The sequence below is a fragment of the Carnobacterium sp. FSL E2-0243 genome (genome assembly GCF_038003605.1).
Lineage (GTDB): Bacteria > Bacillota > Bacilli > Lactobacillales > Carnobacteriaceae > Carnobacterium > Carnobacterium maltaromaticum.
In genome coordinates this window covers 922,743-980,413 of sequence record NZ_JBBOPM010000001.1, presented here as the reverse complement: position 1 = coordinate 980,413, position 57,671 = coordinate 922,743, and the positions used below count along the sequence as shown (strand labels likewise).

At 34.0% G+C, this 57,671-nt stretch carries 55 protein-coding genes, 1 tRNA gene and 1 pseudogene (2 of these 57 cut by a window edge); 10 read left to right on the top strand and 47 right to left on the bottom strand.

Translation table 11 applies throughout. From position 1 onward, the window contains the following. Positions 1-244, top strand: the 3' portion of a protein-coding gene (locus tag MHI00_RS04465) for a hypothetical protein (RefSeq protein ID WP_318589083.1). Its footprint begins 56 nt before the window's first position; the window shows 244 of its 300 coding nt (coding positions 57-300); its start codon lies beyond the left edge, outside the window; it ends in the stop codon at positions 242-244. A gap of 67 nt (positions 245-311) precedes the next feature. Here the strand turns inward: MHI00_RS04465 and MHI00_RS04460 are convergent, their stop codons facing one another. From MHI00_RS04460 to MHI00_RS04445, 4 genes are read right to left on the bottom strand one after another with little or no spacing between them, the layout of a single operon-like run. Continuing rightward, complete coding sequence (locus MHI00_RS04460; RefSeq protein WP_341111452.1) at positions 312-506, bottom strand: hypothetical protein; 195 nt, start codon at positions 504-506, stop codon at positions 312-314. Positions 507-527: 21 nt separating this feature from the next. Beyond that, on the bottom strand, positions 528-857 hold the full coding sequence (locus MHI00_RS04455; RefSeq protein ID WP_341111450.1) for a DUF771 domain-containing protein: 330 nt from the start codon (positions 855-857) through the stop codon (positions 528-530). A 12-nt stretch (positions 858-869) separates the two neighbouring features. Beyond that, positions 870-1,649 carry a phage antirepressor gene (locus MHI00_RS04450; RefSeq protein ID WP_341111447.1) on the bottom strand — a complete coding sequence of 260 codons (780 nt, stop codon included), beginning with the start codon at positions 1,647-1,649 and terminating at the stop codon, positions 870-872. Positions 1,650-1,660: 11 nt separating this feature from the next. Beyond that, a complete protein-coding gene (locus MHI00_RS04445; RefSeq protein WP_341111445.1) occupies positions 1,661-1,885 on the bottom strand; it encodes a helix-turn-helix transcriptional regulator in 225 nt (74 codons plus the stop codon). Between the two features lie 139 nt (positions 1,886-2,024). Here MHI00_RS04445 and MHI00_RS04440 point away from each other — a divergent pair, with 139 nt between their 5' ends. From MHI00_RS04440 to MHI00_RS04425, 4 genes and pseudogenes are all read left to right on the top strand, one after another. Next, the gene (locus MHI00_RS04440; protein ID WP_057000205.1) at positions 2,025-2,363 is read left to right on the top strand and encodes a helix-turn-helix domain-containing protein; all 339 of its coding nucleotides are present in this window, start codon (positions 2,025-2,027) and stop codon (positions 2,361-2,363) included. 12 nt (positions 2,364-2,375) lie between these two features. Then, positions 2,376-2,840 (top strand): toxin, encoded by a 465-nt coding sequence (locus tag MHI00_RS04435; RefSeq protein WP_341111442.1) that lies wholly within the window; start codon positions 2,376-2,378, stop codon positions 2,838-2,840. Positions 2,841-3,543: 703 nt separating this feature from the next. Further along, positions 3,544-3,852, top strand: a pseudogene (locus MHI00_RS17710) (Ltp family lipoprotein); the annotation flags it as partial. A gap of 117 nt (positions 3,853-3,969) precedes the next feature. Next, entirely contained in the window at positions 3,970-5,115 is a 1,146-nt protein-coding gene (locus MHI00_RS04425; RefSeq protein WP_341111438.1) for a tyrosine-type recombinase/integrase, read from the top strand. Between the two features lie 123 nt (positions 5,116-5,238). Here MHI00_RS04425 and MHI00_RS04420 read toward each other — a convergent pair. Then, positions 5,239-5,310 (bottom strand) — tRNA-Arg (locus MHI00_RS04420). A gap of 289 nt (positions 5,311-5,599) precedes the next feature. Here MHI00_RS04420 and clpP point away from each other — a divergent pair. Further along, positions 5,600-6,196, top strand: a complete 597-nt coding sequence (gene clpP / locus MHI00_RS04415) for an ATP-dependent Clp endopeptidase proteolytic subunit ClpP (RefSeq protein WP_010051618.1) — start codon at positions 5,600-5,602, stop codon at positions 6,194-6,196. Between the two features lie 114 nt (positions 6,197-6,310). Continuing rightward, complete coding sequence (locus MHI00_RS04410; RefSeq protein WP_187957811.1) at positions 6,311-6,841, top strand: DsbA family protein; 531 nt, start codon at positions 6,311-6,313, stop codon at positions 6,839-6,841. Between the two features lie 60 nt (positions 6,842-6,901). Here the strand turns inward: MHI00_RS04410 and whiA are convergent, their stop codons facing one another. From whiA to MHI00_RS04225, 37 genes are all read right to left on the bottom strand, one after another. After that, a complete protein-coding gene (gene whiA, locus MHI00_RS04405; RefSeq protein WP_010051612.1) occupies positions 6,902-7,849 on the bottom strand; it encodes a DNA-binding protein WhiA in 948 nt (315 codons plus the stop codon). Between the two features lie 44 nt (positions 7,850-7,893). Continuing rightward, a complete protein-coding gene (locus MHI00_RS04400; protein ID WP_015077183.1) occupies positions 7,894-8,889 on the bottom strand; it encodes a gluconeogenesis factor YvcK family protein in 996 nt (331 codons plus the stop codon). Beyond that, complete coding sequence (rapZ, locus tag MHI00_RS04395) at positions 8,886-9,773, bottom strand: RNase adapter RapZ (RefSeq protein ID WP_010051608.1); 888 nt, start codon at positions 9,771-9,773, stop codon at positions 8,886-8,888. Before rapZ ends, MHI00_RS04400 begins: the two co-directional genes overlap by 4 nt. Positions 9,774-10,001: 228 nt before the next feature. After that, a complete protein-coding gene (locus MHI00_RS04390; RefSeq protein WP_332628860.1) occupies positions 10,002-11,729 on the bottom strand; it encodes a phospho-sugar mutase in 1,728 nt (575 codons plus the stop codon). 184 nt (positions 11,730-11,913) lie between these two features. Beyond that, positions 11,914-12,861 carry a thioredoxin-disulfide reductase gene (gene trxB, locus MHI00_RS04385; protein WP_010051606.1) on the bottom strand — a complete coding sequence of 316 codons (948 nt, stop codon included), beginning with the start codon at positions 12,859-12,861 and terminating at the stop codon, positions 11,914-11,916. A gap of 95 nt (positions 12,862-12,956) precedes the next feature. Next, positions 12,957-13,388 (bottom strand): tetratricopeptide repeat protein, encoded by a 432-nt coding sequence (locus MHI00_RS04380; RefSeq protein WP_010051605.1) that lies wholly within the window; start codon positions 13,386-13,388, stop codon positions 12,957-12,959. A 152-nt stretch (positions 13,389-13,540) separates the two neighbouring features. Next, positions 13,541-14,464 carry a UTP--glucose-1-phosphate uridylyltransferase GalU gene (gene galU, locus MHI00_RS04375; RefSeq protein WP_015077186.1) on the bottom strand — a complete coding sequence of 308 codons (924 nt, stop codon included), beginning with the start codon at positions 14,462-14,464 and terminating at the stop codon, positions 13,541-13,543. Positions 14,465-14,488: 24 nt separating this feature from the next. Continuing rightward, positions 14,489-15,493 carry an NAD(P)H-dependent glycerol-3-phosphate dehydrogenase gene (locus tag MHI00_RS04370; protein WP_010051602.1) on the bottom strand — a complete coding sequence of 335 codons (1,005 nt, stop codon included), beginning with the start codon at positions 15,491-15,493 and terminating at the stop codon, positions 14,489-14,491. A 13-nt stretch (positions 15,494-15,506) separates the two neighbouring features. Next, a complete protein-coding gene (gene ppaX / locus MHI00_RS04365) occupies positions 15,507-16,157 on the bottom strand; it encodes a pyrophosphatase PpaX (RefSeq protein WP_010051600.1) in 651 nt (216 codons plus the stop codon). Positions 16,158-16,172: 15 nt separating this feature from the next. Continuing rightward, positions 16,173-17,012 (bottom strand): prolipoprotein diacylglyceryl transferase, encoded by an 840-nt coding sequence (gene lgt / locus MHI00_RS04360; protein WP_010051597.1) that lies wholly within the window; start codon positions 17,010-17,012, stop codon positions 16,173-16,175. Between the two features lie 17 nt (positions 17,013-17,029). Beyond that, entirely contained in the window at positions 17,030-17,968 is a 939-nt protein-coding gene (hprK, locus tag MHI00_RS04355) for an HPr(Ser) kinase/phosphatase (protein WP_010051596.1), read from the bottom strand. Between the two features lie 184 nt (positions 17,969-18,152). Further along, entirely contained in the window at positions 18,153-18,506 is a 354-nt protein-coding gene (locus tag MHI00_RS04350; protein ID WP_010051595.1) for a phage holin family protein, read from the bottom strand. Continuing rightward, positions 18,506-18,820, bottom strand: coding sequence for a PspC domain-containing protein (locus tag MHI00_RS04345; protein ID WP_015077188.1), 315 nt, complete (start codon positions 18,818-18,820; stop codon positions 18,506-18,508). Before MHI00_RS04345 ends, MHI00_RS04350 begins: the two co-directional genes overlap by 1 nt. 103 nt (positions 18,821-18,923) lie before the next feature. Continuing rightward, entirely contained in the window at positions 18,924-20,510 is a 1,587-nt protein-coding gene (gene liaX, locus MHI00_RS04340; protein WP_010051593.1) for a daptomycin-sensing surface protein LiaX, read from the bottom strand. Positions 20,511-20,694: 184 nt separating this feature from the next. Beyond that, positions 20,695-21,312 carry an SHOCT-like domain-containing protein gene (locus MHI00_RS04335; RefSeq protein ID WP_015077190.1) on the bottom strand — a complete coding sequence of 206 codons (618 nt, stop codon included), beginning with the start codon at positions 21,310-21,312 and terminating at the stop codon, positions 20,695-20,697. Between the two features lie 296 nt (positions 21,313-21,608). Then, on the bottom strand, positions 21,609-24,458 hold the full coding sequence (gene uvrA, locus MHI00_RS04330; protein WP_010051588.1) for an excinuclease ABC subunit UvrA: 2,850 nt from the start codon (positions 24,456-24,458) through the stop codon (positions 21,609-21,611). 133 nt (positions 24,459-24,591) lie between these two features. Then, the gene (locus MHI00_RS04325; RefSeq protein ID WP_317914251.1) at positions 24,592-25,233 is read right to left on the bottom strand and encodes an HD domain-containing protein; all 642 of its coding nucleotides are present in this window, start codon (positions 25,231-25,233) and stop codon (positions 24,592-24,594) included. Between the two features lie 60 nt (positions 25,234-25,293). Continuing rightward, complete coding sequence (locus MHI00_RS04320) at positions 25,294-26,169, bottom strand: RNA-binding domain-containing protein (RefSeq protein ID WP_016356577.1); 876 nt, start codon at positions 26,167-26,169, stop codon at positions 25,294-25,296. Between the two features lie 140 nt (positions 26,170-26,309). Then, positions 26,310-26,978 (bottom strand): phosphate signaling complex protein PhoU, encoded by a 669-nt coding sequence (gene phoU, locus MHI00_RS04315; RefSeq protein WP_010051581.1) that lies wholly within the window; start codon positions 26,976-26,978, stop codon positions 26,310-26,312. A gap of 38 nt (positions 26,979-27,016) precedes the next feature. After that, on the bottom strand, positions 27,017-27,781 hold the full coding sequence (pstB, locus tag MHI00_RS04310) for a phosphate ABC transporter ATP-binding protein PstB (protein WP_010051580.1): 765 nt from the start codon (positions 27,779-27,781) through the stop codon (positions 27,017-27,019). A gap of 11 nt (positions 27,782-27,792) precedes the next feature. After that, positions 27,793-28,560 carry a phosphate ABC transporter ATP-binding protein PstB gene (gene pstB / locus MHI00_RS04305; RefSeq protein ID WP_051120447.1) on the bottom strand — a complete coding sequence of 256 codons (768 nt, stop codon included), beginning with the start codon at positions 28,558-28,560 and terminating at the stop codon, positions 27,793-27,795. Positions 28,561-28,852: 292 nt separating this feature from the next. Further along, positions 28,853-29,737: a phosphate ABC transporter permease PstA gene (gene pstA / locus MHI00_RS04300; RefSeq protein WP_010051578.1), complete on the bottom strand. Its 885-nt coding sequence runs from the start codon at positions 29,735-29,737 to the stop codon at positions 28,853-28,855. A 1-nt stretch (position 29,738) separates the two neighbouring features. Further along, positions 29,739-30,659, bottom strand: coding sequence for a phosphate ABC transporter permease subunit PstC (gene pstC, locus MHI00_RS04295; RefSeq protein WP_010051576.1), 921 nt, complete (start codon positions 30,657-30,659; stop codon positions 29,739-29,741). 124 nt (positions 30,660-30,783) lie between these two features. Next, the gene (locus MHI00_RS04290) at positions 30,784-31,686 is read right to left on the bottom strand and encodes a phosphate ABC transporter substrate-binding protein PstS family protein (protein WP_010051573.1); all 903 of its coding nucleotides are present in this window, start codon (positions 31,684-31,686) and stop codon (positions 30,784-30,786) included. 161 nt (positions 31,687-31,847) lie between these two features. After that, complete coding sequence (locus MHI00_RS04285; protein WP_010051571.1) at positions 31,848-32,705, bottom strand: phosphate ABC transporter substrate-binding protein PstS; 858 nt, start codon at positions 32,703-32,705, stop codon at positions 31,848-31,850. Positions 32,706-33,561: 856 nt separating this feature from the next. Then, complete coding sequence (gene pnpS, locus MHI00_RS04280; protein WP_010051570.1) at positions 33,562-35,331, bottom strand: two-component system histidine kinase PnpS; 1,770 nt, start codon at positions 35,329-35,331, stop codon at positions 33,562-33,564. Continuing rightward, the gene (locus MHI00_RS04275) at positions 35,328-36,047 is read right to left on the bottom strand and encodes a response regulator transcription factor (protein ID WP_332628873.1); all 720 of its coding nucleotides are present in this window, start codon (positions 36,045-36,047) and stop codon (positions 35,328-35,330) included. The genes pnpS and MHI00_RS04275 overlap by 4 nt, the downstream gene beginning before the upstream one ends. Positions 36,048-36,084: 37 nt before the next feature. After that, complete coding sequence (locus tag MHI00_RS04270) at positions 36,085-37,278, bottom strand: topological determinant of cell division (RefSeq protein ID WP_233637903.1); 1,194 nt, start codon at positions 37,276-37,278, stop codon at positions 36,085-36,087. Positions 37,279-37,561: 283 nt separating this feature from the next. After that, positions 37,562-38,725 (bottom strand): C40 family peptidase, encoded by a 1,164-nt coding sequence (locus MHI00_RS04265; protein ID WP_341111415.1) that lies wholly within the window; start codon positions 38,723-38,725, stop codon positions 37,562-37,564. 51 nt (positions 38,726-38,776) lie between these two features. After that, positions 38,777-39,664 (bottom strand): permease-like cell division protein FtsX, encoded by an 888-nt coding sequence (ftsX, locus tag MHI00_RS04260; RefSeq protein ID WP_010051565.1) that lies wholly within the window; start codon positions 39,662-39,664, stop codon positions 38,777-38,779. Then, positions 39,654-40,340 (bottom strand): cell division ATP-binding protein FtsE, encoded by a 687-nt coding sequence (gene ftsE / locus MHI00_RS04255; RefSeq protein ID WP_010051563.1) that lies wholly within the window; start codon positions 40,338-40,340, stop codon positions 39,654-39,656. The genes ftsX and ftsE overlap by 11 nt, the downstream gene beginning before the upstream one ends. Positions 40,341-40,699: 359 nt before the next feature. Continuing rightward, positions 40,700-41,810, bottom strand: a protein-coding gene (gene prfB, locus MHI00_RS04250) for a peptide chain release factor 2 (protein ID WP_341111412.1) whose coding sequence is annotated in 2 segments (ribosomal slippage) — positions 40,700-41,737 and positions 41,739-41,810 — 1,110 coding nt in all. Because the reading frame shifts where the segments join, the coding sequence is not laid out codon by codon here. Between the two features lie 92 nt (positions 41,811-41,902). Beyond that, positions 41,903-44,422, bottom strand: coding sequence for a preprotein translocase subunit SecA (gene secA / locus MHI00_RS04245; RefSeq protein ID WP_010051559.1), 2,520 nt, complete (start codon positions 44,420-44,422; stop codon positions 41,903-41,905). A gap of 381 nt (positions 44,423-44,803) precedes the next feature. Next, positions 44,804-45,343, bottom strand: a complete 540-nt coding sequence (gene hpf / locus MHI00_RS04240) for a ribosome hibernation-promoting factor, HPF/YfiA family (RefSeq protein ID WP_010051557.1) — start codon at positions 45,341-45,343, stop codon at positions 44,804-44,806. 142 nt (positions 45,344-45,485) lie between these two features. Continuing rightward, positions 45,486-46,184 carry a ComF family protein gene (locus MHI00_RS04235; protein WP_056999304.1) on the bottom strand — a complete coding sequence of 233 codons (699 nt, stop codon included), beginning with the start codon at positions 46,182-46,184 and terminating at the stop codon, positions 45,486-45,488. Then, entirely contained in the window at positions 46,181-47,518 is a 1,338-nt protein-coding gene (locus MHI00_RS04230; protein ID WP_016356580.1) for a DEAD/DEAH box helicase, read from the bottom strand. The genes MHI00_RS04235 and MHI00_RS04230 overlap by 4 nt, the downstream gene beginning before the upstream one ends. Positions 47,519-47,604: 86 nt before the next feature. Then, positions 47,605-48,471, bottom strand: a complete 867-nt coding sequence (locus MHI00_RS04225; RefSeq protein ID WP_010051553.1) for a DegV family protein — start codon at positions 48,469-48,471, stop codon at positions 47,605-47,607. A 310-nt stretch (positions 48,472-48,781) separates the two neighbouring features. Between MHI00_RS04225 and MHI00_RS04220 the strand changes: the two genes are divergently transcribed. After that, on the top strand, positions 48,782-49,432 hold the full coding sequence (locus MHI00_RS04220; protein WP_341111405.1) for a YigZ family protein: 651 nt from the start codon (positions 48,782-48,784) through the stop codon (positions 49,430-49,432). A 100-nt stretch (positions 49,433-49,532) separates the two neighbouring features. Further along, positions 49,533-50,651, top strand: a complete 1,119-nt coding sequence (locus MHI00_RS04215) for an LCP family protein (protein WP_201731220.1) — start codon at positions 49,533-49,535, stop codon at positions 50,649-50,651. A gap of 47 nt (positions 50,652-50,698) precedes the next feature. Here MHI00_RS04215 and MHI00_RS04210 read toward each other — a convergent pair whose 3' ends face one another. Continuing rightward, positions 50,699-51,781 (bottom strand): glycosyltransferase family 4 protein, encoded by a 1,083-nt coding sequence (locus MHI00_RS04210; RefSeq protein WP_016356582.1) that lies wholly within the window; start codon positions 51,779-51,781, stop codon positions 50,699-50,701. A gap of 147 nt (positions 51,782-51,928) precedes the next feature. Between MHI00_RS04210 and MHI00_RS04205 the strand changes: the two genes are divergently transcribed. Then, the gene (locus tag MHI00_RS04205; protein WP_317914257.1) at positions 51,929-53,302 is read left to right on the top strand and encodes an LCP family glycopolymer transferase; all 1,374 of its coding nucleotides are present in this window, start codon (positions 51,929-51,931) and stop codon (positions 53,300-53,302) included. 52 nt (positions 53,303-53,354) lie between these two features. Here the strand turns inward: MHI00_RS04205 and MHI00_RS04200 are convergent, their stop codons facing one another. The 4 genes from MHI00_RS04200 to MHI00_RS04185 form a co-directional block, all read right to left on the bottom strand. Continuing rightward, a complete protein-coding gene (locus MHI00_RS04200; protein WP_035065557.1) occupies positions 53,355-54,068 on the bottom strand; it encodes a GntR family transcriptional regulator in 714 nt (237 codons plus the stop codon). 11 nt (positions 54,069-54,079) lie between these two features. Continuing rightward, positions 54,080-54,784, bottom strand: a complete 705-nt coding sequence (locus MHI00_RS04195) for a glucosamine-6-phosphate deaminase (protein WP_341111396.1) — start codon at positions 54,782-54,784, stop codon at positions 54,080-54,082. Between the two features lie 72 nt (positions 54,785-54,856). Further along, on the bottom strand, positions 54,857-55,990 hold the full coding sequence (gene nagA, locus MHI00_RS04190) for an N-acetylglucosamine-6-phosphate deacetylase (protein ID WP_010051540.1): 1,134 nt from the start codon (positions 55,988-55,990) through the stop codon (positions 54,857-54,859). A 137-nt stretch (positions 55,991-56,127) separates the two neighbouring features. Beyond that, a protein-coding gene (locus tag MHI00_RS04185; protein ID WP_341111391.1) for an acyl-CoA dehydratase activase-related protein crosses the window boundary here: on the bottom strand, positions 56,128-57,671 show its 3' end. Its footprint extends 2,734 nt past the window's final position; 1,544 of the gene's 4,278 nt are visible here — the last part of the coding sequence; its start codon lies beyond the right edge, outside the window; it ends in the stop codon at positions 56,128-56,130.

Genomic DNA, 57,671 nt, shown 5'->3' with positions numbered 1-57,671 from the left:
TTTAGGTGGAGAAAACAAAGTACCTCTTTCTGAATTATTCTCAAATAAATTTATGCAAAAAAATTCGACTTTTACGAGTTTCTCTGAATTTGCTGACGAAAGTACTTTTGATTTTTCAGATATCGAATCTATACCAGAAGACGAATTAGACATTTTCATTACGAAAAAAACTAACTTTGCCTCTTGGAAAGAAATGCTAAACTCAGCTTCTAAAGAATGGGCAATAAAAAAACTTCAATTTTAAAATCATTTATCTTTTCTAATGTTTTTAACTGGTTAGATTGTTCTTTAAAAATACTAAGAATCAATTCTTAAATATCTAATTTAAATTCAACACCAGTCACTAATGCGTATAAATTTCCTTTTGATTTGGGCGATTTATCTAGTATTTTCATTAGTGGCTTTTTATTTAATATTGAATCGATTAAACTATTTGTTTCACTAACCATTACTGGGAAATTCTCACCATTTTCTTTGTAGAAATAAACCACTTGAAATTTTTTCATCACTTGCCCCTCCAGTTCCCTCTATTTAACCGACATAATTTCCGGAAAATGTTCTTCTAAGAAATCAGACATAGGCTGTGCCAACATTTCCCAATAGCTACCAGTTCCTTTGCTATACTTCACAAATCCCCCATTTTTAATATTTAATATCTTTTCAAAATGCGGTTGGTAAAAAATGTTTTCGGTTAACCAAGCATAGTCATGGCCAGTTCTTTCTTTAATATCAGCCATCGTCCACCACTTGCCTTTTAAGCTCTGACCCTTTAATTCGCTGTACTCAGATTTCTTTATGATTATTGAGTCCGCTGGGACTTGCCAAACAATGTTTAATTCAACTGTTTGTTGTTCCATATTGATCCCCTCCTATGCTAGTTGTTGTTGCTCAATAATCGGCAACACATCGTTTTCCTTTAGCAAATTGTAAATAAACAAATGCCCCTTCTGAGTCCATTTCGTACTAGGTTTTAAATTATCGCTTCCTTGCACAGGTAACAGTTCAGTATGCGTATAGCCTTTATCTTGATATTTGCTATAAAGCAACCACGTTCCACTTTGTTTATATTGGATACCTAATTTATGCAACAATTCATTCATAGCTTGTCCGGACATCCCATAATTTTTGGCTATAACAGTGATTGTTACTAAACTTTTATTTTTTAGAATGCTGTCATAGTAATCCGCTTTTGGCTGCAACTCGTTTACTCGTTGTTCTGCTACAAGGCGCAATGTACGTTCTTCTTTTAATTTAGTAGCTGCTGCAATTAATAAATCAGGGTTGTCTAGCAGTTCGTCTGTAGCGTACATTCCGTTTTTTCGGAGCGAAGGCAAGACATCCATCGCTAACCAGTCTTGGAATTTTTCAGCAACTTCGTTGTTTGCTTTGAAGGCTAATTTGTATACCATCGGTTCACTGATGAAAGAACCTTTCGCCACTTGTGGAGAAATCACTGTCCCCACTTGTGGGGATGACAAGTTTAAATATTTATTTACTCTTTCCCATCGAACTACTTCGTTTCCACTTTTGGCAATCTGGGTAATCCCTATACTTCTTGCTACACTTTCTACATCAAATAATGATTCGCCATTTTCTGACCTTACTTCTAATTGAAATAACTCGTTGTTGAATTTTTGTAAGTTTGTCATTTTAAGAACTCCTACCTTGTTTTTATTTTGTCACCATATTGGTGCTTTCTAGGTAAAAAAATATCTTCCATACATAAATTAAATAAGGTTGATAATGCAAACATTTCATCTTGGCTGAATTGTTGAATCCCATTTTCTTTGTTACGATAAGTTTGAACTGCGATACCTAAGTAGCTAGCAACTCTTTTTTGTGTTAGCTTTTTAGACTTTCTTAAAACAAAAAGTTTTAGTTGCATGTGTCTCACCTCCATGAATACATAATAGCACCATTTCGGTGCTATGTAAACAAATAAGTGCGAAAAGTAATAAAAAAGTTCCATTATGGTGCTATCTATGATATCATTAATTAAATTACTTCATTAAAGGAGAAATAAAATGCATTTAAACGAATTCGTTGGGAATAAAATTAAAACATTTAGAGAAGCTAGAGGAATGACTCAAGATATGCTAGCAGACAAACTCAATACAACAAGACAGACTATAAGCAGATACGAAAACGGGGACCGAAAAGCCAATCAAGATGTTTTATTTGAATTATCAGTGATATTCGGAGTTAAAGTTGATGATTTTTTTCCTTCACGAGACAACATTTCGGAGGAAAGTCCATTAGCAACAATTGCGGCACATATGGCAAATAGCGAGAAAAAACTAACAAAATCTGATATAGATAAAATTAATGATTATATTGATTTAATCTTAGATTCAAAAAAATAACGGGGTTGGTATATGAATAGTTATGAGGTTCTATTAGATGAAATATGTAGTAACATAAATGTTGTAGAAGCTGAATTGTTTAACGCTACCGGACTTCTTGGAGTTTATAAAGAAGGTAAAGGCATTATCATTGATAAAAACATGGAAACTGATTTGAAAAAAACAACCTTGATGGAAGAATATATGCATAGTAAATATACTGTTGGCAATATTTTGGATCAAACTAGCATAGAAAATAGAAAGCAAGAACTTTTGGCCAGAAAATATGCTTATATTGAACTAGTTCCTTTAGAAGCATTAATTGAAGCCTACAGTTTAGGACTGACGCAGTATTATGAAGTAGCAGATTTCCTCGAAGTGGACATTGAATTTTTATGGAATGCTACTAATTATTATAAATCAACCTATGGTACAATGTTTCAATATAAAGGTGTGTTAATTTATTTTAGTAATACGATTACAATGGAATTTAAATAAAAAATCCCTAGAGAGTGCTGGAACACTACTAAGGATTAATACCCACGTTATCAAATATGGTATATAAATATTATATCATAGGAGTGGAGAAATGAAAAAAATTGTTATTGTTGGTGTTTCAATTTTATGTTTGTTAACATTTTCAGCTTGTTCAAACAATGATAAACACGATTCAAAGCCTGAAGAAGTTAGTAAAAAAGATTTAGAAAAACTGAAAGTAAATGAAAAAGAAATGGATCCGAATGAAGATTTACAAGGTTATGTCTATTTTTCTGGAAAATTTACTGGAAAAGGATTAGTTGCCATCGAGGATGAAGACGGTAATGATATAGAAGTATCGAAACTTGATTCTGACGGTAACTTTAATTTAAAGGTTAACGGAACTTTAAAAAAACAATCATTAAAAATTAGAGCTGGATCAAAAAAAGTAAAAGTTACTGTTCTTCCTTTAGATAAAGATTTTGAAGAAAAGAAAAAAGCTGAAGCTGAAAAAAATAAACTAATTGGCGAAAAAGTTAGGCAAACCCAAGAGGAAAACCGAATAAAAAAAGAAGCCGAAGATAAATTAGCAGCGGAAGCCAAAGCCGAAGAAGATAGAATAAAAAAAGAAGCTGAAGATAAGCGTATAGCCGAAGAAGAACGGTTAAAAAAAGAGGCTGAAGATAAACGAATCGCAGAAGAACAAGCAAAAGAAGCGATTGCCAACCTTCCTACAGAATATAAATCTGCCTTAAATAAGGCTTATGCTTATTCTGAAAAGATGGCGATGTCTAAAATGGGACTATATGATCAATTAACATCCGAATATGGAGAAAAATTTTCTCCTGAAGCTGCTCAGTATGCTATAGATAATGTAAAAGCTGATTGGAATGCAAATGCATTAACTAAAGCTAGAAACTATCAAGATAGTATGTCAATGTCGCCAGAAGCAATAAGAGATCAACTAACTTCTGAGTATGGAGAAAAATTCACCCCAGAAGAGGCTGATTATGCGATTCAAAATTTAAATTAATTGATAAAAAAGAACATTCCCTCAATCTTGGCGGACAGAGGAATGTTCATCTAAAAAATAACCTTATGATAGGCTTCTTTTCTATGCCTATTGTATCATAAAATAGGAGTGAAAAAAATGGCAAGTTTTAAGAAGTTAAAAACAGGATGGCAATACAGAATTTCCTATAAAGAAAATGGTGTTTATAAAACAAAAAATGGTAATGGCTTCCCTAATAAAAGAGCTGCTCAAGTTGCTGCTAATGCGATTGAAAGTAAATTATTCAAAGGTGCGCAACTAAATGGCGGTGAGATTCTACTATCAGACTACTTTGAAACATGGATTAATACTTATAAGATTGGCAAATACACATTAGGAACTGATCAAGTTTATAAAGGTACTCTAAAATTGATAAAAAATCATTTGCCAGGAATTAAATTAAAGGAATTGACTAAAAAAGAATATCAAACATTTATTGATAAATACGCAGAAGGACATTCTAAAGAATCAACTCGGAAACGAAATTCTCATATAAGAGCTTGCCTAGCTGATGCCATAGATGAAAAAATAATATTTTCAGACCCTACTCGCAAGGTTGTAATATCTGGTAAGAAACCTCCTAAAAATAAAGATGACAAATTTTTAAGCTATGAAGATTATAAAAAATTGATTGAGGAATTAAAATCAAATCTAAATCCATTATATGTCGGTAGGTATATGATTCTTTTAGGCGCATCGACTGGAGCAAGATTCTCAGAAATATGTGGACTTACCTGGAATGATATTGATTTTAAGAATAGAACTATAGATATTAATAAAAACTGGGATTACAAAGATAAACTCGATTTCAAAACGACTAAAACAGAATCTTCTAACCGTAAGATTTCAATAGATAATGACATTATTGAAATACTTAAAGGATATCAAAAAGACCAAATAGAAATCTTAGATAAATTTGGTGTAGAGAATGATAAGAATTTAGTATTCTTAAATTACGAAGGTAACATCATCGCCAATTCCTCATGTAATAAGACCCTTATTAAGCTCTGTGACAGACTTGAAATAAATCCGATAACATTCCACGGATTAAGACACACTCACGCCTCTATCCTCTTGTATAAGGGAATAAACCTTATTACGATATCAAAGAGATTAGGACACGCTGAATTAACGACTACATCAAATATATATAGCCACATCGTTAAAGAAATGGAAGAATCAGATTCTTTGAAGATAAATTCGATTATGGAAGGACTATTTAATTCGGATGACAATGCAAAATAGAATGCAAAATGTTTTGCATTCCTTACATTTTGATACGTTCTTTACTAAAATATAAAAACCGTCTAACGCCTTATATATCAAGGGTTTAGACGGTTTTTCTGTTTACTTGCATTCTTGCCGATATGTCTCCTGAGGGAATCGAACCCCCATCTCAAGAACCGGAATCTTACGTGATATCCATTACACTAAGGAGACTTTTCAGAAAAGCTCAACTACTACATTCTAGCTGAATTTTATAAAAAAGACAAGAAGAACTTACAAGTAATGCAAAATAAGAAGTTATTATTTTTTCATCTCTTTTAACCATTTATTGTATAAATAGACACTTTTCTTCATATTAGTAACTAAATCGATTTTCTCGCTTAATTATAAGCAAAAAAAATTGACCTTTATTGACCATTAGGTTAAAATACAATTAGTAACAGTTCTATTATTTATGTTACAATAACTAATGAAGTGAAACCTATGAAGGAGGAAATAACATATGAACTTAGTACCTACAGTCATTGAACAATCATCTAGAGGGGAACGCGCTTACGACATTTATTCTCGTCTTTTAAAAGATCGTATTATTATGCTAAGCGGAGCTATTGACGACAACGTCGCAAATGCTGTTATTGCCCAACTTTTATTTTTAGATGCTCAAGATTCAGAAAAAGATATTTACATCTACATCAATTCTCCCGGTGGAAGTGTAACAGCTGGCTTAGCCATCTACGATACAATGAACTTCATTAAAGCCGATGTTCAAACTATTGCAATGGGAATTGCAGCTTCAATGGGAAGCTTCTTATTAACAGCGGGAACTAAAGGCAAACGCTTTGCTTTACCAAATGCTGAAATTATGATTCACCAACCACTTGGTGGGGCTCAAGGACAAGCAACTGAAATTGAAATTGCCGCTCGTCATATTTTAAAAACACGCGAACGTTTAAATAAAATTTTAGCTGACCAAACTGGGCAACCAATTGAAGTAATTGAAAAAGATACAGATCGAGATAACTTTATGAGTGCTGATGAAGCCAAAGCCTATGGTTTAATTGATGAAATCATGGTAAATAGTAAATCTTTACCTAAATAAATCGCAGAGACTAGAAAGGTAAATTCGCCTTTCTAGTTTTTTATAGGCTAAAAACGTGTATACTCTGTGTATTCAAGGTACAATGGAAGAGTAAAATTTAAGGAGGAATTAAATATGGATATTAGTAAAATTAAAGCTTCTGAAGTTGGAACCACATTTGGAATTAAAATTGGAGAAGATAACGCTCCTGTTAAAGTCATTGAATTTATCAATTTGCGTTGCCCGTATTGCCGGAAATGGCATGACTTATCGAAAGATGTTTTAGCTAAATATGTTGCTGATGGAAAAATACAACGCATTGTAAAACATTTTGATAAAGAGAAACCTTCTCTACAAAAAGGCAACGTTGCACATCACCATATTGATTATTCTGACCCACAAAAAGCAGTCACTACAATTGATTATCTTTACGATCATCAAGATGATTGGGGTGATTTAGAAAACACTGAAGTTGCTAACTACGTGGAAAAAACACTTGGATTAGCAGATCAACCTAACGAAAAAGAAATAAAAGGAATTATTGCTGAAGCAGAAGCTGCCAATATATTCTTTGTACCAACAGTTATTATCGGAGAGCATATCTTCGATGAACATATTACAACAGCAGAATTAACTGAACTAATTGAAGCCGAACTAAGTAAATAAAAACAATAGAAAAACGAGAAATATATGTTTATTTTCCAACATACATTTCTCGCTTTTTTATTAAACTTTATTAACTAACTCTTTCCCTCTTAAATCATCTGCAATTTCATTTAATTTTCGTAGACGATGATTAATACCAGATTTACTAATTGCCCCACTTGGAACAATCTCACCCAATTCTTTTAAGCTAATATCTGGATTTTCTACTCGAGCAACTGCAATCTCTCGTAATTTTTCTGGTAGTTTATCTAGCCCTAACATTTCATCAATGTACATTATATTGTCGATTTGCTTGCCTGCTGCATTAATCACCTTATTTAAATTGGCATTTTCACAATTCACTAAGCGATTAACTGAGTTTCGCATATCTCTTACAATACGAACATCTTCAAATTTTAACATTCCTGTTGAAGCCCCGATTAATGCTAAAAAATCAGCAATCTTTTCAGCTTCTTTTAAATACGTAATGTAGCCATTTCGACGCTCAAGTGTTCTCGCATTTAAACCAAAATGATTCATCATTTGGCAAATATCATTATTATGTTCTTCATAAATTGAATAAATTTCTAAGTGATACCGGCTTGTTTCGGGATTATTAACTGAACCCCCAGCTAAAAATGCACCTCTTAGATAAGAGCGAATTTTTTGTGGATTGTATAATACTTCGTCTGCAACATGGGCATGAAAAAGTAAACCATCCATAATCGATAAATCAGATAAAACTTCTTTTGTCCCTTGTTTCAAACGCACAATATACACATTGTTTTTCTTTAATTTCATTTTACGACGCACAAGCAATTCACTTTCAACTTCATAATGATCTTTTAATAAGACATAAATACGTCTAGCAATTGCTGCATTTTCAGTTTGAACATTTAAAATAAATTTTTGATTCAATAAGCTTACAGCACCATTCATTCGAATTAATGCAGCTAACTCAGCTTTTGCATGTTCTTTATGAACTTCTAAAGTCGTTAATTCTTTTTTCACATCTGAAGCATATGACATACTAAGCTCCCCCTTTCCACTACTAGCCTCGGCACGTAGTACTTTTATACTTTAGCACCAAATGCTAGGCGAAAGAGCTCTTCAACTACTTTATCGCCATCATGAAAGACACCATCATCTCTCAACTCTAAAAAGTCTGCCGAAACGACTTTACAGCCTTCATTTCTTAAGCCTTCAAAATCATGGGAAACCTGAACTAGATATTCATCATAGCGTTCTTTATCCAAATATCCTTCTGGAACATGCTCCGTATTTACCAAAACTGTGCTAATAAATTTAGCCTCAAGATGCTCATGCAACACACGAATATGTTCTGCATCAGAAAAATTCTCTGTTTCTCCTAGTTGAGTCATAATATTGCATATGTGAACAACCTCTGCTTTTGTTTCAACTACAGCTTTGCCCAAATCTGAGATCATCAGATTTGGCAATATACTTGTAAACAAGCTACCAGGTCCTAAAACAACCATATCCGCATCCATAATAGCAGCAATAACTTCACGTGATGCTTTCGCTTCATGATTATTTTCAGTTGGAGTAACAAACACGCGTTTTATTTTTTTTCGATCCAAAGCTATTTTAGATTCACCAGAAACTTGAGTGCCATCTTCAAAAATTGCATGTAAAATCAAGGCTTCTTCGGCGGCTGGATAAACATGTCCTTCCACGCGCATCATTTGAGATAGCACTTGAATTGCTTCAAAAACATTGCCTCGCATTTCAGAAATCGCTGCAATAATTAAATTTCCTATGGCATGACCTGCTAAAAAATCATCCTCTGTATCAAAACGATATTGAAAAATCTCTTGTTGCATCTCAGGAATATCTGAAAGTGACAATAATACATTTCGAATATCCCCAGGGGGAACAACATTTACATAATTACGTAATGTGCCACTACTTCCACCATCATCCGCTACAGTGACGATTGCGGTAATATCTGCATTCTGTGCTTTTAATCCTTTTAAAATAACAGGAAGTCCTGTTCCACCGCCAATTACAACCATTTTTGGTTTGCGATTGCGTTTAATTGTTGTCATGAGCGATTCACAGTCTCCTTACGTTTCCCCTTATCACGATGGGAAATATTTACTTTGTAGTCATCTGCAATCAATTGACGACCGATTCTTTCAGATAATGCTACTGATCGATGTTGCCCACCTGTACAACCAATCGCAATTGTAACATTATTTTTACCTTCTTTTTTGTATCCAGGTAATACATACTCTAATAAATCAATAAATTTTCGGTAAAAAAGCTCCGTTTCAGGTTGTTGCATAACATAATCGTAAACTGGTTTATCCATCCCAGTTAACGGACGTAAATTGTCGATATAATGAGGATTTGGTAAAAATCGGACATCCATTACCACATCAGCATCAATTGGCAAACCATATTTAAAACCAAACGAAACAACTTCAACACGAAATAGCTGTGTATCATCTGTTTTAAAACTCGACATGATTTTTTCTCGAAGCTGTCTAGGCGTTACATCACTGGTATCTATCACCATTTGAGCACGGCCTTTAATATCCGCTAACAAAGCTCTTTCAGTGCGAATTCCGTCCATGATACGGCCATCCATAGCTAAGGGATGTGTTCTTCGTGTTTCTTTGTAACGAGAAACCAATTCTTCATCACTTGCTTCTAAGAATAAAATTTTAGTCGTGATAAATGATGTATTATCCATCGTCCCAATCGCAGACATAATTTCCTCAAAAAATGCTCTTGAACGTAAATCTATTACTAATGCAATTTTCGTTAATTTACCAGATTCTTTTACTAATTCCCAAAATTTAGGTAATAAACTCGGTGGCATATTATCTACACAAAAGTAACCCATATCCTCAAAACTTTGCATAGCAACAGTTTTTCCTGCTCCACTCATTCCTGTAATAATAACTAATTGAAGGCTATCAACCATCGAATCATCTCCTTCTACTCTCTTGTTCTTCATCTATTATAACATACCGGGCGTATCATAGGAACTAGATTATTCTTTCGCACATTTCTATCTAAATATTGTGGTCCTAAAAAAGAAGTGACTATGACAAAAATCCCTTTTTAAGTGAAAATAAATCTGAACCAAAATAAAAAATAGCATGAAATCAATTTTTATAAAAACTGATTTCATGCTATTTTATGACTAAACTTATGCGTTGATTAATGTTTGAATTGTTTTCTCAAATTCTGCAACTTTTTTGTCTACTTCTACAGCCGATGAAGCAACTGCTGCAATATAGAATTTAATTTTTGGCTCTGTCCCAGATGGGCGAATAGCAATCCAACTACCATCAGCTAAACTGTATTTCAACACATTTGCCGCGGGCATGTCGATTGTTTCAACTTTACCATCACTATAAATTCTCTGACTTGCATCAAAGTCTTCCATGCTTGCTACTGAGATACCAGCAAACTCAATTGGAGCTTCTTCACGGAATTTAGCCATTAGGGCTTTAATTTTAGCAGAACCTTCAATTCCAGCTAATGTAACAGAAATTGTTTTTTCTTCATAATAGCCATATGTGGCATAAATATCTTGTAGTCCATCATACATAGTTTTTCCTTGTTTTTTATAAAATGCTGCTACTTCTGCAACTAAAACAAGGGCTTGGATTGCATCTTTATCACGAACAAATGGTTTAACTAAATAACCATAACTTTCTTCAAAACCAAATAAGAAAGTTTGAGTATGATCCATTTCATATTGTTTAATTTTTTCAGCGATAAATTTGAACCCAGTTAAAACATCAACCATTTTAATTGAGAAACTCTTAGCAATAGCGGTTGCTAATTCACTAGAAACAATTGATTTTAAGACCACTCCATTACTTTGTAATGTGCCTGCCTCTTTTTGAGCAGTTAACAAATAATGTAGCATTAATGAGGCAATTTGGTTACCTGATAAAACTTCATAATGACCAGCTGGAACCTTGACTGCAATTCCCAATCGGTCTGCATCAGGGTCCGTTGCAACCAATACGTCTGCATTCTCTTTTTCACCTAAACGAATTGCGTATTCAAAAGCACTGTGTTCTTCTGGATTAGGTGACTTAATCGTTGGAAAATTAGGATCGGGAATCGCTTGTTCAGGTACAACGCTAATACTAGCAAAACCAGCATTTTTCAAAGCACGCTCCCCTAACATTTGACCCGTTCCATGTAATGGAGTAAAGACCAATTTCATCTCTTTACTCATTTCTTTCACTAAATCTGAGTTAACAGTGACTGTCTTAACTAGTTCTAAGTAAGGCGCATCAACATCCTCACCTAAAATCGTTAATAGATTTGATTTTTTTAAGTCTTCCTCTGAAAGAACATCAATAGTTAAGCTGTTTTTTATTCCACGAACATACTCAGTTAACGCATCTGCTTCTTTAGGTGGCATTTGCCCACCATCTTCACCATAAACCTTATACCCGTTATATTCAGCAGGGTTATGGCTAGCTGTAATCATAATACCAGCATAAGCATTCTTAAAACGAACAGCAAATGATAGTTCAGGTGTTGGTCTTAGACTTTCAAAAACATAAGATGGAATCCCATGTGCTCCAAGTGTTTTAGCCGCTTCCATCGCAAATTCCGGTGACTGATGTCTTGAATCAAAAGCAATCGCTACACCACGTTTTTTCGTTTCTTCACCTAAACTATCCATAAATCGAGCTAAACCTTCTGTTGCTTGTCTAACCGTATAGATATTCATCCGATTCACGCCAACACCTAAAACCCCGCGCATTCCTGCTGTTCCAAATTCAAGTGGCGCATAAAAAGCATCTTCTAGCATTTTTTCATTCTCTGCTAAAGATACCAATTCTTCTTTTAAATTAGTCTCCAAATCTTCAAAATTTCCCCATGTTTCATACGTTGTCTTCCATGTCATTTCAACCCATCCTCTACTCATTTTATATAAATCATCAAGCCTTTGTTTCTATCGTCTTGATTATACCATATCAATCTAAAGGCTTTCATTAACTTTAAGTAAATATTCTCATTTCCTACTTAAATAGCTTTTAAAACAGAAAAAGCTGTAGCCATTTATTGGTAAATAGCTACAGCTTAGATTTTTATTTTTCTAATGTTTCCATTAACTCTTCAATATATTTGAAAACAGCTTGTCCTGCTTGACCACCATCACCAACAGCAGTTGTTACTTGGCGTAATGATTTTTGGCGTACATCGCCAACAGCAAAAATGCCTGGTAGCTTAGTTTCCATTTCCTCGTTTGTCACAATCCAACCTTCGTCATCTGTAATACCAAGGTTTAGAAAAGCTTTTGTTTGAGGCAATATACCCACATAAATAAATGCTCCATCAGCAGAAATCTCGCGCTTAGAACCATCTTTGGTATCAACCAAAACAGCCCCAGTAACTTTCATATCGTCCCCGTGAATTTCTTCTACAACAGAATTCCATGCAAAATCAACTTTTTCATTTTTAAAAGCCCGATCTTGTAAAATCTTTTGCGCTCTTAACTCCTCACGACGATGAACAATTGTTACCTTGCTAGCAAATTGAGTCAGATAAACACCTTCTTCGACCGCTGAGTCTCCTCCACCAATTACAATTAATTCTTTATTTCGGAAAAAGGCTCCATCACAAACGGCACAATAAGATACACCTCGCCCATTGTACTCATTTTCTCCTGCAACACCTAACTTACGGTGCTCAGCACCAGAAGCAATAATAATGGCACGGGTTCTATATTCTTTATTTCCAGCTATAATTGTTTTATAGGCTACTCCATCAATAACTTCTTTAACATCTCCATAAGCATATTCAGCACCAAACTGCTTAGCACCTTCAAACATTTTATCTGATAATTCTGGTCCTAATATACTTAAAAAACCTGGATAATTTTCAATTTCTGCAGTGTTAATCATTTGTCCACCAGGAACACCACGCTCTAACATTAGCGTTGATAAATTAGATCTTGATGCATACAAAGCAGCAGTCATCCCCGCTGGACCAGATCCAATAATTATAACATCATAGATTTTTTCAATAACTTCCATCTTAGTACCCCATTCCATTCTTTCTATATATCTTTACTTTACCTTTTATTTACTAACTAGTCTATTTATATGCTTACTAATAATAAGCAATTTAATTAAAACTCGTTCAACTCTGACTGAATCGTTTCTAACAATTCTTTTGCCTCTTCACTAAAATCACCTAATGGATCTAATTTTAAGTATGTTTCAACTAATTCCAACGCTTTTGGTAAATCTTCTAGAAAAGCATAATTATTTGCCTGAAAATAATAAGCCTCACTAAAAATATCGCCACTTTCAGCAATTAAATCTGTTAGTATTAGAATTGATTCTTGAAATTCCCCAACATGTTGATGACAAATCGCTAATTGACATAGGGCAAATATCTTCTCTTCTTCTGTTTTACAAAGCGTCACTGCACGAGATAAATATTTTTTAGCTCGTTTCATATCATTTTTTTGGAAAGCTTCAATTCCCAAATTAAAATAATAGTCACTTGAAGGAAAAAAATTAATAATCGGTGCTCTATTTTGCTCTATATCAGACATAAGTACCCTCCTAACGTTAAAGTTCGTCCCTAAGTATAACACAGACAATTCCTATTCGATAGCCTATTTTTAGAATTAATCTGATTCCTATTTACAACACAATAAAAAGTGACTAAAACCATTATATAAACCGATTCAGTCACTTTTTATATTTATTTTTTCTCAGGTGTTGCTTTTTTTTCTACTACTTTTTTATCGGCTAAAGCAAGTTCTGCACCTAATTTAACAATATATTGGCGTAAACTGTCTTTAATTTCAGGATGTTTCAAACCATATTGAATACTCGTTTTCAAGAAACCAAACTTATCTCCAACATCATAGCGGATGCCCGTAAATTCATGGGCAAAAACACGTTGCGTTTTGTTCAATGTATCAATCGCATCGGTTAATTGAATCTCATTACCTGCACCAGGTTCTTGATTTTCTAAAATATCAAAAATTTCTGGTGTTAATAAATAGCGACCAATAATAGCTAAGTCACTTGGGGCATCTTCAGGTTTAGGTTTCTCAACAAAATTACGAACATTATACAACCCTTTATCTACCTGACCTTCAGGATCAATAATCCCATATTTAGAAGTTTCTTCATGTGGCACTTTCATCACGGCAATATTTGATGCGTGTGTTTTTTCATAACGATCCATTAATTGTTTTGTTAAAGGAACTTTATCTTCCATAATGTCATCGCCTAACATGACAACAAAAGGTTCGTTCCCAATAAAGGCTTTAGCTTGCAAAACAGCATGCCCTAAACCTTTAGGGTAAGATTGACGAACAAAATAAAGATTTAAACCAGTCGTTTCTTCAACTAACTTTAATAAATCTAATTTGTCTTTTTCTCTTAAATTAGCTTCTAATTCTGGATTGGAATCAAAATGATCTTCAATCGGTCGTTTACTTTTACCAGTCACAATCAAAATATCTTCAATTCCTGAATTAATTGCTTCTTCAACAATAAACTGAATCGTTGGTTTATCAACAATTGGCAACATTTCCTTAGCCATTGCTTTTGTTGCAGGTAAAAAACGTGTTCCTAATCCAGCAGCAGGAATAACTGCTTTTTTTACTTTTTTCATCCTATTTACACCCTTCTAATTGAATTAATCTTCTGATTTTCCGTCACGAGTCATTAAATTGGAAACGACTAATTTAACATCTGCTTTTTTATACAAAACAGCATAAATCGCTTCTGTAATTGGCATTTCAATTCCTTTTTGTTGAGCTAACTCATATGCAGCCTTTGTAGTTGAGACACCTTCTACAATCATCCCCATATTCGCTAAAACTTCCTCTAAGTTGTGGCCTTTACCTAGTAAATTTCCTGCACGCCAGTTACGCGAGTGAATACTTGTACAGGTTACAATTAAATCACCAACACCACTTAACCCAATAAAAGTTAACGGCTCTGCACCAAAAGCTACACCTAAACGGCTAATCTCAGCTAGCCCACGTGTCATTAATGCTGCTTTGGCATTATCACCATAACCCAAACCATGTAGAGCACCGGCACCAAGAGCAATAATATTTTTTAAAGCCGCTCCCAGTTCTACCCCAATAATATCATCATTTGTATAAACTCTGAAATAATGATTCATAAATAATTGTTGAATCAACTTAGCTGCATCCTCATTACTAGAAGCAGAAGTAATTGTTGTAATATCCTTTACAGCCACCTCTTCAGCATGACTAGGTCCCGACAGCACCACAATTGCTTTTCTTTTTTCAACTGGTATTTCCTCAGCTAAAATTTCTGAAATACGTTTATGACTCTCTTGCTCTAACCCTTTGCTCGCATGAGCAATAACAACTGGTCCTTCTAATACTTTTGCTAGGTCATGTGCAACAGAACGAATTGCTTTTGTTGGAATAACAAATAAAACAACATCTACATTCTTTACAGCTGCTTTTAAATCTGTATAACCTTTAATATTTTCATCTAAAAGAACGTCTGGTAAGTAATGAGAATTACTGTGTTTTTCATTTATTTCTTGCATTTGATTAGCATGATTTCCCCATAGACGAACTTCATGACCATTTTCATTTAAAACCATTGATAATGCTGTTCCCCAAGAACCTGCTCCTAAAACAGCTATTTTTTTCACCATATTATATTCTCCTTTATTTCTGGTTTTCCTCAAGCACAAAATGTGTCAACTCATCCATTGAATGAACAATTAAATCCGGTTGATAAGGTTTGATTTCTTCCAAAGTTTTTTCTGACCAAGCAACAAAAACACTTGGAATTCCTGCGTTTTTACCAGATTCAATATCATGGGAGTTATCTCCAATCATGATTGTCTCATTTAAATTTGCAGATAACTTTTCAACAGCTACAAAAATAGGTTCTGGATTTGGTTTGGGATGTGTATAATCAAGACCACCTACAATAACTTCAAAATAATCTTTGATTCCCAATACTGTTAAGCCACGCGTTAAAATTTCATTATATTTAGTTGAAACAACACCTAGCTGAATGCCATGTTTCTGCAATTTAGCTAAGTTTTCAGATACTTTTGGAAACAATTTTACCATGTCATCATGGTGACGTTCATTATATGCACGATACTTTTTAATCATTTGATCTTTTTCTTGAGGGTTTAATGAACCGTAAACCATTTCTAAAGAGGGACCGTTAAAGGCTCTGACACTGTCTAAGTTGTATGCACCTGGATAATACTCTTCTAAAACATGTAGGTGCGAATGACTAATTAACGCATTTGTATCAGCCAAGGTTCCATCAAAATCAAATAAAAGAGTTTTTATTGCCACCTAATTCCCAACTTTCTAATTTTTTTGTGCGAATTCAGCACCTGTTAAATAATAAGGATTTTCTGGATATTTCTTCCGGCGATAAATCCATAAAAGAATAGCCCCGACAAATAATAAAATGGATAACAATTGAGACACGCGAATTGTTTGAGCTAACATTAAACTATCTGTTCGAAGTCCTTCAATAAAGAAACGACCAAACGAATACCATAAAACATAACTTAATGCTACTTCACCGCGTTTTAATAAATTTTTACGTCTTCTTAAAATCAATAATAAAATAAACCCAAGTACATTCCAAAGAGATTCATATAAAAAAGTAGGTTGGTAATAGACACCTTCTATATTCATATTATTCACAATAAAATCAGGAATGTGTATGCCTTCTAAAAAGGCTTTAGTTGTAGCTTCACCATGAGCTTCTTGATTCACAAAGTTTCCCCAACGTCCAATTGCTTGAGCAATAATCACACTTGGAGCAGCTATATCTAAGACTAGCCAGAAAGGCAAACCACGCTTTTTAGTAAACCAATAAACCGTTAAACCTCCAGCAATTAAACCTCCATATATTGCAATCCCACCATTCCAAATAGCAATAATTTCAGCAGGATGTTGAATATAATAACGCCATTCAAAAATGACATAATAAATTCTAGCTCCGATAATCGAAATAGGTAATGCCCATAACATCATATCAATAATGTCGTCGCCTTTTATACCACGTTTTTCAGATTCATTTGTACCTAAAAATATCGCTAATAGGACAGCAGATGCAATAATTACACCATACCAGTGTACAGATAGACCTCCTAATGAAAAAGCAATTGGATCGATTGCACCTAATTGTAAACTCATCTTCTAGCCCCGTTTCTTTAGTTGTTTTCTTTTGAATTTTTCTCAATTAAAATTTCTAAGTTTTTTTCGAAAGTTGCTGTTGCATCATAGCCCATACTCTTAGCTCTAAAGTTCATTGCTGCTACTTCAATAATAATTGCTAAGTTACGACCAGTTTTAACCGGAATCGAAATTTTAGGTACATCTACATCAAAAATACGGGTTGATTCATCACCACTACCTAAACGATCAAATTTCTTTTCTTTACTCCACAATTCTAAATTAACAATCAATTGGATTGTCTTGCTACTACGAACAGCACCAGCACCAAATAAATTCATCACGTCAATAATTCCAATTCCACGGATTTCAATTAAGTGACGCAAGATATCAGGTGATTCACCAACAACTGTTTGCTCATCTTGTTGATGAATTTCAACACGATCATCAGCTACTAAACGATGCCCTCTTTGAATTAATTCTAATGCTGTTTCGCTTTTCCCAACGCCGCTATCTCCCATAATTAAAACACCTAAACCGTAAACATCAATTAAAACACCATGCATTGAAATTCTTTCAGCTAACTTTCCTTCCAAATAATTGGTTACATTACTAGATAAACGTGTCGTTGTTAAACTAGAAAGAAGTAAAGGGATACCCGCTTCAGTTGTTGCTCGAATTAACTCCTCTGGCGGCACTAAACCACGTGATAAAATAAAGGCTGGTGTATTGGGACGGCACATCCGGCGCATCACAATTAAGCGCTCCTCACTGGTCATTCGTTCAGAAAATGAAATTTCTGTTCGACCAAACAATTGAACACGCTCTTGCGGATAATAATTAAAATAACCTGTTAATTCTAAACCAGGACGTGAGACATCACTAGTAACAATTTTTCTATCCAATTGTTCTTCCCCGTTATGTACACTTAAACGAAGAACTTCAACTAATTCTTTTACAGTTACACTATTGGTCATAAGTTTATTACGCTCCTCTAGATTTATTCTACTTTTAAGCAAGTATCGCTAGTATCTATTCTACCATTTTATAGCGTGGCTTTAAAGAAGAATCCAATTCGTTAAAAAAAGCTTTGGGTTATTACTGACTTTATAATAAAAAAAACAGGACTCATGTCCTGTTTTAAAATAATTCGCTTGTGCCTTAATAACGCTCACTAGTTGTTTGTTTCCCAATTACAGCATTAGATAGCGACAATAAAATTGCTACCCACATAGCTGTTCCAAAACTAGCAAAGTGGAAACCACTACCTACAATAGCTGAGGTTAAACTTAGCATACCTGCATTAATAACAATACTGAACAAGCCTAAAGTTAAAAATGTAATTGGTAGAGCTAAAATAACTAAAATCGGCTTAATCGCCATATTGAGAATCGCTAATACTAAGCTGGCTGCTAAAGCAATCCAGATACTTTCAACATAGAAAGTGCTTCTGAATAACCCCGATAATGCTAGGAATAATAGTGCATTAATCACAACACCCTGCCATAGTTTCATTAGAAATCACTCCAGTCATTATCATCAACTTTTTCTGCTTCTTTACGTTTTGGCTCTTTTTTTGTATTTCCAAAATCATGATTTGAATAAGGATTGCCACCTTGGTAGCCATTCCATTCATTATTTTTTCTTGGAGCTTCTGGCATAACAATCGCTAACACAATATAGATTAGGAATGGTGAGCCTACTCCAAATACAGTTAAAATGACAAATATAATACGAACAATAGTTGGATCAATATTAAAATATTCACCGATACCACCTAAGACCCCGCTAATAACTCGATTTGATCTTGATTTTTCTAGTCTTTTCATGTTTTCCACCTCTTTGTAGGATACCTTACTAAAGTAAAGCTTTATTTTATCTAATTAGGGTATCAAGCAGAGCATGATTCACTCTGCTTTCACCCCGAATTTGTTATTCTGAATCTTTCAACATAATACTACCTGTTGTTGTACTTAACTTAACGACTAATATATTTTCACTTGCTACGCGTCTAAATTCTTGGAACTGGTTTGTACGGTCTTTTTTCTCTTTAATGATTTCAGTGTTTTCTAAACGACTTTGAATCGATCCAAGATTAGTTTTTGCTGTTCCTTCAACACTTAAGTTAGAAGGTATCGCAACTTTAACCGCTCCATTAACAGAACTAGCTTCTAAACGTTTTAAATCAGTTCCTGTAAGTGTTGCCTTGACAGTTCCGTTGACAGTCGATAAATTACCACTCTTAATATCCCCGCGAGCCGTAATTCCGCCATTAATGCTACTGATTAACAAATCACGAATTTGACTATCTAAAACAGATACATTTCCATTAACACCTTCTGTTTCTAACATAGTTGCAGTTAGACGATCAAAAACAATATTGCCGTTTGTTGATTTTGCATAAATATCTTTAGCTTCGAATTCTTCAAATCGTAAATTTCCGTTTAATAATTTAACAGCTGTATGATCGTAAGTTCTTTCAGGTAAATAGAAAGTTAAATCACTACGAATTCGTTTATTAGGAACATGGAACAACAAATGTTCATCATTGACTTCAATTGTACTACGTTCTAAGAAAGCTTCGAATGGATTTTCTACATCTAATCGCCCATAAATTTTGATTTTAGCTTCAATTTTTATATCTTCACTATCCCAATTTTTAAAGACAACATCTCCATTAGCAACCTTTACATCTAAGATTGTCGCTTCACTCGCTGGGTAAACAAAATCATGATCAAATTTAGTTGTAGCTAATCCAGGTACACGAATATTTACATCTTTCCAGTCGACATTTTCTATGACTGAAGAGAAAGTTTCTTTCATGAATTTACCAAATTGAGTTCCAGCTTCTGTTACTTTATCCCCAACTGTATTCAGCGTTTCAGTGGCCGTTTCTTTCCAATCATCAGGAATTTCAAATTTTTCTGTAATATTTTTTTTATGGGTACCCCATTGTTGTTTTTTAACAGTTTTTAGTTTTTCTTCTAATTCTTCTTTTTCATCTTCTAAAATAGCCACTTCATCTTCTAAAGCATCAATTTCATTCTCTAAAATGTTTACTTCAGCTTCTTCTTCAGCAGAGAGTTCATCTAACTCTTCTTTTGTTTCAAAAACCATTTGTACTTCTTTTTTAGCGTTAATTTGTTCTTTCAAATCATCGATAACTTTATTCGTTTCATCTAGTTTAGCCGAATAACCAGAAGCTTCATTTGCTAGTTCCTCAAGAATGGCTTCCAAACGTTCACGATCTTGATTCTGTTCTTGTTCTAAACGTGCTTCACCTTCCTCAGCAGCATCTTCAATATCTGATAAAACCGGTTCAGCTGATTTTTCTTCTTTTATTTCTGGAATTGGAGCAACTGGTGCCTTTTTTAAAATTGGCTTTTGGATATTCGCTTGTTCTTTTTTCACAGCCGCTTTGCCTTCTTTATGAGCTGAGTTTTCTAATAACACGAGCGCTTCCTCAGTTGAAATCACGCCTTCTTTAACTAATTCTAAAATTCGTTCTCTTTCTTTCATGATTGTTTCCTCCCTCTAAGTCCTATCTATTTACTTTCAATTGATTCATTTTAATTTCATTAAGCAAGTTTTACTTCTTACTATAATTATATTATCCTCTTCATTGTAGAAAATGTCATAGGACTTTAGAATGATTTATCTTTCAGCATATAGGCTGAACTTAAATGTTACCTATATCTACTCTTTATTTTGTAATTGGATTACGATTAAAACGGACTTCATATTCTCTCTGTGGCAAATACACAACGACATTACAACGAACCAATTTACTTGGTACATGGAAAGTTAATATTCCATCTTTCGTTTCAATTGTGCTACGTTCTAAAAATAGTTCTAAAGGTTTTTCCTCTACATCCACTTTTCCATAAATTTTAACATCTACATCAATTTTCAAATCTGAACTAAAACCATTTTTGAAAATAACATCTCCATTAAATACTTTTAAATCAATAACTTTTGATTCTACTTCTGAATAGCTAAACTGGTGAGTGAATGTTGTTGACGTCAAATGTGGTACTTTAACGGTTAAATCTTTCCAATCTAAATGTTCATTCACTGAATCTAATGTTTTTTTAGCAAATTTACTCACATGAGCACTTGCTTCTGTGACTTTTTCAGTTACTTGATTAACTGTTTCATTCACAGTTTCTTTCCAATCCTCTGATTCTTTTGGTTCTTCTACAAAGGTTTCAGTCTTATTTTCCTCAGGTGCTTTAGCCTCATTCTCTAGTAATACTAAAGCCTCTTCTGCAGTAATTAATCCTTCTTTGACTAAATTTAAAATTCTCTCTTTTTGACTCATGATAATTTTCCTCCTTCAATTTTTTTATCTATGATTGATTATCCAGTGACATCGACAACTATTTATTGATGCAAGTAAGGTTATCTTCTTGCTATACTCCTATTATGCCAGTAATTTATCAAATTGCCATCAGACTTAAGAGGGAGTTTTTATTCATTCTTGAGTCAGAGTTCTTCTTTCTTACTATTTTAACATGAATGGTACTTTGATACTGGTCAAATGCTTACAAACAAAAAACATTCATTTCTACCAAAGGCAACTCGCCTTAGTAAAAATGAATGTTTGACTGACTGAATCTAGCTTAATTTCGTCGTACGATCTTTATCACGTTTTAATATTGGCGCTAAATAGCGTCCTGTATAACTTTCAGCTACCTTCGCTACATCTTCAGGTGTTCCTTTAGCAACGATCATTCCGCCACCGGCTCCACCTTCTGGACCTAAATCAATTAAATAATCAGCTGTTTTAATAACATCTAGATTGTGTTCAATCACTAGCACCGTATTCCCAGTTTCAACAAGTCGGTTTAATACGACTAAAAGTCTGGCAATATCATCAGTATGCAAGCCAGTTGTAGGTTCATCTAAAATATAAAAATTATCGCCATTAGATTTTTTGTGCAACTCACTCGCTAACTTCATTCTTTGCGCTTCTCCACCAGAAAGGGTTGTAGCAGGCTGTCCTAGAGTTACATAGCCCAGTCCTACATCGACAATTGTTGCTAATTTCCGATGAATTTTAGGGATGTGTTCAAAAAATTCAACAGCTTCTTCAACAGTCATATTTAAAATCTCAGAAATATTTTTTCCTTTATAGTGTACTTCTAGTGTTTCAGAGTTATATCTCGTTCCATGACAAACCTCACAAGGAACATAAACATCTGGCAAGAAATGCATTTCAATTTTTAAAATTCCATCTCCGCGGCAAGCTTCACAGCGTCCACCTTTGACGTTAAAACTAAAACGTCCTTTTTTATAACCACGAATTTTAGCTTCATTAGTTTGAGCAAACAAATCACGCATATCATCAAACACGCTTGTATAGGTTGCCGGATTACTTCGTGGTGTACGACCAATAGGACTTTGATCAATGTTAATGACTTTTTCTAACTTTTCAAACCCAGTCATCTTTTTAAACTTACCTGGTTTATGCTTATTACGATTTAGCTCCTTCGCTAACGCTCGCTTCAAAATGCTATTTACTAAAGTACTTTTACCTGAACCAGATACTCCTGTCACAGCAACAAATCGTCCTAAAGGAAAATCAACAGTAACATTCTTCAAATTATTTTCAGTTGCACCTGTAATCCGAATTTTCCCTAGATTTTCTTTCCGACGTTTTTCTGGTACTGGAATAAATTTTTTACCCGATAGATAATCTCCCGTCAATGACTTTGGATTATTTGCTACTTCTTCAGGCGTACCACTTGCAATGATTTCACCACCTTTTTCACCAGCTCCTGGTCCGATATCAATTAGATAATCTGCTTCACGCATAGTATCTTCATCATGTTCAACAACAATTAATGTATTCCCTAAATCACGCATTTTCTTTAGTGAACCAATTAAACGGTCATTATCTCTTTGATGCAATCCGATTGAAGGTTCATCTAAAATATATAATACACCTGAAAGATTTGAACCAATTTGAGTTGCTAAACGAATCCTTTGTGCTTCACCACCAGACAATGTTCCGGCTGTTCGGCTCAAAGTTAAATACTCTAACCCTACATTTTCAAGAAAATTGAGCCTTGAGTGAACTTCCTTTAAAATTGGTTTAGCAATAAGTTTTTCTTGATCAGATAAAGTGATTTTGTCAAAAAAGCTAACTGCATCTCCAATTGCTAACTCACAAACTTCTCCAATATCCGTTCCATTAATTTTAACAGAACGAGCTTGACGATTAAGACGTAGTCCATGACACGTTTGACAAGGTAATTCAGTCATATATGTGCGCATTTGATCACGTGTAAAATCACTATTTGTTTCATCATGACGGCGTGATAAATTGCGTACAACACCTTCAAAAACAATATCTACATCTCGAACGCCACCAAAATCATTTTCATAATGAAAATGAAATTTCTTTCCTTGAGATCCATTTAGAATAAAATCCTTTTGATGATCAGTCAATTTTTTATAAGGTTTATCCATATCAATTTTAAAATATTGACACGCTTGTTCTAGCATTTGCGGATAATAATTCGAACTAATAGGATTCCATGGTGCAATTGCACCTTCACGAAGAGTTAAATTAGGATCTGGAACAACTAGGTCTAAATCAACCTCTAATTTCATTCCCAAGCCGTCACAGTCTGGACAAGCACCAAAAGGAGCGTTAAATGAAAATAAACGCGGCTCTAGTTCTCCAACTGTGAAACCACAATAAGGACATGCATAATGTTCGCTAAACAGCATTTCTTCCCCATCAATAATATCGGCAATGGCATAGCCTTCTGCAAGACGCAAGGCAGCTTCAAACGAATCAAATAAACGGGAACGGATACCTTCTTTAATTACAATCCGGTCTATAATAATTTCAATGTTATGTTTTTTATTTTTATCTAACTCAATTTCTTCAGAAATATCATACATCTCTTGATCCACTCGTAAACGAACATAACCTTCACGTTTAATCATCTCAAAAACTTTTTTATGCTGCCCTTTTTTACCCACTACAACTGGAGCTAATATTTGTAACTTTGTTTTTTCCGGCAACTCTAGTACACGGTCAACCATTTGTTCAACCGATTGACTACTAATTTCAGTTCCATCATTTGGACAAATCGGATGTCCAACACGAGCATAAAGCAATCGCAAATAATCATTGATTTCAGTAACTGTTCCAACTGTTGAACGAGGATTTCTGCTTGTTGTTTTTTGATCAATTGAGATTGCAGGACTGAGCCCATCAATACTATCAACATCGGGTTTATCCATCTGACCTAAAAACTGACGAGCATAGGCAGATAAACTTTCTACGTAACGACGCTGCCCTTCAGCATATAAGGTATCAAAAGCAAGCGAGCTTTTCCCAGATCCTGATAACCCTGTTAAAACGACTAATTTATCGCGAGGAATAGTTACATCAATATTTTTTAAGTTATGAGAACGTGCACCATGAACAACAATTTTATCATTTACCATCGACTTACTTCCTTTATGATTAGTTTTTAATTCAATTTAATTTTTAGTAACAACAAAAAATGAGAGACTAGCCCTCATTTCTTTTTCTACTCATTCAGTTTACCACAAATCAGTTTCTTTTGCGAACGTTTGTTCATATTTTAGTATCTGTTAAAATTTTCTGAGAAATTTTTTGTAATTGAGCTTGATTTGTGAAGTCACCACTTAAAAGATCTGGTAAAATAGCCTCTAAAAAATATTGAACACTTTTCAAATGTTTAAACTCCAAAATTGTTTTAAGAGACTCTTCATATATTTCTGTAAAGACATTTTCAGGATTACCTTTTTGAATCTCACCAAAAGACTCATAAAGCAAATCAACTTTATCAGCAACGGACAAAATTTGGCCTTCTAAGCTACCATCTTTTCCTTCTTTCAATCGATTTAAATAAACTGCTTGAAACTCTTCTGGAATCTCTCTTTGCACAAAATTCTCCATCATCGATTCTTCAACATCTGCTAACATTTCCCGCAAAGCTGGTGTTGCATATTTTACTGGCGTTTTAATATCGCCAATAAATAGTTCTGTATAATCATGATTCAAGGCTTTTTCATATAACGAACGCCAATTAACTTCTTTCCCAGCCTGCTCCTCTACAGTGCCTAAAAATTGAGCAATTTGAGTCACTTTAAAGGAGTGTGAAGCAACTGAATGGTCCTCATATTTAAATTTACCTGGACAACGAATAATATTTTCTAAATCACTTAAACTTTTAATATATTGATGCATCCCCATTGATATCATCCTTTCATTGTTAAATTTTTACTATCCTACCATAAATTCTCTTACCTGTCACTATGGCATTTTTTTTCTTAAAATAAAATCGACAATTTCTGAGCCTTTTAATTTTTTACGAATTCCATCTAACTTAAGATATACATCTGAGCCATGATCAAAAAAAACTTCATTTAAGCGACTTCGATTCGGCACAACAACTTCTAAAACATACATATCTGGAAATAGTTCTTCTTCATTCAAATAAACTTCATGAAATCTGATCAAGTAATTATCTCCGCTAATTTTAGGTTCGATCGTTTCTAAAATGCTATACATATCTTTTTTTAATTCATCTAATTCACTTCTTTGTGCTTTAAATCCTGTTACGCGCCCATCATCATCAATCCCATAATAAATACTTCCACCTCGACTATTTAAAAAAGCGGTGGCATAACTACTTAAATTCCGAATCGCATTTTTAGGTGTTTGTCTTGTTACATCTTTAAATTCATGATCTAAATCTTCAAAATAGGGGACCTCTTTTAAATATAGGTAACGAAAAGTTTGTTCAATTTGACGCTCAAACTCACTTTCTTCAGCAATTCCTGTTAAAAAAGATAAACCTGTATTAATTTGTTTTAAGATTTCAGGACTTAATGTCCCTACTCGTTGATCTAAATCCGCTTTAGGGATACTAACAATTTTCGCTAAATCTAATAACTGAACTGTTGTTAAACCAGTTTCTTTTGGAGTTAGAATAAACTGTGTTGCTAAAATTTTCCTCGGAATCAAATTACTTAAAGGTAAAACAACCACTGTGTTCAACAAATTGTTTAGTGTTTGATTTTGTAAAACAACCACGGGACGCTGCCAAAATTTAGCCCCTTCTTTACCTAAGTATATATCCCCACGGTAAATAATCTCTTCATTAGGAAGACTCAAATTATTTTGCACCACAGCTCCTCCTCGCCAGACTTACTTCTCTTTAAATCATACCAAATTGTAACGACTTTTCAAAGTAACTCGTTTTATACACTTATTTCCCCGGAAATAAAAAATCATCTTCTAGCTAAACGCTGAAGATGATTTTTATTTTATTTTTTATTTGTTGAATTTAATTCAGATACTTTACCTGTAGAAAGATAAACAATCCACTCACAAATATTTGTTACATAGTCGCCAATTCGTTCTAAATAACCAGCTACTAACATATAATCAGAAGCTCCAACAACGATTTCAGAGTTACTTTTCATTTCTTCAATACAATTTTTATAGATTTTTTTGAAATAAATATCTACTTCAGAATCCATAGCAGCAATTTTTTTCGCTCTTTTGGCATCATTTTTAACATAAGCTTCCAGTACATCTTCCACCATTACTTTAACTTTATCGGCCATTTCAGCAATTTCAGCCTCAATTTCTGGAATGCGTTTATTCCCTTTTACACGAATCGTAGATTTAGCAATACTAACTGCATGATCTGCCATTCTCTCTAAATCTGAGCTAGCTTTCATAACCGTTACAATAATACGCAAATCAGTTGTAACTGGCTGTTGCAAAGCAATCATTTCAAAGCTACGTTTTTCTAAATCTAACTCGCGTGCATTTATGGCTTGGTCACTTTTTATAACCTCAGAGGCCAATTCCTTATCATGATTAATAAAAGCTTTAACAGATTTATAGATAGCTTCATTTACCATCATACCCATTTCTGAAAAGCGTAAATGTAAATCGTTTAATTCTTCCTCAAAGACACGTCTCATTTAATGATTCCTCCTTTATTTTACTCGTTTATTTTATCTTAACCAAAACGTCCAGAAATGTAGTCATCCGTTTCCTTTTCTTTTGGGTTTACAAAAATTTGGCGTGTATCTCCAGCTTCGATTAGATTCCCTTGTAAGAAGAAAGCTGTTCTATCTGAAATACGCGATGCCTGTTGCATATTATGTGTTACCATTATCATGGTATAATATTCTTTCAATTCTAGCAACATATTTTCAATTTTACCACTAGAAACAGGATCTAAGGCACTTGTTGGTTCATCTAACAAAATAACTTCTGGTTCAATAGCTAAAACACGTGCAATACAGACACGTTGTTGTTGGCCACCTGATAACGAAAGCGCACTTTTATTTAATTTATCTTTTACATCATCCCAAACAGCGGCTTTTCTTAAGCTTTCTTCAACAATCTGATCTAATTTTTCTTTATCGTTCATTCCAGCAATTCTTAAACCATAGGTTACATTATCATAGATAGAAAACGGAAATGGATTAGGTTGTTGAAAAACCATGCCAACCTGTTTTCTTAACTTAACTGTATCCATTTTAGGTCCATAAATATTTTCACCTTTTAATAATACATTTCCAGTAATCGTTACATCTGGGATTAAATCGTTCATCCGGTTTAAAGTTCTTAGATAAGTTGATTTACCACAACCACTTGGTCCTATTAAAGCAGTAATACCTTTGGGTTCAAAGTTTAGTGAAACACCTTTTAAAGCTTCATTTTTACCGTAATATAAATGTACATCTGATGATTCAATGACATATTCTTTTTGATCCAATCTACTTCCTCCTAACCAAAGTGCCCAGATACATAGTCTTCTGTTGACTGAATTTTTGGACGTGTAAAGATTTTTCTAGTCTCATCATATTCTATCACATTTCCCATATAAAAGAACGCCGTATAGTCGCTAATTCGAGCTGCTTGTTGCATATTGTGTGTCACAATAATAATTGTATAGTGCTCTTTTAATGCTAAAAGAGTATCTTCAACTTTACTTGTTGAAATTGGATCTAATGCACTGGCTGGTTCATCTAATAATAAAATATCTGGTTTCATTGCAATTGCTCGAGCTATACACAAACGTTGTTGTTGTCCACCAGATAATGCTAAAGCACTTTTATGAAGGATATCCTTAGCTTGATCCCATAATGCCGCTTGTTTTAAACTCGTTTCAACAATCTCATCTAGCTCGTGTTTATCTTTAATACCATGACGTTTCAAGGCAAAAGTAATATTTTCATAAATTGATTTACTAAAAGGATTTGGACGTTGAAAAACCATTCCAATATTTTTGCGCATTTCATAAACATCTACGTTATCCGCATTGACATCAATTCCTTGATACATAATTTTACCTGTTACATTTGTGTTAGCAATTTCATCATTCATCCGGTTAAGTGAACGTAAATAAGTTGATTTACCACATCCACTGGGCCCTATCAATGAAGCTATTTTATTTTTTTCAAATTCTAAAGATACGCCTTTTATTGCTTCATTTTGTCCATACCAGACATGAATATCATCTGTTGACAAGGCAACATTTTGCCCTTGATTCATGCGATATATATGACTTTCAACCTGTTCATTATCTGTCACAGTATTCACTCCTTATATAAAAAGTTTGTTGAGCCGTTTAGTCCTGGCAGAAAAATAGGAAATTCCAAGAAAAGTCGCTCTTTACTTTTTTGGGAATTTATCTTTTTTCCGAAGGACTGGCTCATAAGAACTAGCCTTGATAAAAAGTTTGTTGAGCCGTTTAGCTCCGGAAAGAAAATAGGAAAAATTGATAGGACGCTTTTTGTTCTCTCGAATATTTATCTTTTTCTCTAGGAGTCGGCTCACTACTATCTTAAGCAGATGTTGCTTTCTTATGAATCCATTTACCTAAGAAACGAGCTAGGAAGTTAAATAGTAATACAGAAATAATTAAGACTGCTGATGCACCTGCAGAGACAGCAGCTGCATCTGGCATAATGCCTTCACTATTTACTTTCCAAATATGCACGGCCAAAGTTTCCGCTGGTCGCATTGGATTTAAAGGACTTGAAATATAAAGTGGATTCCAATTGCTGAAATCTAAAGCTGGTGCGCTTTGTCCAGCTGTATAAATCAAAGCTGCTGCTTCACCAAAAACTCGTCCTGCTGCTAAAATCATTCCAGTTAAAATCCCTGGCAATGCTGCTGGTGTAATAATCTTTGTGACTGTTTCCCAACGTGACAATCCTAAGGCTAGTCCCGCTTCTCTTTGCGTTGGAGAAATTGCTCGTAAAGAATCTTCGACTGTTCTAGTTAGTAAAGGTAAGTTAAACAAAGTTAATGCTAGTGCCCCTGAAAGTATGGAGAATCCAAATCCCATTTGCACAACAAAAATTAGGAAACCGAATAAACCTACGACAATTGATGGCAATGAACTTAAAACTTCAATTGCAGTTCTAATGACATCCGTAATCCAGTTTTTCTTTGCATACTCTGATAAATAAATCCCTGCTCCTAATGAAATCGGTACACTAATTAACATAGTTAAAATTAACAAATAAAATGAGTTAAACAATTGAATCCCAATTCCGCCACCTTTAGTAAATGTTTTGGCTGGACTTGTTAAAAACTCCCAAGAAAGATGCGGTACTCCACGCCATAAAATAAAGGCTAGCAGGCTAAATAAAATTAAAACAATAATTCCTGAAATTCCATAGAGAATCCCTACAGCTAATTTATCAGCTTTTTTTGCATTCATTTTATTTCATCGCTCCTTTCTTTCCAATTAAACGGATCGCAATATTGAAGAATAATGACATAAGTAGTAGGATTAGCGCTAATGACCATAGAACGTTATTTTCTAATGATCCCATTACCGTATTCCCCATACCCATTGTTAAAATACTTGTTAATGTTGAAGCTGGTGAAACCAAGCCAGATGGCATTAAAGCAGCATTTCCAATGACCATTTGAATAGCCAAAGCTTCCCCAAATGCACGTGCCATACCGAATACAACTGAAGTTAAAATTCCAGGAATGGCTGCACGTAAAACAACTTTATAAATAGTTTGCCATCTTGTTGCTCCTAAAGCTAATGATGCCTCACGATAATATCTTGGTACTGAGTTTAAAGCATCGACAGTCATACTTGTTACCGTTGGTAAAATCATAACAAACAACACAAACGTTCCTGCTAAAATTCCAAAACCACTTCCACCAAAATAATTTCGAACAAATGGAACAATAACTGTTAATCCAATAAATCCATAGACAACTGAAGGAATTCCAACTAATAATTCAATGACTGGTTGTAAAACCCTTTTACCTGTCTTAGGCGAAATTTCAGTCATAAAAATAGCTGCTCCTAAGGCAAATGGTGTCGCTACTATAGCAGACAATAAGGTCACGATGAAGGAACCTGTAATCATTGGCAATGCACCAACTAAAGGTTGCCCGTCAGCTCCTGTTGAACTAGGATTCCAAACTGTTCCGGTCAAAAATGCCCAGACAGATACTTTATTCGTTGTAAATGTAGCAATTCCTTTGCTGGCAACAAAATACAAAATAGAAGCTACAACTACCACAATAAAAGCAATGCAGATAAAACTAATAAACTTACCTATCGATTCCAGCTTAGCTTTCTTTGATTTTTTTAACAATCTTTCTTGAATTTCTTCCAAAAGAAACCCTCCCTTTTTTAACAAAACTGACTTACTAGACTTTGTAAGTAAACGATAAAAAGCGACATGTTTAACTAAACAGTCGCCTTTTTCTCATAATCCCAACTAAACTTAGCTGGTTTAATTATTTGATAACTCCATTATGATCACGTTCGACTTTCATTGAACTAATTGGAAGGTAGCCTAATTGTTTAACAATTCCTTCTTGCACTTCTTCTGAAAGCATATAATCTAGGAATGCCTTAACTGGTTTAGTTGGCTCACCTTTAGTATACATATGCTCATAAGACCAGATTGGCCAAGAATTATCCGCTACATTTTTTTCCTTAGGTTCAACATCGTCAAGTGATAATGTTAAAATACTGTCATCGAAATAAGAGAATGCCAAATAGCTAATTGCACCTGGAGTCTCAGAAACAATCTTACGTACTGCACCCGAGGAATCTTGCTCTTGCGATTGAATCGCACTTGCACCATCTAGTCCCCATTTTTCAAAAGAAGCTCTTGTACCACTGCCAGAAGCTCGATTTAAGACAACGATTGATTGATCTGCACCACCAACTTCTTTCCAGTTAGTAACTTTCCCAGTAAAGATATCAATTAATTGTTTTTTCGTAATGCCTTTTACACCGACTTCTTTGTTTACGACAGGTCCCATACCTACAACTGCTACCTTATGGTCAACAATTGCTTTAGCATCAACACCTTCTTTTTCTTCTGCAAATACATCTGAGTTTCCAATATCCACAGCGCCTGTGGCTACTTGACTTAATCCAGTTCCACTTCCACCACCTTGAACTGTAATAGAGCTTTCTGGATTGGCGTTTTTATATTCTTCTGCAGCAGCCTCAACTAATGGCTGTAATGCTGTTGATCCAACTGCTGTAATTGTTTTATTCGTTGCTACTTCACTACCTTTATCACTACTGGCATTTTTATCTGTTGCATTATCATTATTGCCACATGCTGCTAAAGTAAAGCCTAAACCAATTGTTAGTATTACCTTTGTCAAATTAGTTACTTTCATTTTTAATCCATCCTTTTCAAATGAGGTGTTAGACTAGCAAGTTTTTTGTACTTCCTGTCTACTCATTTATCATAAGGTTTGAATATTAATTTTGGTTCGCTAATTTGTAAGGAATTTGTATGCTATTGTAAATTTTATCTTTTTTTGTAAATCTTTTCCTATTAAATAGGAGTCACAACTCCATCAACAGAACGCTCAACCTGCATTTGATTTGAAGGAATATAGCCAAGCTGACCAACAATCGTTTTTTGGATTTCATCAGATAAAATAAATTCAATAAATTGCTTCGTTAACCCTGTTGGTTCACCTTTTGTATACATATGTTCATAAGACCAGATTGGCCATTTATTCGTTTTCACATTAGCATCAATTGGTTTTACTCCATCAATCTTTAATGATTTAACCGTATCATTCACATAAGAAAAAGCGACATAGCTGATTGCACCTGGGGTATCTCCAACGATTTGACGGACCATCCCAGTTGAATCTTGCTCTTGAGCTTGCTTACTTTCCTGACCATCTAAAGCCCATCTTTCAAAAGTAGAGCGTGTCCCACTACCAGATGCACGATTTAAAATAATAATTTTTAAATCTTTGCCCCCGACCTCTTTCCAATTTGTAATTTTACCAGTAAAAATCTTTTGCAATTCTTCTTTTGTAATCCCTGTAACACCAACATCCTTATTCACGATAGGCGTAATTCCAACCACTGCTACACGATGATCGACTAATGCGTTAGCATCAATTCCTTCTTTTTCCTCAGCAAAAACATCCGAATTACCGATATCAACAGCACCAGCAGCAACTTGACTTAACCCAGTCCCACTACCTCCGCCCTGTACATTAATAAATTTCCCAAGATGTTGGGCTGAAAATTCCTCACCTGCTGCCTCAACTAAAGGTTGTAAAGCTGAAGATCCTACAGCAGTAATAGATTCTCCCCGATCAACTCCACCACAAGCTGTTAAAAGTAAGGGAATCGCAAGCATACTTAATAGTAACGCTTTTTTTATTTTCATTTGTAAACCTCCTAAAATCAAAAGTTTGTTGAGCTGATTAGGCCTGGCAGAAAAATAGGAAAATTTGATGTGGCGCTTTTTGCCACCTCGAAATTTCATCTTTTTTCCGAAGGACTGGCTCATAAGAACTGGCCTTGATAAAAAAATTGTTGAATTTGCTTATGTTTTAAGAGCTAAAATTAGAACTAGCTTTGCCAAAAAAGCATCTTAATTTATTAATCTAGCATTTCATACTATTTTATCATACCTTAACATTGTAAAGAACAAATCAGACTTTTGTAAATTTTATGTAAAGGAAATAAATCAATACTAAAAAAATAGGATTATTTTCTGCTATGTTTGTATAAACCAACTACTGTAGCTTAACTTTTACTATCTATTTTTAAACAACTATTTTAACTTAAGTTGATTCACTCAATCTTATTCTTAAAAAAACATGAGAAATAAAGTTATTTTTTAAGGATACACATGATATTTTTTGTTTTTTTAATTCTTTTATGTTATTCTAAGTTACGCAACTGATGTAGGCTTTAATTTTTTCTTGAGGAGGAATCATGAGCATGGAAAACAATAAAAGTTTCATTGATGAATTAATTGAATCTGTAGTAAAAAAAGCGCCCCTTTACGCTAAAGCTACCAAAAAAAATTCAAGTAATTCAACAAAAATTTCTGCTAAATAAAGTCAATTTATAACCAGCAGTGTGCAAGGTGATTTACCATCTGACACTTGCTGAATTAAAAATTAATTTTATTTAGTCAAACTAGCTTTGTTCACATATTCTATTAAGAAAATGAATTTAATTATCTATTTATAAAAAAAACCAACCGCTAAAATCTAACGGTTGGTTTTTATTAGTTATTTTAGAGGTAAGATAATGGTAAAAGTAGTCCCTAAGCCAAGCTTGCTTTCCACTTGAATTGTCCCATTGAAATTTTCAACTAGATATTTAACAATTGATAATCCCAAGCCGGTTCCACCTGAATTACGACTACGTGCTTTATCAACTCGGTAAAATCTCTCAAAAATACGATCTAATTCAGCTTCAGGAATTCCCATTCCATTGTCAGAAATTTTTATCGTCGCTTCTGTTTCCGATTGTTCAACAAAAACTTCAACTTTCCCGCCAGCCTCAGTATATGAAACAGCATTGGTTAGCAGATTTGTTATAATTTGTTTTAGCCTTCCGCTATCTCCTAATAAATAAATAGGATCCGCATCATTTAATAACAAATTCATATTTTTTTCATCTGCTTTATGCTTGACCAATCTAAAACTAGAACGAACTGCTTCTTGAACTTCAATTAACTCCTGTTCCAATGGAACTTGCTTCTGTTCTAATTTAGACAACTCTAAAATATCATTGACAAGTAAATCTAAACGGCTACTCTCAGCATACATAATTTCTAGAAATTGTTTCAAGATAACTTTATCATCCATAGCCCCATCCAATAACGTTTCGGAGAAACCTTTCAGCGCTGTCACTGGCGTTCTTAGTTCGTGAGAAGCATTTGTAACAAAATCTGTTTTTATTTTTTCTAGTTTTTTTATCTCAGTAATATCATATAATAAGACAATTAAATTAAGCTCACCTTTATGTTTACCAGTAATTGGTACAATATTTGCGTCTAAAATCCGATCCTTAGGATAATAAAAGTAGATTTCTTCATTTTGCGGGATCCCTTTTTGATAGGCTTTTTCTATCATATGAGTTAACCCATAACTTTTGGTTACTTCAACATAAGATTTCCCAATTAAATAACTATTATCTTGGCCTAACATAACAGACATAGCTGGGTTTACAATTTGAATATGGCGCTGCTCATCAAGTAACATTACTCCGATAACTAAATGATTAATTAAGCCATTAATTCGTTCTTCGTTCTGTTGAATTTCATACATTTGTCCTTCTAAACTCTCTGCTAAATGGTTCATGACTTCACCCAACTCAGCAATTTCTCCATAGCCTTTACCGTGGTAGCGATTATGATAAAGTTTATTTGATAAATCTTCTGCAACTTCCATCACTTCTTCAATTGGTTTTGCAATTTGTTTAGTTGTTAAAGAAGTGAGTAGAATACCTAGTATTAAAGAGAAAACAATGCTCATAATTAAAGATAATCTAATTTGCTGATCAACATTTGCCATTTTATTTATGGGCTTAGATAGTCTTAAAACGCCTATTAACTGCCCATCTTGATTATTCAAAGGAACTCCTACATAATATAAAGTTTCATTTGTTGAATCGCTTTTTCGTTCAGCAGTCCCTATTTTAGCTCCTTCAAGAACTTTTTTTATTTCAATCCGATTTCCATGATTTCCCAAGTTGTCTTTTATTACTTTCGAATCATAGATTACCGTTCCATCTAGGCTGACAAGTGTCACACGTTGATTGTTTGGTTGTTGTAATTCGCTAAGCGGAGCAATCAGATCTTGTACTTGTGTTGATTCCAATGATTTTAATGGCAACAAACTTGAAATTAGAGTCGCATTTTCTTCCAATTGTTCTTTTTGGCTCGAAAAGGCATGGTCCCTTAATAACTTACTTGAAAAAGTACCAATGCAGACACTTAATATGCTGAAAATCAAAACAAATATTAAAATAATTCGTAATTGAAGCTTTTTCATACTTTTGGAGCCTCAAATTTATAACCAAAGCCCCGAACTGTCCGAATATACGCTGGATTTTTAGTATCTACTTCTATTTTTTCTCGTAAATGACTAATATGAACATCTACAATTCTAGTCTCACCAGCATAATCAAAGTTCCAAATAGCATTTAATAATTGTTCACGACTTAAGATTCGGTTAACTCTTTTCATCATATACAACAATAATTCAAATTCTTTTGGAGTCAATTCAATTAATTCACCACGAACTTTTACTTCATACAACTCTGGGAAAATTTGCAATTCACCAATAACTACCTCTTCTTCAGGGCTAGCCTCATAGCTCTCGGTTATCTTCTCTTTGCTTTCTGGCTTAATTCTACGCATAATAGCTTTCATACGTGCTAATACTTCTCTAGGACTAAAAGGCTTAGTCATATAATCATCGGCCCCTAATTCAAGACCTATAATTTTTTCTAATTCATCATCTTTAGCAGTTAAAATCATAATTGGAGTCTCAATTTTTTCTTGTCGTAATTTCTTACAAACTTCCATACCGTCCATTGATGGCATCATTAAGTCCAATATAATAAAGTCGTATTGATTTTCCAAAGCTAGTTGGTAGCCGATTAGCCCATCCATTGCTGTTTGAACTTCATAACCTGCTTTTTCTAAATTAAAAGCCAATAAGGTCAAAATTGATTCTTCATCATCTACAATTAAAACTTTTTTCATACTCATCCTCCGATATCTACGTAAAAAGATACTAACTTTAGTTTATTTTATCAGGAATCGTAACAATTCCTAATTCGTGGGGAGAATCAGCAAATATCGCTGTTTCTGTTAACCGATATTCACCATCTAATCCTCTAATTTTCAAATGACAGTATGCGCTATTAATTAAAAGTGCTTGATAAAATTCATCATCATTTTTAACTGCTTGATTATTACAGACTACGATTGTTTCTCCAATTTCTAGCTGCATTTTAGTTGCAGGAGTATCCGGTCGAATCCCAACAATTTTGATGCCATCGCCAACAGGACCATACAAAAACTGCCACTTTTTTTCGCGAATATTGTGTCTTATTAACGTAGCTACACCACCTATAAATATGAGCAACAATGTAACTTCCGCAGCGTAATAAACATAGTAGCTTAAAACTGTACCAACTATCCCCACTATACTCACCAGTACTATATCTTTTTGAATTCCTTTAATCGCTACTTTTAAAGGCTGTGTTTCAATTTTAATTCTTAAACCAATTAAAACTGGAATAGCTACTAAAGTATACGTTTCGTTGCCTATTGAAAAAACTGGCCACCAACTAAACAACTCAGTAAATTGTTGACCTGGTACTAGTAAAAACAATGGCAAAAATGTTAATGGCTTAACTAAGTAACTAGCAATCCATTTACCTCGACTTGTTTTTCGAAAATTTGGTGATAAATATTTCAACGCTTGCTTAAATAAAAAATAGGTAGCAAGTATCAACAAGATTGTAAGAATTAGACTGTTTTGAACTAATCCTGTATTTATAAAGTCCATATTAAAATCTAACATACCAACTGAAAATCCTGAATCAGCTTTAATTAGATACGATGTTATAAATAATATACCTATAGTAATCGGAATAGTAAACATAGGATGAATAAAGCGATACCCGAGTAAAATAAAACAAAAGGCAACAACTATTGGATAAACCCATAACCATTCTATGTTAATTGTAATTCCTAATAAAATAACTATCGCTGATATGATAAGTCCAGGTAACAGACCACTGATTAAATAATTACGAACTTCATTAAAACCTTTATGAATTGCAACTCGATAAATCTTTCGTTCTCTCTTTATTCGTAGTATGCTACTTAGCAAAGCTACTAAAGCGCCTAACCAAAAAAGAGGTTGAGCAAAAAATAAAATGATTGCCTTAAAAATAATACCTGCAACTGAATCCAAATAATTCACCCTTTCTATCTCTATTATTTATTTTAACAAAATTTCACACGTTTTACCTAGTAAAATCTATTTTGAACCTGATTCTAATAAATGCTACTTTCTAACACTTATCTATCTTATTATAACAAAATAATCCTCACTTACTAGTCTCAATCTAAAAGCAATTTACCAAATAACTTTCAACAATGAAAATAAATTATTTTGAATTCAAAAATAGCCTTCAGTCAATCTCGCAAAATGAGATTGACTGAAGGCTATTTTATCCGGGGTAATAATTAAATATTAAACTAAATTAGTTGACACGTCCAAAACCAACTAGGTATTGAGCCCAGTAGTATGGAGAAATTGAAGCTACTGCTACGCCAGATGAAGATTGTGAACCGATAAACTGTCCACCACCCAAGTAAATTCCAACATGATCAATTGAACCAGTTTGGTTAAAGAAAACTAAATCTCCTGGCTGTGCTTCTGCTTGTGAAATACGAGTCGTTGCTGAGTATTGCGCACTAGCAACACGAGGTAAACTAACCCCAATTGCTGCAAAGGCAAATTGTGTAAAACCAGAACAATCAAATCCAGCAGTTGTTGTTCCACCATATAAATAAGGTGTTCCAATTACACTATAAGCAGCCCCTAATACGCCACCAGAGTTATTAACAGGTGGAGCAGCTGGAGTAGCTGGTGCATTATTTTCCGCAACTGGTGTAGCTGCAGGTGCAGTTGTACTTGTTTGAACAGCTACAACTGGTGCAGTATTTGCGGTTGCAATTGCTTTAGCTGCTTTTTCAGCATCTTCTTTTTTAGCTAGGAAAGAAGCTTTTTCACTTTCAGCTCCAGATTGTTCTGAAGCTAAAGTTGCAACAATTGCTTCTTTTTCAAGTTTTTGTTGTTCTAAATCAGCTTTAGTCGCTTCTAACTTTGCAGCTAAAAGAGCTTGTTCTTGTGATTTAGTTTCTGTTTCTTTTTGTTTAGAAGCAACTTCTTCTTTATCTGACTTTTGCTCTTTCACTAAATCTTGATTTGCAGAAACCATTTGGCTAACAACATCAACACGACCTACAACATCACCGAATGATTTTGCTGATAAGACAAAGTCTATATAATTTTGTGTATCACCATTCACTTGAATAGTGCGAGCTTGTTCTTTTAACTTATCTTCACGTTGTGCAATTTTTTCATTTAATGCAGTTACTTCAGTTGTTAAAGTTTTCAAAGTTGCTTGAGTTTCTTTCATTTCTGCAACTAATTTAACTGAATTTTCTTCATTTTTAGCAATAGTATCAGTAATAGTTCCAATTTCAGTTTGTGCTGCATATTTTTTACCCGAAATTTCACTGATTTTTTGTGATGTACGATTAATATCATCGTCTACCGCTGCTGCTGCGCTAAATGGTAAAGCTAATGAACTTAAACCAACTGTACCAACTACTACTAAAGTTAACATTTTTTTATTCACGAATTGTTTCCCCCGGTTTCCCTTATAATTATGTTATCTAATTTTTTATTTTTAAACTTTCAAGAAACGACGCATTGAAATTAATGAACCGAATGCACCGATGATAATTCCAATCCCTAGTAAAAGTCCACCAATCTGGATTAAGAATGGATTTGGCGTTAACAAAGCAAAGTATGTTCCTTGCAATGCTCCTGTACTAAAGTTATAAATCGCTACATAAATGAAGCTTAGAATCGTTATTGGCAAAACAGCACCAAAGAATCCGATCCATGCACCTTCTAATAAGAAAGGCCATCTAATAAAGCCGTTTGTTGCCCCTACTAGTTTCATAATTTCAATTTCTGTACTACGTGACAAAATTGTAATACGAATTGTATTAGAAATTAAGAAAATAGCTGTTAATAACAAGGCCACAATAATAACTGATCCGACATTTCGTATCGTTGAAACAAATTTAAATAGTTTTTTAGCATCTGAACCACCGTAATTTACTTTTGCAACATACGTTAATTTTTCAGCTGCCTTTGCAACTTTTTCTGTATCCTGTGGTGACTCAGTACTCACTACATAAACATCATATAATGGGTTATCATCGCCGCCGAATAAAGTAAATTCAGATCCATAACTTCCAACTACTTTTTCTAATTCGCTCTCACGACTTGAATAGTCGATTGAATCAACATTTGATAATTTTTGTAATTCTTCTTTTAATTGAGTTTTCTGATCTTTCGTCGCAGCTAAGTCAATGTAGACACGCACACTGACATCATTTTCAACATCAGTAGCTAATTTATTAATATTCAGTAGGATAGAGATAAAACTCCCTACTAATAGTAAAGTTACTGTTACAGCACTAATCGCCGCAACAGACATCCAACCATTTCGTTTTAAGCTTTTTAAACTCTCTACTAAATGTCTTTTAAACGTTCTAAGCTTCATAACCGTAATCTCCTTCCAATTGATCTCGGACAATTCGTCCATTTTCAACCGCAAGAACACGGTGTTTTACAACATTTACAATTTGACTATTATGAGTCGCCATGACAACTGTTGTACCTTGATTGTTGATTTCTTCCAAAATATTCATAATTTCCCATGAAGTATCTGGATCTAAGTTCCCTGTTGGCTCATCAGCTATTAGAACTCTTGGCATATTTGCAATGGCTCTCGCGATTGCAATACGTTGTTGTTCTCCACCTGATAACTCATTTGGAAACATTCGAACTTTATGTTTTAATCCAACTAAATCTAAAACTTCTAAAACTCGTTTTTTAATTGTTTTAGGATTTTTTTCAACTACTTCCATTGCATAAGCAATATTTTCATACACTGTTAAACGTGGTAATAATTTAAAGTCTTGGAAAACAACTCCAACATGACGTCTTAAAAAAGGAACATCTCGATCTTTCATTGTAACTAAATCAAAATCTCCTACTTTGATACTGCCCTTTGTTGCATTTTCTTCACGGTACATCATTTTTATAAAGGTTGATTTACCCGCACCACTTGGTCCAACCACATAGACAAATTCACCTTGCTCGATTCGAACTGTTAAGCCGTTCGCGGCTGTAATGCCATTGGGATATTTCTTATAGACATTCAGCATTTCTATCATATAATCACCTTACTTTTCTAGTTTTGCTATCCTTATCAGGTGTTTCATCCTAATCTTCGGGAACTATTTTCCCTAATGCCTTCTCATTATAGCATTATACAAGCTCATGTCTGTACTAATTTCTTTACAAATTTGTTTCAAAATAAGCAAAGTCTGTAACGAAATGTCTTATTTAAAATATTTCAGACTTAATAACAATAAAATTAGGCTTAAGCTAGTTAAACAAATGTTTTTCACACTATCCCTCCCACTTAACGCCATTAAATAGCTTTTTTTTGGGAAAAGACAATTAACCTTGTAATATTCTTTTGTTTTTTTAAGGAAATACTGGAGTGTGTTTGAATCAATTTTAATACTTTTTAGCTTTTTGTAACAATTTTACTTTTCAGATACGCATCAATAAAGGGATCTAAATCACCATCCATGACGCCTTGGACATTTCCAGTTTCATAGTTAGTGCGATGATCTTTAATCATTGAATAAGGATGAAAAACATAAGAACGGATTTGTGATCCCCATCCAATCTCCTTTTGTTCTCCACGAATTTCAGCCATTTGTTTCTCTTTTTCTTCTAGTTCAAGTTGGTATAATTTAGCTTTTAGCATTCCCATTGCTTGATCTTTATTTTTCATTTGTGACCGTTGGGCTTGGCTTGCAACAACAACTCCTGTTGGAAGATGCGTAATTCGAACTGCTGAATCGGTTTTATTAATATGTTGCCCACCTGCTCCGCTAGCTCGGTAAGTATCAATACGCAAATCATCTGTATTGATTTGAATATCCACATTATCTTCCATTTCTGGTATTACATCAATAGAAACAAATGAAGTATGGCGACGTCCAGCAGAATCAAATGGAGAAATACGAACAAGACGATGAACCCCTTTTTCAGCCTTCAAATATCCATAAGCATTATGACCTTTAATTAACAAAGTGACACTCTTAATTCCAGCTTCGTCCCCATCTTGGTAATCCAAATACTCAACCTTAAAGCCTTTTTTCTCTGCCCATCTTGTATACATTCGTAATAACATACTACCCCAATCTTGCGACTCTGTTCCGCCAGCTCCAGGATGTAACTCAATAATGGCATTGTTTTTATCGTAAGGTTCACTTAATAACATATCTAATTCAAATTGATCCAATACAGCTAAAAAAGTAGTTAGATTTTCTTCTAACTCTTTTTCTAATTCCGCATCTTCTTCTTCTTTAACCATCTCCAAAAGCAGGTCTAACTCTTCTTTCGTCTCTGCTAACTGTTGAAATTGATTGTATTTTTCTTTAATAATATTGGCTTCATTAATCACATTTTGTGCTTTAATTCCGTCATCCCAAAATCCAGGTTCGCCCATCAACTCAGCAAATTCAGCAATATCTCGTTCCATTGATTCTAAGTCAAAGAGACCTCCTGAAACCAGCAATTCTTTCCTCTGCTGTTGCTAAATTATTTCTGATTTCACTTAATTCCATAAAAACACGTCCTTATTCTATAGTCTATTTATTATTATGGTAACAAAGAACACGATTTGGCATCAACCAAATCGTGTTCAGTAGAGAACTATCTATTTATCCTTGCCATGACAATTTTTATATTTTTTGCCACTGCCACATGGACATGGATCATTTCTACCAATCTTATCATCGTTCTTAACTGGTTTATGTTTTGCAGCTTCTACTACGTCCCCATCACCTGTTGAACGGGCTGGTGAACCTTGAGCCACTTGTTCTCTTTGTAGATTTTGTCTAATTTCTGATTTCATCAATAGACGTGTTACATCATATTCGATTGCTGCAATCATTTCTTCAAATAATTTGAATCCTTCAGCTTGGTATTCAACCAGTGGATTTGTTTGCGCATATGCTCGTAAACCAATTCCTTGACGTAGTTGATCCATTGTATCGATATGATCTGTCCACTTACTATCAACAACACGTAGAATAACAACTTTTTCAAATTCAAGCATTTGTTCGTTAAATTGTTGTTCTTTAGTTGTATAGATGTCTTCAACACGTTTCATTAATAAAGCTTCAATTTCTTCTGGTGTTTTGTTCTCTAAATCTTGAACAGTCAAGCTATCTTCATGGACAATTGCAGATGTTGCAAAATCATGAATACCTTGTAAGTTCCACTCTTCTTTATTTCCTTGTGTGTTAACACTTACCATACGATTCACTGTACGTTGAATCATAGCCATTGTAATTTTTTTCAATGATTCAGTTGCCATAATAACTTCCAAACGTTGTCCGTACATAATTTCACGTTGTTCACGCATAACATCATCATATTCTAAAACGTTTTTACGAGTATCATAGTTGTTTCCTTCAACACGTTTTTGTGCAGATTCAACTTGACGTGAAATCATTTTACTTTGGATAACCGCATCTTCTTCTTGAACTCTTAAACGTTCTAAAATTGCTTGGATTCTTTCAGAACCAAATCGTTTCATCAATTCATCTTCTAATGATAGATAGAATTGAGTCACCCCAGGATCTCCTTGACGACCAGCACGACCACGTAATTGATTATCAATACGTCGTGACTCATGACGCTCAGTGCCAATAACACATAAACCACCAGCTTCAATAACGCCAGCACCTAACTTGATATCTGTACCACGTCCAGCCATATTCGTTGCGATGGTAACTGCTCCTTTTTGACCTGCGCTCATGATAATTTCAGCTTCTTTAAAGTGATTTTTAGCATTTAAAACTTCATGATGGATTTTAGCTTTAGTTAATAGATCTGATAATAATTCAGATGTTTCAACAGCTACAGTACCAACTAAAATTGGCTGTCCATTAGCATGACGTGTTTTAATGTCCTCAACCACTGCATTAAATTTACTTTCTAATGTTGGATACAATAAATCAGGACGATCATCACGAATAATCGGCTTATTCGTTGGGATTTCAACTACTTGTATATTGTAAATTTCGCGGAATTCTTCTTGTTCTGTTTTAGCAGTACCAGTCATTCCAGATAATTTTTTATACATTCTAAAGAAGTTTTGGAACGTTACATTGGCCATTGTTTTTGATTCATTTTCAATTTCAACGCCTTCTTTAGCTTCGATCGCTTGGTGTAAACCATCTGAATAACGACGACCATCCATAATACGACCTGTAAATTGATCAACAATCAGTACTTCACCTTCTTGAACAACATAATCAATATCACGTAACATAATGTAGTTCGCACGTAATGCTTGATCAATGTGGTGAATCAAGGCTGTATTATCAATATCATATAAGTTTTCAACTTTAAAGGTTTTCTCAGCTTTAACCATACCTTCTTCAGTTAATGCAATTGTTTTTGATTGAACATCAATAGTATAATCTGCTTCAGCTGTCAAACTTTTCACAAAAAAGTCAGCACGTGTATACAACGCTGTTGATTTTTCAGCTTGTCCTGAAATAATTAGCGGCGTTCTCGCTTCATCAATTAAGATTGAATCGACTTCATCCACAATCGCATAGTTTAATGGACGTTGAACCATTTGTTCACGGTAAACAACCATGTTGTCTCTTAGGTAATCAAAACCTAATTCATTATTTGTACTGTAGGTAATATCAGCATTGTACGCTTCACGTTTTTCTTCTGAACTTTTAGAATTTAAATTCAACCCAACAGTTAATCCTAAGAAAGTATATAACTCTCCCATTTCTGTTGCATCACGACTTGCTAAATATTCATTTACTGTAACAACATGAACCCCTTCGCCTGCTAATGCATTTAAGTAAACCGGCATTGTCGCAGTCAAGGTTTTCCCTTCACCTGTTTTCATTTCAGGGATATTCCCTTTATGCAAAGTCATTCCACCCATTAATTGGACACGGTAAGGGTACAATCCCAAAACACGTTTAGCAGCTTCACGAACAACTGCAAATGCCTCTGGTAAAAGATCATCTAATGTTTCACCCGCTTGGTAACGTTTCTTAAATTCAGGTGTTTTTGCTTGTAACTCTTCGTCAGATAAAGCCGCCATTCGATCGCCATAAGCATCAATCTTATCAGCAACTTTTTCTAGGCTTTTAATTTCTTTTTTATCGTTTTCAATTAACTGCTTTAAAAAATTAGCCATCACTATTTCTCCTCTTTTTCATATATTCTTTTAATTTAATCTTGTCTATGTTTTTAAAATCTGTAGTAGCTGTCAGATAATAAATTAACCTTTGCTAAGCAGACTACTGCCATCCTTACAATTTTATCATTACTTCCCTACAATTGAAACCCTTTTTTCATCAAAACGGCTCTAGCAAATTGATTAAAGCGATTTCTAAAACAATTCTGTTCAAAAAGTTGTCATTTTTTTTAATGGAGATTAAATTAAAAAGCTAATGCTCCCTTCATTTATAAAAACGACATTAATTTATTATACCTTTTTTTTTTATTTTTTTCTATTTTTAACCAAAATAAAGAAGTTACTTGTTAAGTTTAACAAGTAACTTCTGCTTTTTAATCTTTAGTTTGTTTCAATTAATCCGTATTTTCCATCTGTACGACGGTAAACAATACTGATGCCATTAGTCTCTGCATCTTCAAAAATGAAGAAATTGTGACCTAACATATCCATTTGTAAAACAGCTTCTTCACTGTCCATAGGTTTTAATGAAACACGTTTTGTTCTCACAATATCAAGTTCACCAGTGGCTACATCTAGCTCAGCAGCATTAGGTACAACAAAGTCGAAACCTTTTTCACGAGATTTGCGGTTAATTTTTGTTTTATATTTACGCATTTGTCTTTCTAATTTGTCTACAACTAAATCCACACTTGCATACAGATCAGGTGAGGTTTCTTCGGCACGTAGAACCAAATAAGGTAGTGGAACAGTTACCTCCACTTTAGCAGTTTTATCAGAGTAGACTTTTAAGTTTACGTGAGCCGTTGCATCAGGCACATCGCTAAAATATCTTTCTAATTTGCCTACTTTTTTCTCAACATACTCACGGATTGCTGCTGTTACCTCAATATTTTCGCCACGAACATTATATTTAAACATAAACGCTCTCCCCTTTCAACTGACACTGTCAGAATGGTGACACATCATGAGGACCACTCAAATGATGTTGTCCTTAACTCAATTATAAGCGATAGCGCTTTAATTGACAAATGAAATCCGTCATTATTCTCTGACTATTTTTTCACCTTGCTAAAGAAACGCTTCGTACCAAGCTTGCGCCTGAATCTTCTATTAATTTTTTTGCATATAAAATCGTTCTACCAGTTGTGTAGACATCATCTACAAGTAAAATTGATTTTCCTTCAAGCTTTCCTTGCCACTCTTTCTTGATGCTAAAAGGCTGTTTTAAGAGTAAACGTTCTTGTCTATTTTTGCTAGATTGTTTCATTTCTTGACTTTCATTCAATAAAATTGACTGATAAGTTACTTTTGCAAAATCTAATAATGCCTCAACTTGATTAAAACCTCTATTAGCATAACTGTGTTGGCTACTTGGAATTGGAGCAACGAGAAAACCTTGTTGTTTTTTTAAATATATAAATTTTTTCAGTTCTTCTGAAAAAACACAGCCTAATTGGTAATTCCCTTTAAATTTAAACCCCTCAATCCATTCTTTCATCCAATCATTGTATTCAAATAAACTTTGATGATTCAAAGTAGCGGTTGGCTCTATTTTCTTCCAATTGATACAATCATTACAATATCCCTTTTCAAAGCTAATACGTCCACATCCTTGACAAACGATCTGATTGGTTAATGGATTAAATTTATCCCGACAGTCTTTACATATGCTTTCTTGTTGTAACTTAATAAAAAAAAGTATTTTTCTAAGAGTAATCAGTTCATTTAAGCCCTCTTGGCACATTAAACATTTTTTCATGAAAGAATAAATCCTTTTTGCCTAGCGAGCTGATTCATTTTCTTTATTTGCTTAATTGCTCGTTTCATATCTCGAGTTAAACTATGATATAAAAAAACTACCTGACCAGTTGGGTAATCACGGTGTCGCCCTGCTCTGCCAGAAATTTGTACTAATGCAGCTTCTGTAAAGGTTCGATCTTCTGCCCCTAAAACTAAAACATCAATATCTGTAAATGTCACTCCTCTTTCGAGAATCGTCGTACACAATAAAAAATCCAATTCCCCTTTTCGCATAGCTAGCACTTTTTCTTGACGTTCAGGATCTCCTGAATGAACACTCGCAATAGTTTTAGTAAAAAACTCGGCTTGAACTATTTTTTCTAACTCTTGCATCTTCTTTATATTTGGTGAAAACAATAAAAATCGTCGCTTTTGATTGACAAAGTGGTGTAAAATATTCAACAATCTCTTATTAGCCTTCTTTCCCTCCATTTTTTCACCTAAAAAAATACATTTAGGTTCTGGTAATGGATGACCGTGATATCTTGCTGGTAAAATAGACGCAATTAACTCTTTATTTTGAAGCTCTTTTTGCATTTTTTTTGAAGGTGTTGCAGATAAATAAATTAAACAACTTCTTTTTTTTCTGGCTTTTTCTGCTGCAAAAGCTAATGTTTTATCTGCAGTAAACGGAAAAGCGTCAATTTCATCAATAATTAACACATCAAAAGCTTCTTTGAATCGCATTAACTGATGTGTAGTCGCAATAATTAATTGCTTATAAGTATCTCGTTCTTGACTAGTTCCGTGGAGTAAAGCAATTGGAACATTTGGAAAAGCACTCTGAACTCGTGGAGCTAACTCTAGACAAACATCAACTCTTGGTGAAGCAATGCAGACCCGCTCGCCATTCTTTAAAGCTTGTTCAATTCCTGCAAAAATCATTTCTGTCTTACCAGCTCCTGTCACTGCCCAAATCAACCTCGTTTCCTTCTTTATTACAGATTCGGTAATTTCTTTTGAAGCTTTTTCTTGTTGTTTCGATAGAATCCCTTGCCAAGTCATAATTGGCGAGCTTAACGAATCAAACTGATTCAACTCAACTAAGGAATATAACAAACTACATCTCCTTATTTTTCCCATTTGTAAACAATTCAAACAATAAAAACATTTATTTTGACAATAACATGGGGCTTCTATTCGGAGTTTATTTGATTTGCAACCACAGCGCTGACAGGATATTTGACTACCCTTAATTAAAAAACCAGGTCTAACTTCTATCTGCTGATTCATTTCATTCGTATTACTATTAAATTCATTTGCTAGTAATTCTCGTCCCATTAATTGTTTCATAGTGTTCCTCCCTGCCCAATAAATATATGCAAAAAAACCGATAGATTTTTCTATCGGTAAGTAAAAATACATTTAATTTTTTTGTTCTAGGCAGTCGGGTGGGATTTAGCCCTGTCTTCAACCCAAGCCATACCTAATGAACCTTCACCTAGATGTGTTCCAATAACTGGACCAAAATAACTAAGTTCAAACCGAACTTCAGGCATTTTCTTTTCCATCTGTTTTTTCCATTTCAGTGCTTCTTCTTCCGCATTTGCATGAATAATAGTAGCTACAATCGGATAATTTTTATGCGTGTCCTCTTCTAGCATACCTTCGATTCTTTTTAATGCTTTTTTAGAAGAGCGAATTTTTTCAAAAACAACAATCTCTTTATCTGAAAAATGTAAAATAGGTTTAATTTTCAGCATGGATCCTAAAATAGCTGCTCCATTTGATAAACGGCCTCCTCTAACTAAATGATTTAAATCATCTACCATAAAGTAAGCTCGTAAAGTTGTTTGCATTTCATCAAATGTCCCTAAAATTTCCTCAGGTGTAGCACCATGTTTAGCCATTCTAGCTGCTTCTAAAGCAAAATACCCTTGCGCCATACAGCTAATGCCAGAATCGTATGGATAGACCTTAATTGATTCAACCATTGATGCAGCAACAGAAACATTTTGATAGGTTCCACTAATTTTACTAGATAGATGAATACTAATTACAGCATCATACTCTTTACTAAGACGTTCTAGTAAACTCACAATCTCACCTGTTGTTGGTTGGGAACTCGTTGGTAAACTTTCCATTCCTCTAACTTTTTCATAAAACTCAGCGCTTGTAATATCAACTTCTTCACGAAATACATCTTCTCCGATAATTACAGACAGAGGTAACATGAAAATATTATTCTTTTGGTATTGGTCATGTGTTAAATACGCTGTACTATCTGTTACAACTGCTATTTTCAATTTTTCACCCCATTGCTCTTCACACTTATATTTAAGCTTTTATTTCTAATTTAAAATCCATTCAAGTGATTCAACAAATAATTATAGCATATTTTCATTGTATCGTCTTGACAATTTAATAAGTTCTAGTACTATTTAACAAAAAATAATAACAAGTTAACTTTTAACTCTTTGAAAAAATTAACATTTTAAATTGGCAAAATGTACTAGATTAAATGCACTAGTTTTCTTATTTTATCCATTTCTCTAACAATTTACTTTTATTTATCATATAATAGAAAGTAATCAACCGCTAGAAAGGGTGGATAATATGCTCCTACTAAAACAATATTATACAATTAAGAGTTCTGGCAGCCATGAAATCGAAATAAAAAAATCTCGTTTTATTTGCCATTTAAAAGAAGTTGATACAGAAGCGGATGCTCAGCAGTTTATTCAAAAAATAAAAAAAGAACATTGGAAAGCCAATCACAATTGTGCCGCTTATTTAATTGGTGATAAAGATCAAGTCCAACGTGCATTAGATGATGGCGAACCTGTTGGGACAGCAGGAATACCTATGCTAGAAGTCTTGAAGAAACGCCAATTAAAAAATGTTGTCGCTGTAGTAACACGTTATTTTGGCGGAACAAAACTTGGAGCTGGTGGTCTGATTCGCGCTTATGGAAAAAGTGTTAGCAGTGCATTGGATGCTATCGGTATTGTTGAACGCAGCTTACAACAAGAAATAAATGTTAGTATTTCCTATACAGCAGTTGGTAAACTCGAGAATTTTTTAAGCCATTCACCCTATTCAATCAAAGAAACACTCTATACAGAAAATGTTATCTTCGTTTGTTTTGTCCTTGAAGATCAAGTGGATACTTTTAAAGAAGAAATTACTAATCTTCTAAACGGCCAGGTCTCATTCGAAAATGGTCCAAAAAATCATCAGGAAACAGTGGTCCTTACTGAATCTTAAGAAATCGTTACATTTTATAATTAAACTATCAGTTACCGATTTTATATGATAAAATATTTAAGAATATTCAGCCTATTTTTATTTAATGAGGAGAATGACTGTGAAAAAAAATAAAAGACCGACTACATCGCATAAAGTAACTAACAAGAACAACCGCAACAAAATAATTTTAATGATTTTAATTCCCATTATGATTCTTGTTTTGGCTGGTGTTACTTATGGAGCAAAGCTCTATGCTGAAGCAAAGAAAACCGTTGATGATTCTTATTATGAGTTGGATCGAGACAAAGCAAGCACTTCAAAAGGTAATGAAATTAAAGTCAATCCAATTGAAGACACAATTTCTGTATTAGTCATGGGAATTGATGATGATTCAGCAAGACAACTTGGTAGTGCTCGAACTGATGCACTAATCTATCTGACCATTAACCCTAAAGAACATAAAATTAATATGGTTAGTATTCCGCGCGATAGCTATACAACCATTGTTTCAAAAAAATACAACGGAAAAGATAAAATCAATTCTGCTTATACTTATGGCGAAGAACAAGCTACCATCGAAACAGTTGAAAAATTACTAAATGTTCCCATTAACTACTATGTAACCTTTAACTTTGACTCCTTTTTAGAAATTGTCGATGCTCTTGATGGAATTGACGTAGATGTCCCTGTAAGCTTTACTGACACTAATACATTAGGTAACGGTGAGGTTCATTTAGAAAAAGGAAAACAACTTTTAAACGGTGAAGAAGCTTTAGCACTTGCTAGAACTCGCCATATTGACAACGATATTAAACGTGGTGAGCGTCAACAACTTATTTTACAAGCCATCGTTGATAAAGCTATGAATGTTGGGTCTATTAACAAGTATTCAGATGTGATTAAAGCAGCTGGTAAAAATATGCGTACGAACTTAAAATTTAACGAAATGTTGTCAATTGCCCAAACTGGATTAGATGGTCGATATACATTTAACTCTTATGTTTTTGATTGGACTGATTTTGAATTAGAAGATGCTAGCATGGTTGAACTTTATCAAGATAGCGTTGATTTTATTAGCCATCGCTTTAGAGTTTCATTAGGTTTAGACGAGCCTAACGAACAAGATGCTGCAGATTATCAATTTGTAACAAATGGTTATAGTCAATACAAGTCAACTAATTCTTGGTCAAACTCAAATGATAACACTGAAAATTCTGGTTCCAATAATAATTGGTAAAAAAATATCGAAGTACTCAGTTTTTATTCTGAGTACTTCGATATTTTTTATTTTTCTTCTTGATTGTTCTTTTTTGCAAATTTCTTAAAGCGAGATAGGAGCGGTTGATGATTTTCTCCAACCAATCCAATTAGCTCTACAAATAATTCTAATCCAAAAAGGAGACCTACTGTTAAAAAGACCGAACCCCATAATGTTGAAACCTTGTAAAGTAATGCTGTAAAAGAAAAAATCACAGCTAAACTATAAATAGCTAAAACAGTTTGACGATGAGTTAGACCTAGAGCCATTAAACGATGATGCAAATGCATTTTATCTGCACTTGAAATAGGTTTATTATTTAATTTTCTACGTAACATTGCATAAATCGTATCTGTAATTGGAACACCTAAAATGACAACTGGAATAATCACAGATATAAAGGTCACATTTTTTAACCCCTGCAAAGACATCACAGAAATCATAAAACCTAAAAACAGGGCGCCAGTATCTCCTAAAAAGATTTTGGCTGGAAAAAAATTATACGGTAAAAATCCAATTAAAGCAGCAACTAATGCAAATATCATAATTGGAATATTCACACTTGCAACAGTCAAAAAGAAATAACCGATAATTCCCATTGTTGTTAAAGCAATTATTGACACACCTGTTGCCAAACCATCAAGTCCATCAATTAAATTCACAGCATTTGTAATAGCTAAAATCCAAATTAGAGTAACTGGAAAACTTAACCAACCTAATTTGAAGGTTCCGAAAAACGGAATGGTAAACATATCCATTTTTATATCTGCCATAAAATAGATAATTAAAGCTGCAATAATAATTCCAAGAAGCTTCATTTTCGGGCTAAGTTCTTTAATATCATCTATCAACCCTGTAATAATAATTACTGTAGCTCCTAAAAACAACGGAAAAGCTTGCTCGAATGGAATTGGAAGCATAAAAAATATAGCTATGAAAAAAGCTAAATAAACAGCTAAACCACCGATAGTTGGCATTTCTTTTTTATTCACTCTGCGAGCATCAGGTTTATCCGTTGCACCAATTTTAAAAGCTAATTTTCTTACCAATGGAGTCAAAATCAATGATAAAATCATAGTGCCGACTAACATCACCACAATATGAAACATATTATACATAAAGAAACCTACTTTCATCAAACACTTTTCTATTTCTTACCTATTATACATTATACAAATTAAAAATACAGAATACAATTGCATTTTCCTTAAAAATCATCTACACTTAGAGAATAATTAAAATTTAGGAGAAAATTAATGAGATCAGATAAACATAGCTCTAACAAAAAAAACACAGAAAAAGAAATAAGTCCGGATATTAAAAGCCGATCTAGTCGTATCAATAATAAAAAACGCCTGACTAAAAAAAATAAAACGATTCTCTTAACAATTTTATTTACTTTAATAATTGCTTTAATTTCTTACGCAACTTATTTTGCTTTAGCAGCAAACAGGGCTGTTGAAAATATTCAAGGAGAAGATCTAAGTTCGACTAATGCTAATCCTAGATCAAAACCAGTTGCTTTAAAAAATAAAGAACCCTTTTCAGTTTTACTTTTAGGTGTAGATGAACGACCTGAAGATGCTGGACGAAGCGATTCAATTTTGGTAGCAACTGTAAATCCGATTGAAGATAGTGTTAAATTAGTCTCAATTCCTCGTGATACATTGGTAACGATTCCTGGTTATGGCAAAGATAAGGTCAATGCGGCTTTTGCATATGGTGGAATTAATCTTGCTGTTGAAACTGTCGAGAACTATTTAAACATTCCCATTAATTTTTACACAAAAATTAATATGGAAGGTATGGTTGATTTAGTTGACGCTGTTGGTGGAATTAATGTTGATAATAAATATGCTTTTGAGCTAGATGGTGTAGAATTAGATGTTGGTAATTTTGATTTAAATGGCAATCAAGCTCTACAATATGCTAGGATGCGTAAACAAGACCCTGCTGGAGATTTTGGTCGACAAGAACGTCAAAAAGAAGTCATTAGCAAAATTGTAAAAAATGCATTAAGCATTAATAGCTTAACCAATTTTAATAAAATTTTTAATGCCGTTGGAAAAAATGTAGAAACAAACTTTACTGGTAGTGAACTTTGGGAACTCGCTAAAAATTATGCGAGTACTGCAAATAATATTACAAACCTAACATTAGAGGGACCTGACGGATTTCTCTATTATATTCCTTCCTATGGACAAGATGTCTATGTTTGGCAACCTAGTTCTGAATCTCTGCAAGAGGTGTCAAACCAACTTCGAAAACATCTTGGTTTAACAGCTGAGTCGATTCCTACAACGGATGTAAGTACCGATAAAAAGACAATAGATTCAACAACGGAAAACAATTCTGTTGATACGTATTCTTATACAGAAGAACCATATGTCCCTCCAGTACAAGAAACACCAAGATGGATTCCAGAAGAACAGCAACCAGCTGCTCCTCCTGTTGAGAATCCACCAATTACTGAAACACCTACTCCTGAGGTTCCTTCTACGCCAGAACCTGAAATACCTGAAACGCCTGATCCACCAGTGGATGAGAATTCTTCATCTGGCAGTGCAGGTACAGGTGGGATACAACCACCTGGTAGCACAAATGAAGGAAATTCCCCTTCTAATCCTTGATTGTAATAAAAGCAGATGTATTAAGATTCTAAACTCTTAATACATCTGCTTTTTAATTGTTTTTTTCTAAATAAAATTCGAAGCGACTACCAACATACTGAGTTCTTACATACTCAAAAGGTTGTCCATCACTAAAATAACTAATTTGTTTTAAGCGTAATACTGCTTCATTACGTTTAATCGCTAAATAATCAGATATCCGTTCTGAGGCTAACATAGCTGAGATTGTCTGTTCCGCCTGCCCAATTTTAAACCCTTTTTCTTGCTCTAAGGTTTTGTATAGAGAACGAGTCACTTCAACCTTGCTTAAACTTTCAACTAAATGGTAAGGAATTGTGGCTACTTCAAAACAAATTGGGATTCCATCTGCATATCTGATTCGTTCCATTCTCAAAACTAAAGCTTCTTCATCTAATTGTAATTTTTCAGATTCGCTCGTGCTAGCAGGCTTAACATGATAAGAAATTGTTTTACTTGTCGGTTTACGTCCCTGGGACAACATAATATCTGTAAAGCTTTCAATCCCACTCATTTTTTCTTGCACTTTTTTGCGAGCTACAAACGTTCCGGACCCAATTTTACGTTCTAAAATCCCTTCATCTACTAATGTTTGAACAGCTTGACGTAGTGTCATTCTACTAACATTAAATTGAGTAGCTAATTCACGTTCAGACGGAATTTTGGCTCCGATTTCCCACTTCCCAGCTTCAATCTCTTTTCTTATCTGGTTGTGAATTTGAATATAAACAGGTGTATTTGCTCCCATTTTTTCCACTCCTATTTTTGAATCAATTTAGCAGCTTCTTCATCAACAATCAAAACTACATTGTCATGTTTTTGTAAAATGCTTGAAGGAACGTCTTCTGTAATTTCACCATCAACTGTTGCTTTAATAGCTTCTGCCTTACTTTCGCCATAAGCCATCAAAATGATTTCTTTTGCTTCCATAATTGATTTAATTCCCATAGAATAAGCAAAACGTGGTACATCTTCGGCTCTATCAAAGAAACGTTTATTCGCTTCTATTGTTTCTTCTGTTAAAGCTACTTTATGCGTTGTCACATCAAAAGGCGTACCAGGTTCGTTAAAACCGATATGTGCATTCCCACCGATTCCTAAAATTTGGATATCAACTGGATGTTCTGCAATTATTTTATCATAACGTGCACATTCTACATCTGCATCTGCTAAACCATTTGGAACAAAGGTTTCTTTGAATGGTTTTTTATTAAATAATTTTTCATTCATAAAATAACGATAGCTTTGTGAATCATCGCCACTTAAGCCTACATATTCATCTAAATTAATTGATGTCATATCAGAAAAATCTAATTCACTTGAAACCATTTCTTGATATAAAGTCACTGGTGTACTTCCTGTAGCTAAGCCTAATACTTTAGCCCCTTTTTCCATCCCAGATTTAATTAATTCGAAAGCTTTTTTTCCGCCTTCTTCTTGATTTTTAACAACAATAATTTTCATGATAAAATTCCCCTTACTATAGTTAGTATATTCTTACACTCTTTATTTTAGCTTATTGATTAAGTTAGCTTTTTATTTAATTAATTTACCTAAACTAATTGTATTTTCTAATTGTAATTCTTGATCAAATATAACCATATCTGCGTCTTTTCCGACTTCAATGGCACCTTTTTTAGTTAATCCAAACTCACGAGCTTGATTGACTGATGTCATTTTGACTACATCTGCAATTGAACAACCTGTAAAGGCCATCATATTGCGGAAAGCATCTTGATATTCAAGAACGCTACCAGCTAAATTGCCGGTTTCTAAACGTGCTTGTTTGTCTTTGACAATAACTTTTTGTCCACCTAGTTCACTTTCACCTTCAGGCATTCCTTTAGCGCGCATTGAATCTGTAATTAATTCAATTCGTTCTGGACCTTTCAACATAAAGGCTAATTTCACCATATCTGGATGGATATGATAGCCGTCAACAATCATCTCAGTATAGATATTTTCTTCTAAAAAGGCATGTCCGGTAACCCCTGGTTCACGATGATGTAAGCCTCTTTGTGCATTATATAAATGCGTAATATGAGAAGCTTTTGAATCCATTAATTGAGCTCTAGTTGCATTACTGTGGCCAATGGAGGGCACAATGTTATGTTCAACACAGTATTCTTCAAAAGCTGAAGCATCACTATTTTCAGGTGCATAGGTAACTAAACGAATACGATTTCCACTTAGTTTATTCCATTCGTCAAATACTTCAACATCCGGTACTTCAATGTATTCCTCAGGTTGAGCCCCCTTAAATACTTTTGAAACAAATGGACCTTCTAAATGGATACCTTGAATAACTGGATTACGCTCAGCAGCTTCTTTAATTGCTACCATCGCTTTTGCAATATTTTCATGAGATTGTGTCATAGTTGTCGCAAAATAAGAGGTAATCCCTTCTTTTTGCATGTCTTTAACCATTGCATCAATTTCATCTGCATTTCCATCCATTGCATCCCAGCCGTAGCCACCGTGGCTATGAATATCAATAAAACCTGGAACAATAATTTTACCATGAGCATCAATGATTTCTTCATGTGGCGCATCAATGAAATCCTTCATTTCTCCAACCGCAAGAACTTCCTTGTCAAATCGTACAAATCCGTCTTCAATCTTTTCTTCTCCTGTGTAAATTGTTGCGTGTTTTAATACTTTTGTACTCATTTTCTTCACCTCGTATTTGGTATAGTCCAATTATAACTGGTATAGACCACACAAGTCAATTCCTTTCTCTTAAAATAGAAAAAAGAAGTTTGTTGTTTACAAACAACAAACTTCTTCTCTTTTAATAAATCATTCGTTTATCTTAATTTTATCCGTTTCTTTCTGGATTCTGGATCTTGCACCAGATTTTTATTTGCGGTTGAAAGCATTAATCGAATCCGATTTAATTGATTGACCACAGAAACACCAGGATCATAGTCAATTGCAGTGATATTCGCATTATTATATTGACGACGCAATTCTTTGATTGCACCTTTTCCTACAACATGGTTAGGTAAACAGCCAAAAGGTTGCATACACACAATATTATTGACGCCTGCCTTTAATAACTCAATCATTTCACCAGTCAAAAACCATCCTTCTCCAGTCTGATTTCCAATTGAAAGAACTTTTTCTGCTCCTTCTGCTATGTCGTAAATGGAGTCAATTCCGTTAAATCGATCAGAAGCACGTAATAGTTTATCCATCGGTTTCTCACATAATTCAATTAGCTTAATCGCAACTTCTGAAACTAGCTTTGTTTTATATGGAACTCCCATATTTTCATACTTCCAAATTTGGTTATACAAACTGTAATTCATAAATCCAATAATATCCGGTACTACAACTTCTGCTCCTTCAGCTTCTAACAAGCGAACTAAATCATTATTTGCTGTCGGTGAATATTTAACTAATATTTCTCCAACAACCCCTACACGTGGTTTGATTTCATTTGTTAACGGTATTGTATCGAAATCTTTAATAATCCCTTTTATAGTTCGATTAAATTCCGTCATGGATCCATTTTTAACATTTCGTTTTACGGCAGATAACCATTTCTGGTGTAAATCATCAACGCTACCAGATTTCATTTCGTAAGGTCTAGTTCGGTAAACAACCCTTTCAAATAAATCTCCGTAAAGTGCAGCCACTAGAATTCGCTTTAACATTTTTAAATTATAAGTAAATCCTGGATTGCTTTCCACACCTTGATTTCCCATTGAAATAGAGACAACAGGTATTTTAGAAAATCCTGCATCTTTCAATGCTTTTCTTAGCAATGGAATGTAGTTTGTCGCACGACATCCACCACCCGTTTGCGTCATCATAACACTTACATTATCTAAATCGTAGTTGCCACTTTGCAAAGCCTTAATTAATTGTCCAATAGTAATAATCGCAGGATAGCAAGCATCATTATGAACAAATTTTAAACCTTCATCGATAGCTTTTTTATCTAATTCTGGTAACACAGCAACATTGTAACCAGATGCTTGTAATGCTACATCAAATAATCCATTCTGATGAATAGGACTCATCATTGGCATTAGTAAAGTATGCTTCTTTTTCATTTCTTTTGTAAAAATGATTCTTTCTTCAGTAAAAATAGAACTTGTATCAATTGTTTTAAATTGCATTTTACTACGTTCTTTAACAGCTGCTTTAAGCGAGCGAATACGAATACGAATTGCTCCTAAGTTAGACCCTTCATCAATTTTCAAAACAGTATATATTTTACCAGCTTGTTCAAGTATTTCTGCAACTTGATCTGTTGTAACAGCATCTAATCCACAACCAAAAGAATTTAACTGAATCATTTCAAGTTGAGGAGATTTTTTCACAACGTTAGCTGCCGCATATA

Bases quoted from the DNA above. Each gene is read 5' to 3' on its own strand.
- MHI00_RS04460 (WP_341111452.1), bottom strand. From the start codon at position 506: ATGAAAAAATTTCAAGTGGTTTATTTCTACAAAGAAAATGGTGAGAAT.
- MHI00_RS04455 (WP_341111450.1), bottom strand. From the start codon at position 857: ATGGAACAACAAACAGTTGAATTAAACATTGTTTGGCAAGTCCCAGCG.
- MHI00_RS04450 (WP_341111447.1), bottom strand. From the start codon at position 1,649: ATGACAAACTTACAAAAATTCAACAACGAGTTATTTCAATTAGAAGTA.
- MHI00_RS04445 (WP_341111445.1), bottom strand. From the start codon at position 1,885: ATGCAACTAAAACTTTTTGTTTTAAGAAAGTCTAAAAAGCTAACACAA.
- MHI00_RS04440 (WP_057000205.1), top strand. From the start codon at position 2,025: ATGCATTTAAACGAATTCGTTGGGAATAAAATTAAAACATTTAGAGAA.
- MHI00_RS04435 (WP_341111442.1), top strand. From the start codon at position 2,376: ATGAATAGTTATGAGGTTCTATTAGATGAAATATGTAGTAACATAAAT.
- MHI00_RS04425 (WP_341111438.1), top strand. From the start codon at position 3,970: ATGGCAAGTTTTAAGAAGTTAAAAACAGGATGGCAATACAGAATTTCC.
- clpP (WP_010051618.1), top strand. From the start codon at position 5,600: ATGAACTTAGTACCTACAGTCATTGAACAATCATCTAGAGGGGAACGC.
- MHI00_RS04410 (WP_187957811.1), top strand. From the start codon at position 6,311: ATGGATATTAGTAAAATTAAAGCTTCTGAAGTTGGAACCACATTTGGA.
- whiA (WP_010051612.1), bottom strand. From the start codon at position 7,849: ATGTCATATGCTTCAGATGTGAAAAAAGAATTAACGACTTTAGAAGTT.
- MHI00_RS04400 (WP_015077183.1), bottom strand. From the start codon at position 8,889: ATGACAACAATTAAACGCAATCGCAAACCAAAAATGGTTGTAATTGGC.
- rapZ (WP_010051608.1), bottom strand. From the start codon at position 9,773: ATGGTTGATAGCCTTCAATTAGTTATTATTACAGGAATGAGTGGAGCA.
- MHI00_RS04390 (WP_332628860.1), bottom strand. From the start codon at position 11,729: ATGACATGGAAGACAACGTATGAAACATGGGGAAATTTTGAAGATTTG.
- trxB (WP_010051606.1), bottom strand. From the start codon at position 12,861: ATGGAAGTTATTGAAAAAATCTATGATGTTATAATTATTGGATCTGGT.
- MHI00_RS04380 (WP_010051605.1), bottom strand. From the start codon at position 13,388: ATGTCTGATATAGAGCAAAATAGAGCACCGATTATTAATTTTTTTCCT.
- galU (WP_015077186.1), bottom strand. From the start codon at position 14,464: ATGAAAAAAGTAAAAAAAGCAGTTATTCCTGCTGCTGGATTAGGAACA.
- MHI00_RS04370 (WP_010051602.1), bottom strand. From the start codon at position 15,493: ATGGTGAAAAAAATAGCTGTTTTAGGAGCAGGTTCTTGGGGAACAGCA.
- lgt (WP_010051597.1), bottom strand. From the start codon at position 17,012: ATGAGTTTACAATTAGGTGCAATCGATCCAATTGCTTTTTCATTAGGA.
- hprK (WP_010051596.1), bottom strand. From the start codon at position 17,968: ATGACCAATAGTGTAACTGTAAAAGAATTAGTTGAAGTTCTTCGTTTA.
- MHI00_RS04350 (WP_010051595.1), bottom strand. From the start codon at position 18,506: ATGAAACTATGGCAGGGTGTTGTGATTAATGCACTATTATTCCTAGCA.
- MHI00_RS04345 (WP_015077188.1), bottom strand. From the start codon at position 18,820: ATGAAAAGACTAGAAAAATCAAGATCAAATCGAGTTATTAGCGGGGTC.
- liaX (WP_010051593.1), bottom strand. From the start codon at position 20,510: ATGAAAGAAAGAGAACGAATTTTAGAATTAGTTAAAGAAGGCGTGATT.
- MHI00_RS04335 (WP_015077190.1), bottom strand. From the start codon at position 21,312: ATGAGTCAAAAAGAGAGAATTTTAAATTTAGTCAAAGAAGGATTAATT.
- uvrA (WP_010051588.1), bottom strand. From the start codon at position 24,458: ATGGTAAATGATAAAATTGTTGTTCATGGTGCACGTTCTCATAACTTA.
- MHI00_RS04325 (WP_317914251.1), bottom strand. From the start codon at position 25,233: ATGGGGATGCATCAATATATTAAAAGTTTAAGTGATTTAGAAAATATT.
- phoU (WP_010051581.1), bottom strand. From the start codon at position 26,978: ATGAGACGTGTCTTTGAGGAAGAATTAAACGATTTACATTTACGCTTT.
- pstB (WP_051120447.1), bottom strand. From the start codon at position 28,560: ATGAATCAAGGGCAAAATGTTGCCTTGTCAACAGATGATATTCATGTC.
- pstA (WP_010051578.1), bottom strand. From the start codon at position 29,737: ATGAATGCAAAAAAAGCTGATAAATTAGCTGTAGGGATTCTCTATGGA.
- MHI00_RS04290 (WP_010051573.1), bottom strand. From the start codon at position 31,686: ATGAAAGTAACTAATTTGACAAAGGTAATACTAACAATTGGTTTAGGC.
- MHI00_RS04285 (WP_010051571.1), bottom strand. From the start codon at position 32,705: ATGAAAATAAAAAAAGCGTTACTATTAAGTATGCTTGCGATTCCCTTA.
- pnpS (WP_010051570.1), bottom strand. From the start codon at position 35,331: ATGAAAAAGCTTCAATTACGAATTATTTTAATATTTGTTTTGATTTTC.
- MHI00_RS04275 (WP_332628873.1), bottom strand. From the start codon at position 36,047: ATGAAAAAAGTTTTAATTGTAGATGATGAAGAATCAATTTTGACCTTA.
- ftsX (WP_010051565.1), bottom strand. From the start codon at position 39,664: ATGAAGCTTAGAACGTTTAAAAGACATTTAGTAGAGAGTTTAAAAAGC.
- ftsE (WP_010051563.1), bottom strand. From the start codon at position 40,340: ATGATAGAAATGCTGAATGTCTATAAGAAATATCCCAATGGCATTACA.
- secA (WP_010051559.1), bottom strand. From the start codon at position 44,422: ATGGCTAATTTTTTAAAGCAGTTAATTGAAAACGATAAAAAAGAAATT.
- hpf (WP_010051557.1), bottom strand. From the start codon at position 45,343: ATGTTTAAATATAATGTTCGTGGCGAAAATATTGAGGTAACAGCAGCA.
- MHI00_RS04235 (WP_056999304.1), bottom strand. From the start codon at position 46,184: ATGAAAAAATGTTTAATGTGCCAAGAGGGCTTAAATGAACTGATTACT.
- MHI00_RS04230 (WP_016356580.1), bottom strand. From the start codon at position 47,518: ATGAAACAATTAATGGGACGAGAATTACTAGCAAATGAATTTAATAGT.
- MHI00_RS04220 (WP_341111405.1), top strand. From the start codon at position 48,782: ATGCTCCTACTAAAACAATATTATACAATTAAGAGTTCTGGCAGCCAT.
- MHI00_RS04210 (WP_016356582.1), bottom strand. From the start codon at position 51,781: ATGTTTCATATTGTGGTGATGTTAGTCGGCACTATGATTTTATCATTG.
- MHI00_RS04205 (WP_317914257.1), top strand. From the start codon at position 51,929: ATGAGATCAGATAAACATAGCTCTAACAAAAAAAACACAGAAAAAGAA.
- MHI00_RS04200 (WP_035065557.1), bottom strand. From the start codon at position 54,068: ATGGGAGCAAATACACCTGTTTATATTCAAATTCACAACCAGATAAGA.
- MHI00_RS04195 (WP_341111396.1), bottom strand. From the start codon at position 54,784: ATGAAAATTATTGTTGTTAAAAATCAAGAAGAAGGCGGAAAAAAAGCT.
- nagA (WP_010051540.1), bottom strand. From the start codon at position 55,990: ATGAGTACAAAAGTATTAAAACACGCAACAATTTACACAGGAGAAGAA.